Source organism: Pseudomonas sp. CGJS7, assembly GCF_036961695.1.
Map to the genome: position 1 here is coordinate 1 of NZ_JBAMDI010000087.1, position 47,242 is coordinate 47,242.

The window sequence follows — 47,242 nt, forward strand, 5'->3', positions numbered from 1 at the left end:
GGCCGCCGGAGCCGCGGCGGGCGCCGGACCGTCCGGAATGCCGTCGCCGTCTTCATCCTTGGGCGCGTTCGGATTGGCCAGCTTCACCGTCAGCTTGAACTCGTACGGCAGCCCCTTACCGCCACCGTCCTTGGCCTCGATGATGGTCAGGTCCGGCTTGGTCATCCAGCCGGAGACTTCCAGGGTGCGCATGTAGGTACTGACGCGGGCGTTGGACTGGGCGCGGCCTTCCAGGGTCAGCGTCTCGGCGTCCTGCTTGATCGCGGTCAGCACCGCGCCGTCGGGAATGGTGCGCACCAGCGAATCGAACAGGTGCACCATCTGCGAACGGTTGGACTGCAGCTTCTCGATCACTTCCTTGCGCGCGAGCAGCTTGGCCTTCTTCTTGTCGAGCTCCTCGATCTCCTTGATCTTCTTGTCGACTTCGGCGATCTGCCCGTCAAGGAAGGTATTGCGGTCCTGCTGACCGCTGATTTCGCTGTTGTAATAGAAAACGATCAGGCCCGACAGAACCACGGCGGCCAGGGCCGACAGGCCGAGGATCGCGCCGAATTCTTTCTGTCGCGCCTTGCGGCGCTCGGCGCGCCACGGGAGCAGGTTGATGCGTGCCATCAGTCGAAGCTCCTCAGGGCCAGGCCGCAGGCAATCATCAGCGCCGGAGCGTCCTGCGCCAGCGCGTGCGCCTGGACGCGCGGGCCCAGGGTCATGTGCGCAAGCGGGTTGGCCACGGTGGTCGGTACGCCGAGCTGTTCTTCGACCATCTCGGCGATGCGCGGAATCGAAGCGCCGCCGCCGGCCAGAACGATCTGATCGACGCGGTTGAACTCGCTGCCGGCATAGAAGAACTGCAGCAAACGGCTGACCTGCTGGACCATCGCTTCCTTGAACGGCTCAAGCACTTCGGCCTGATAGCTCTCGGGCAGCCCGCCCTGGCGCTTGGCCAGACCGGCTTCTTCGTAGCTCAGGCCGTAGCGGCGCATGACCTCATCGGTCAGCTGCTTGCCGCCGAACACCTGTTCGCGGTGATACAGGCTGCGGCCGTTGCGCAAAACGTTGAGCGTGGTCATCGTCGCGCCCGAGTCGACCAGCGCGACCAGACCGTCGCGCGGGCTGCTCAGCGTGTCGGCGAGCAGCGCGAACGCGTTTTCGATCGCGAACGCTTCCACGTCCATGACCTTCGGCGTCAGCCCGCCCAGCTCCAGGGCCGAAGCGCGCACTTCGACGTTCTCCGAACGCGAGGCGGCGAGCAGCACCTGGACCATGTCCGGGCTGCCCGGCATCGGGCCGAGGACTTCGAAGTCGTGGTTCACCTCATCGATCGGATACGGCACGTAATTGGCCGCCTCCAGTTCGATCTGGGATTCCAGTTCGTCTTCGTCGAGATCGCCGGGCATGCCGATGACGCGGGTGATCACCGAAGAACCGGCGACCGCGGCGGCGGCGTGCTTGACGCGGGTCCCCGATCGGGCGACGGCGCGTTTGATCGCCTCGCCTACCGCTTCGACCTCGACGATGTTCTTTTCCACCACCGCATTGGGCGGCAGCGGCTCGACCGCATAGTGCTCAACACGGTAGCGATTGCCCACTCGTGAGAGTTGCAATAACTTTACCGCGGTCGAACTGATATCCACACCGACCAAGGCCGGCTGGCTTTTTGTGATGAGTCCCACAGTTATCTCCCCATGCCACAAGCGCTTACGCGCACTTCGTGTGGCCCCGGATTAGATAACGGACTTTTCACAGGCTGGCAACCACTTCTTTTAGGTTTGCCAACCCAGTCGTGCTTTTTTGACCCTTGGCGTCACGTGACCACCACCGTCAGTCCACCGGTCAAGTGCCAAGTGCAATAAATCCGCCATGAGCCGGTAGCGACAAGGCACAACCGCGCGACGGGGCTTGCTCGCGCGGCAGTCTATTTGTCGCCCGCACGGGGCCGTCGGCCGATCCTGCGATCGCCGCCGCGCCGCGATCCGTGCCCGCCGCTACAGTTCGCGCAGCCCCGCGCCGGGCGCACTGCGCCTGCGTTCACAGCTCGCGCAAGCGGTCGCGCAAACCCGTGAGGCTGAGTGAGCCGCGCCCACGGCGCCACCCACCATCCAGCCGCCCGACCCGGCGGCCGGCCGGGCCGCCGCCGGGCTCGGATTATCCCGACCCGCCGGCGGGGAACCGACCGACCCCCGCCGGTGCGAATCGCGACCGAGGTCGCGATCCGCGCTCCTCTATACTTCCCCGCCACGACCACCGACTCCGGAACCCGATTCGATGTCCCGTATTCGCCGTTGGCTGCGCTGGGCGCTCTACGCGTTCATCGGCGCGGCCCTGCTGGGCGCCATCGCGCTCGGCACCTTGTACTACCTGATCGTCCCCAAGCTGCCCGATGTGGAGACCCTGCGCACCATCGAGCTGCAGGAGCCCATGTACGTCTACGCCCGCGACGGCCGCCTGATGGCGATGTTCGGCGAGACCCGGCGCTACCCGATCGCCATCGAAGACGTACCCGAACGCCAGAAGCAGGCCTTCATCGCGATCGAAGACTCGCGCTTCTACCAGCACCACGGCATCGACTACAAAGGCATCGGCCGGGCGATCTGGCTGCTGGCGACCACCGACGACAAGCGCGTGCCGGGCGGTTCGACCATCACCCAGCAGGTCGCGCGCCAGTACTTCCTGAGCTCGGAATACAGCTACAAGCGCAAGCTCGGCGAAATGCTGCTGGCCATGCGCATGGAGCAGGAACTGAGCAAGGACGAGATCTTCGAGCTGTACTTGAACAAGAGCTTCTTCGGCAACCGCGCCTACGGCGTCGGCGCGGCGGCGGAGTTCTATTACGGCAAGAAGATGAACGAGCTGAGCCTGGATGAGATGGCCTCGCTCGCGGGCATCCCCAAGTTCCCCTCCAGCGGCAACCCGCTGAGCAATCCCGAACGCGCCAAGATCCGCCGCGACTACATCCTCGACCGCATGGCCGAGCAGAAATTCGTCACCGCCGCCGAGGCGGCGGAGGCCAAGGCCGTGCCGATGCACGCCAGCCCGCACGAGCGGCCGGTGGAGGTCTACGCGCCGTACGTGGCCGAAATGGTCCGCCAGGAAATGGTTGCCCGTTACGGCGCCGAGGCGCTGACCAAGGGCTACCACGTCACCACCACCATCGACCCGACCCTGCAGGTCGCCGCCGACAAGGCGGTGCGCGCGGGCTTGTCGGTGTACGACCGCCGCCACGGCTGGCACGGGGTCGAGCAGCACTTCGATCTGGCCCCGAGCGAAGACGCCGCCGCCGCGCGCGTGCGTTTGCGCGGCATCCCGGCCCAGGCCAACTTGCTGCCGGCGGTGGTGCTGTCGGTGGCCGGCTCGCAGGCCAGCTTCGTGCTCGCCGACGGCACCGAGCTGACCCTGGGCGAGAAACAGGGCTTCGCCGGCCGCAGCCCCGGCAGCCTGCTCAAGCGCGGCGACGTGACCCGGATCGCGCGGATCGAAACCGCGGCGGAAGCGGACAAGCCGGAAACCGCCGAAGCCGGCCAAACCGGCGCGCAAACGCCGGCGGCGCCGGCCAAGCCGCCGGTGGTGACCTATCGCCTGGATCAGCTGCCGCAGGCGCAGGCCGCGCTGGTGTCGCTGGAACCGGCCAACGGCGCGCTGCGCGCGCTGTCGGGCGGTTACAGCTTCGCCGGGGCCAAGTTCAACCGCGCCACCCAGGCGCGCCGCCAGCCGGGCTCCAGCTTCAAGCCGTTCGTGTACGCGGCCGCGTTCGAACGCGGCTACAACCCGGCCTCGATCGTGCTCGACGCCCCGGTGGTGTTCAAGGATCGCCGCGGCCACCTGTGGCGTCCGCAGAACGACAGCGGCAACTTCGCCGGCCCGATGCGGGTGCGCGAGGCGATGGTGCAGTCGCGCAACCTGGTCTCGGTGCGCCTGCTCGACGCGATCGGGGTGGACTTCGCGCGCAAGTACATCAACCACTTCGGCTTCGAGATCGATCAACTGCCGCCGAACCTGTCGATGTCGCTGGGCACCGCCTCGCTGACCCCGCTGTCGGTCGCGCGCGGCTACGCCACCTTCGCCAACGGCGGTTTCCGCATCACCCCGTGGTTCATCGACGAGGTCAAGGACCGCGCCGGCGCGGTGGTGTTCAAGGAAAAGCCCGCCACCGCCTGCCCCGAATGCGTCGGCCGCGGCAGCACCGCGTCGGCGGCGCTGCCGGCCAACAATATCGTCGACGGTTTCGATCTCGGCCCCGGCACCACCGGCGGCGAGACCAAGAAACCCGAGCCGAAGGACAAGAGCAAGGACAAGGACAAGAAGCCGGCCGAACCGGAGCGCAAGCCGCTCACCCCGGCCGAAATCGCCGCGATCAACGTCGCCCCGCGGGCGATCGACGACCGCATCGCCTACCAGATCGTCTCGATGCTGCGCGACGTGGTCAAACGCGGCACCGGCACCGCCGCCAAGGTGCTCGGCCGCGACGACGTCGGCGGCAAGACCGGCTCGACCAATGACCACCGCGACGCCTGGTTCTCCGGTTTCGGCGGCCCTTACGTCACCACCGTCTGGGTCGGCCGCGACAACTACAAGTCGCTGGGCTACCGCGAGTACGGCGGCAAGGCCGCGTTGCCGATCTGGATCGACTACATGCGCGTGGCGCTCAAGGACCAGCCGCTGCAGCCCAACGAGCCGCCGCAGGGCATGGTCAAGGTCTCCGTCGGCGCCGGCGGCGCGCTGATCCCGGACGGCACCGGCGGGGTGATCGAGTGGGTCAAGGCCGAGGACCTGGAACGCATGCAGACCTACACCGACTACGGCAATGAAGACGCCGCGCCCTCGGAAGAATCCTTCGATATCTTCTGATCGGCGGCCGAACCGGGCAATCGCCGCGAACCCGAAAGCCGCACGCCTGGCGCGTGCGGCTTTTTTCTTGCCCGGCGCCCTGGCGGCCGCGATCGAGCCCGCCGCGGTCGAAGCACAATCTTCATCGCCGCCTTCGCGCCGCCTTCATCGGCGCCTGAACGCCAGCCGCTTGCGCGATCTGGCGCCTTGCCGCGCGCACCGGTTCAGACATTGCCGTGCCGAACTAACGTGCTAGCTTTGGGCTGCCGGTCCAACCCGGCCGCGGCGAAAGCCATCGCCGTGACGTGCCAGCCCGGAGGTCGAGATGCACCAGGCCCGACAGCACGCACATCAGCATGCGCAAACCCGCATCCGCGAGCGCCGTCACCGCCTCGCCCACGAAGCGGCCCGGCTGATCGCCGAAAGCGGCATCCGCGACTACCACCAGGCCAAGCTCAAGGCCGCCGAGCGGCTGGGCATCTTCGACGACGCCTCGCTGCCGCGTAACCGCGAAATCGAGGACGCGCTGCGCGAATACCAACGCCTGTTCCAGCGCGAGCACGGCGACGGCCTGCGCCGGCGCCGCGAAGCCGCGTTGCGCGCGCTGGAATTCTTCGCCGAGTTCGAGCCGCGCCTGGTCGGCCCGGTGCTCGACGGCACCGCCGACGCGCGCAGCCCGGTCGCGCTGCATCTGTACAGCGACGATCCCGCCGCGGTGCCGATGTTCCTGGAACAGCACCGCATCCCGGCCGAAGAGCGCGACCGGCGCCTGCGCCTGGACCGCGAACGCAGCGACGATTTCCCGGTGTGGGTGTTCAGCGCCGAAGAACTGAGCTTCGATCTGACCGTGCTGCCGCTGGACGTGCTGCGCCAGGCGCCGCTGTCCAACGTCGATGAGAAACCGATGAAGCGCGCCTCGATCGGCCAGTTGCGGCAGTTGATGGCCGACGAAGAGATTTCCGAGTTCGAGCGCGGCTAGCGCGATAACGCGGCGTTCGAACAAAACCCAAGGCAACTACCCGGAAACGGTTCGAAGGATCGAACGAGTGGGCAAAAGCGTAAACACCTCGATCGCGTCGCCGCGCCGACGCGGCGCGCACGGCCTGGGGCTGCTGGTCTGCGCGCTATGGGCGTGCATGCAAGCCAGCAGCGCGGCTGCGGCACCGCCAGCACGCAACGCCCAAGCAACCGCCGCGACCACGACCGCAGGCACGCTCGCCGACCTGGTCGCCCGTCTGCGCGCGCAAGCGGCCGCATCGCAGTCCAGCCCCGCGGTGCGCGCCGACTACGATGCCCTGCTCGCCGCGCAAGGCGTAAGCGCCGCGCAACTGCCCTACCCCGACTACGCCTATCTGCGCCTGCTGTTCGAAGCGACCCGCGACGGGGGTTACTGGAACTTGCATTGGGCGATCACCGACCGCGAACCCAATTCCGACGCGATCTGGAGCCAATGGCGCGCGCTGCGCCAAGTCCGTCCCACCGCGATCACCGCCACCGCCGAATGCGATGAGCTGTCGGCGTTGTTCGCCTTTCTCGCCCGCCGCGGCGGCGTGCGCAACGTGGGTTTGTTCTGGCCGACCGCCAACCACACCGTCGCGGTGTGGAGCGCTCCGGGAAAGCCGCGCGAGGCGCGCATCGTCGCGCCGACCACGCAGATTTTCCTGAGCCAGTACGACAGCTTCGGCACCCGCGGCTTCGACCCGTGGAAACAGGCGCGGATCTACGAATACGCGCGTCGCGACCTCGCCGACGACGCGCGCATCGCTCCGGCGCTGAGCGGGTTCTTTCTCGCTCAGAGCGGCAAGTACGCGCGCGCCTCGGGCATGAGCCTGTTGCGCCTGCGGCAGTTGCGCGACGGCGTGCTCGACGGCGCGATGAGTCCGGCGCGCGCCGCGCGGCAGGCGCAAGCGCAACGCGAACGCCTGCACCCGGGCGCCGAAGACGACCGGCGCGCGTACGCTCACTTCATCGACGATTTGCAGGCAACGCTCCCGGCGGTGGCGCGCAGCGATCGGTGACCGATCGCGCATGACGACTCCGGAGCGGCGGCGACGCGGCTCGCGTTTATCCGCGACGCTCGCCAAGGAGATGCCACGAGCCAACAGCGCCACGCCCGCCGCTCGCGCTTTCGCGTTATCGAACGTATCGACGCACGACATGCCGACAAAAAGAAAACGCCCCGCTGAGCGGGGCGTTTTCGCGAACAACGACCGTGGAATCAGCGCTTGTCGGAAGCGACGTAATCGCGCACGCCGTGACCGGTGTAGATCTGGCGCGGACGGCCGATCTTGTTCTCGGGATCGTTCTGCTGCTCCAGCCAATGCGACACCCAGCCGGCGGTGCGCGCGATGGCGAACATCACGGTGAACATTTCCACCGGGATGCCGAGCGCCTTGTAGATGATGCCCGAGTAGAAATCGACGTTCGGGTAGAGCTTGCGCTGGACGAAGTAATCGTCCTTCAGCGCCGCTTCTTCCAGCTTCATCGCCACGTCCAGCAGCGGATCGTTGATGCCGAGCTCGCCGAGCACGTCGTGGGTCATCTTGCGGACCAGCGCGGCGCGCGGGTCGTAGTTCTTGTAGACGCGGTGGCCGAAGCCCATCAGGCGGAAGCCCGATTCCTTGTCCTTGGCCTTTTCGACCGCCGACTTGACGTTCTCCGGACGGCCGATCTCGTTGAGCATCTTGAGCACGGCCTCGTTGGCGCCGCCGTGCGCCGGTCCCCACAGCGCGGCGACGCCCGAGGCGACGCTCACGTACGGGTTGGCGCCGGTGGAACCGACCAGGCGCACGGTCGAGGTCGAGGCGTTCTGCTCGTGATCGGCGTGCAGGATGAACAACAGGTCCATCGCCTTGGCCGCGACCGGGCTCAGTTCCAGCGGCTCGCTCGGCACTTCGAACAGCATGTGCAGGAAGCGCGTGGTGTAGTCCAGGCTGTTCTTGGGATAGCGGATCGGCCAACCGATCGAGTAACGGTGGCAGGCCGCGGCGATGGTCGGCACCTTGGCGATCAGGCGGATCGCGGCCAGACGGCGCTGCTCCGGATCTTCCAGGTCCAACTCGTTGTGATAGAAGCTCGCCATCGAGCCGAGCATGCCGACCAGCATCGCCATCGGATGGGCGTCGTGGCGGAAGCCGTACAAGAAGGTGCGGAATGCCTCGTGCATCATCGTGTGATGCGTGACTTCGTGTTCGAACTTGGAGAACTCGGTCTGCGTCGGCAGTTCGCCATTCATCAGCAGATACGCGACTTCCAGGAAGTTCGACTTCTCCGCGAGCTGTTCGATCGGGTAACCGCGGTACAGCAGCACGCCCGCGTCGCCGTCGATGTAGGTGATCGCCGACTTGCAGCTGGCGGTCGCGGTGAAGCCCGGGTCGTAGGTGAACATCCCGGTTTCTTTCGGCAGCTTGGCGATGTCGACGCACGGAGCGCCGAGCACCGGATGCTGCACCGGCAAAGCGAAGTTCTTGTCGCCGGCGGTCACGCTGACCTGATCGAGGCGGGTTTTGTTGGAATCTTCAGACACGAAACACTCCTCAGTCTGCCTGCCGCAGAGGGTGGCCGCGGCAGGAGGGGAACGGGGGGTCGCGAGCACATCGCGATAGTGAATTATCGCACAACGCCGATTGAGCCCAAGCTCGGACTTTGGTCGGCCGGCCGGCCCGAATGCGACGGAGCGTTGCGTCGGCGGCACCGGGTCGGGCCGGCGCGGTCAGTATTTAACCGGCCGATTGCCGGGATGTGGCGGCTGGGCGTACGGGCAGCGGCCGCAGCCGGGGCTGGCAAGCGCCGGGCGGGCCGCCAAGCCGAGGCGATGGGCCGGGATTGCGGACGAAGCCCGCGGGCGCGACGGGCGCCTTGCCGGATCGGCCGGTTGAGCGGCCTGCTCTGGGGCGGACGTGCGTCTGCTTTCGCGGGGCGACGGTTAGGCCGGCGTTCTTGTCGGGGTCGCGATGTCGGCGGCCTGCCGATCGAACGATCGCGAACCGATCCGCGCTGAAAACACGACGCCGCCTCGCACAGGCAGCGTTGCCCGCACATACGGATAGTGAAGATCGAACATGTTGCGAGCGAACCTTCTCTCCACGCGATTTTTCGACGCAAACGCAAACGGCCGCCCTCGCGGGCAGCCGTTGTGCATGCAGCGATGTTCCGCCGGATCGCTCCGGCGCGGCACGCGATTACTTCTGCGCGTAACGCTTGCGGAACTTGTCGACGCGGCCGCTGGTGTCCATGATCTTGTGCTTGCCCGTGTAGAACGGGTGCGAAGCCGACGAGATGTCGACCTTGATCAACGGATACTCAGCGCCATCGATCTTGATCGTTTCCTTGCTCGACAGGGTCGAACGGGTCAGGATCTGGAAATCGGTGGTGACGTCCTGGAAGACGACGTCGCGGTATTCGGGATGGATGCCTGCCTTCATGGCACTCAACCTTAAGGTGTGCGGGAAAGTCGGGCAGTATAGCGGTGAGGTGGTGGGGGGCGCAAGTCTGGGATTAGCGAAATGTTTGGGGGTGCGGTGGCTCCTGCGCTTTGGCTGATCCGTGGAAGCGCTGTCGCGGCTGGCGCCGCTCCTGGGGGACGATTAGGGCTTGTCCCAAGAAGCTCTGAGACCAGGAAGCCGCCCAGTGTCTGCCGGGCGGCTTCGGATCGATAAGGCGTTAATTGGTTCTCTACGCGGGGCGCGGGATTTGAAGCTGCCCGGCGTCTGCTGGGCGGCTTCGGATCGATAAGGCGTTAATTGGTTCTCTACGCGGGGCGCGGGATTTGAAGCCGCCCGGCGTCTGCTGGGCGGCTTCGGATCGATAAGGCGTTAATTGGTTCTCTACGCGGGGGACGCGGCCAGCGCTGCCTGGATCAGGCGTTCGAATCGCTGTTGATCGTACTTCATCAAAATAGCCACCTTATCCGGCCGCCCTTCCTGCCGCCGCCAATCCACCACGGTCGCACCGCGCGCATGCGCGCCCTCCAGTTCGATCGACACCGGCCGCGATTGCACGTCCTGCGCGCCGTCGGGTTCCAACGCGAACGCCATCGCCAATGCGTCGGCGGCATGCCAGTGGTCGCCGCGGCGGTCGATCGACCACAGCCGGGTCTTTTCGGAAATGCGCTCGTAGAACTTCGCCCGCGCCGAGTCGGCCTTGAGCCAGCCGACCACGTCTTCGTGCAGGAAGCCGTGCGCCATCACCGCTTCCCAGTCGGCCAGATCGATGTGGTCGAAGGCTTCGAATACGATGTGCGCCGCTTCCGGATCGAAGTAGATGTTGAACTCGGCCGCCGGAGTGATGTTGCCCTGGCACGTCACCGCGCCGCCCATCACCACCAGCCGGGCGATGCGTTGCGGCAAGGTCGGATCGAGCTTGAGCGCGAGCGCGACGTTGGTCAGCGGGCCGAGCGCGACCAGCAGCAATTTGCCGGCGTACTGGTGCGAAAGGCGGATGATCGCCAGCGCGGCGTGTTCGGCTTCGACCTGGCGCTTGGCCGCTTCATAGCCGACATCGCCGAAGCCGTCCTGGCCGTGCACATAACCGGCATCGGGCGAAGGATGCAGCAACGGCGCTTCGGCGCCGGAAAACACCGGCACGTCGACGCCGGACACTTCGCACAGCTTCAATGCGTTGGCCACGGTGTGCTTCAGGCCGACGTTGCCGGCGGCGATGGTCAGGCCGACCAGCTCATGGCGCGGATCGTTGAAGGCCATCAGCAAGGCGAGCGCGTCGTCCACGCCCGGGTCGGTGTCGATAAGCAGGGGAATGCGGTCGGTCATGTAATCACTCGTTCTGTGCAACTGCGCGCGGCGGTCTCCGCCGCGCCGGCCGGATCGGCCGATGAGGCCATAGCGGCCGGGATGGCGTGCAGCGCGCCTTCGTAGCGCAGCAGTTCGCCGAAGGGAAACAACGAAAAAGCCACGGCGAAGCGATAACGTTCTTCGCCGTCGATGCGCTCGATGCGTTTGTAGGCATCGGTGCGCGGGAACAGGAACAAAGGCAGCGGCACGCCGCCCACGTCGACGCCGCGCAGGCGCCAACGCCAGCCGCCGCCGTCGAGATCGACGCCGAGCTTCATCCGTGCCGGCCCGGTGGATTCCAGCCAGTGGCCGTCGGGATAGCGGCCCACCGGCCGAAAGATCGAAATCAGTTCGCTGCCGTCGTCGAAGCGCCGGCGCCATTGCATCGCGTGGTCGTCGTGGACGATATCGACCCGGAATCCGCGCCGCGGGCGGTCGATGGGAATGCCGAGCTTGCGCGCCAGGCGCCGGCCAAGGCGGCCAGCCCATCCGCTGCCGGTGGAGAGGGCGATCTCGCCGCCCAGGGTGCCGCCGCTGCGGTGCAGCGCTTGCAGCAAGGGATGCAGCCGTTGGAACTCCGGGCCGAACCATTGCATTGCCGCGTTTTGAAGGGCTCCCGGCATCCGGGTGGGGCGCTCCAGCTGGCGGCCCACTATGCCAAATCTTGAGGCGGTGTGGGAATCGGCCGCGGCGAGCGTCGAATCGGGCACATTTCGGCCCAGGCAGGGCCCGGCAAGCCGGCGACTGCGCGCCCTCGCCTTCGATCAGGCCGAGGCGTAACGCGCCGCGCCGCCGACCCAGCGCGAGACGATCCGCTCGGCCAGTTCCGGCGAGGTCTTGAGCAAGCGCTCGCCGAGCTCCTGCACCAGCGGCAACAGATCCGCATCGCGGCCCAGATCGGCGACGCGGAAACCGGCCAGGCCGGTCTGGCGGGTGCCGAGCAACTCGCCGGGTCCGCGCAGTTCCAGATCTTTCTCGGCGATGACGAAACCGTCGTGGGTCTGGCGCATGGTTTCCAGACGTTGCCGCGCCAGACCCGACAAGGGCGAGCGATACAACAGCACGCAACTCGACGCGGCGCTGCCGCGGCCGACGCGGCCGCGCAATTGATGCAATTGCGCCAGCCCCAGGCGTTCGGCGTTCTCGATGATCATCAGCGAGGCGTTGGGTACGTCGACGCCGACTTCGATCACGGTGGTGGCGACCAGCAGATCGAGTTCGCCGTCCTTGAACGCGCGCATCGTCTCCTGCTTTTGCTTGGCCTTCATCCGGCCATGGACCAGACCCACCCGCAACGGCGCCAGTTGTTTCGACAATTCTTCGAACGTGCTCTGCGCCGCTTGCGCCTGCACCTCATCGGATTCGTCGATCAGCGTGCACACCCAATACGCTTGCCGCCCTTCCGCGCAGGCGCTGCGGATGCGCTGCACCAACTCGGGACGACGCTCTTCGCTCAGCGCCACGGTCTGCACCGGCGTGCGGCCGGGCGGCAATTCGTCGATCGCCGACACGTCCAGATCGGCATACGCCGTCATCGCCAAGGTGCGCGGGATCGGCGTGGCGGTCATGACCAACTGATGCGGCACGATGGCATCCTCGCCGACCGCACCGCCGGCGCCCTTGTCGCGCAGCGCCAGACGCTGGTGCACGCCGAAGCGATGTTGTTCGTCGACGATCGCCAAGGCCAGATCCTTGAACGCCACCCCTTCCTGCATCAAGGCATGGGTGCCGACCACCACCCGCGCTTCGCCGTTGGCGACTTCTTCCAGCACTGTCTTGCGCGCGCGGCCGGTGACCTTGCCCGCCAACCACGCGACCCGGACGTCCAAAGGCTCGAGCCAGCGGCGCAGATTGTTGAGGTGTTGTTCGGCCAACAGTTCGGTCGGCGCCATCAACGCGGCCTGGCGGCCGTGCTGGACCGCGAGCATCGCCGCCAACGCGGCGACCACGGTCTTGCCGCTGCCGACGTCGCCCTGCACCAGCCGCAGCATCGGCGAGGGCTTGGCCAGGTCCGCGCGGATTTCGTCGAACACGCGTTTCTGCGCGCCGGTGAGCTTGAACGGCAGCGACTTGCGCAGGCGTTCGGCCAGCGGCATCTGCTTCAGCGGCCGCGCCTTGTGCGCCTGCTGGCTGATCCGCTGCCGGCGCAGGCTCAAGTGGTGGGCCAGCAATTCTTCCAGCGCCAGGCGCCGTTGCGCTGGGTGACGGCCGTCGATCAGCGCGGCGACGTCGGCGTCCACCGGCGGCCGGTGCACGGTCAGCAGCGCCTCGCGCAAGGTCGGCAGGCTCAGGCGCTCGCGCAGTTCGCGCGGCAGCAGTTCCAGCGCAGCGTCGTCGGGCAGGCGGTCGAGGGCGTAGCCGATCAATCGGCGCAAGGTCGCCGGGCCGATGCCTTCGATCGTCGGATAGACCGGGTCGAGCCGCTCGCCCAGCGCGACGTCGTCCTCATCGTCGAGGACGCGGTAACTGGGATGGACGATTTCCAGACCGTTCTGCCCGGGCTTGGGCGTGCCGTACAACCGCACCCGCGCACCGACCCGGAACTGCGCGACCTGGGTGGCGCGGAAGTGAAAGAAACGCAGCACCACGGTCGCGCGCGAGTCGTCGCCGACCGCCACCCGCAGCATCGGCCGGTAACGGAAACCGCGCTCGACCGCCTCCACCCGCCCTTCCGCCTGCGCCGCGACACCGGGCTGGAGCAATCGGATCGGGGTGATCTGGGTGCGGTCCTCGTACTGGCGCGGCAGATGCAGCCAAAAATCCTGCAGGGTCAGCAACCCGCGCGCGGCCAGTTTCTCCGCCACGGCCGGTCCGACCCCGGGCAGGCGCGGCAGCGGTTGGGTGTGGAGATCGACGGCGGGGCCGTCCTTGCGTTTCTGCATCGCGCAAGGATACGGGGTGAGAGCGAGGATTGGGGATGCGAAGCAGCATCAGCTCCCAACACCCCCCAACGGAGAACCCCCTTTGAAAAAGGGGGGCAAGGGGGGATTTGCTTTTGCTCCTCATCCCCGCGAAGGCGGGGATCCAGAGACTTCAGAGCCATATCGCGATAAAGCCCTGGATCCCCGCCTTCGCGGGGATGACGAGCGAAAAGCGTGCCCTCGCCTTTCGATTCCCGAATCCCTACTGCGAACCTTAATACTTGGCGCTGAACTCCACCCCATAAGACCGCGGCTCGCTCACCCGCGCCCCCACCGTGCCCAGCACATTCTTGCCGTAGGTCCCCAGCGCATTGATGTACTGGTTATCGAACAGGTTGTTGCCGTAAGCGGCCAAGCCCCACCGCCCCTGCGGCGAAGTCCACGCCACCCGCAAGTCGGTGCGGTTCTGCGCTTCGCCCAAGTCCAGCGCCGGACTCACGCCGCAGCGGTTCTGCGCGCGCGACTCCTCGCTGCAACGCACCTTGCCGCGGTAGGCATGGCGCAGCGAGAAACGCACATCGCCGCGCTCGCCCAGGTTCCAGACGTAATGCGCGCCGCCAGCGGCCGACCAATACGGCAGCCCGGTCGGATCGCCGCTGGCGTCGATGCCGTCGGAGGTCACGTAGTTCTTGTAGGTCGAGTCGATGAAGCCGGCGTTGAAGTCCAGGCCGAAATTGTCGGTGGCCTGCCAGCGCATGTCGAAGTCCAGACCATAGGCCTCCAGGTCCGAGGTGTCGACGACGAAGCGCGGGATGTCGGTGCTGCTGTCCAGACGCACGGCCTGACGGTTGTCGTAGACGTAATAGAACGCCGATGCGTTGAGCTGCAGACGTTGATTCGGGAACGACTTCTTGATGCCGGTCTCGAAGTTCCAGACATCCTCGTTCTCGAAGCTGCTGCCGATCTGCAACGAGTTGAAGCCGCCGGCCTTGTAGCCCTTGGCCAGCGACGCGAACACCATGGTGTCGTCGTTGAAGTGGTAGTCGACGACCAAGCGCGGGCTCAGGTCGCTCCAACTGTCGGAGGTGCGGCGCAGGATGCCCTTGTTCATCATCGCCGGCGGATCGATGAAGGCCACGTCGAACATGAACTGCTCGCGCGGCACCCCGACCAGGTCGAAGAAGCCGATGGCCTGCAGCTGATTCAAGGTCGCATCCAGCGTCGGCGCCGAGCGCGGCGTGTTGAGCCAGGAGAATTTCTTCTCGTCCCGGGTATAGCGCAGGCCCACGGTAACGTTGAGCTTGTCGGTGGCGTGCCAGATCACGTCGCCGAACACCGCATAGGCCTTGGTGTCCAAGGTATTGCGGAAGGTCTCGTTCCAGCGATGGCCGAGCAGCGTCAACGGAATGCCGTTGGCCTTGAGGATGTCGTCGAAGAAGCCGAACAAGCGCCCGTCCGGAGTCGGCGCCAGGCCGAGGTTCTGCACGATGGTATCGACCGAGTCGGTCATCGCATTGACTTCGCTGGTCTGCCGCGCGCGTTCGTCGAAGTAGCTGGCGCCGGCGATCCAGTCGAGCTTGTCGGTGCTGCCGGAGAACTTGAACTCCTGGTAGTAGCTGCGGTTGCTTTCGGTGTTGGTCGAGTCCACGTACAGATAACGGCGGTTGGTGCCGTCTTCCTCGACCCGGTTGACCGAGTCGTAATCGCGCCACGACGTGGTCGAGGTGAAGCCGCCCCAGTCGAAGCCGTGATCGACGATCAAGGTCATGCCGTCGAACCGCCGCGACTCCTCGTTGCCTTCGGCGTCGCTGACGGTGGGAATCTTGCGCGGGTCCAGATACGCCGATTCGTCCACCGGCAAGGTCGGCAAGCCCGGCGCCGGCGGCAACGCGACGATGCCGGTGGTGGCCTGCCCCTTCTGGTCCAGGCTCTCGTGATCCCAGCTGATCAGGGCGCTGGTGCGCTCGCCGAAGCGGGTCTTGAACGCGGCGCGGGTGGCCCAGTTGTTCTCCGGATTCAGGTCGATGCCGGTTTCGGCGTCCTGAATCCAACCGTCGGCATGATTGACCAGCGCATTGAAGCGGAACGCCGAGTCCTCGCTCACCGGCAGGTTCAACATGCCGTCGACGTATTGCTTGCCGTTGTTGCCGATGCGCAACTTGGCCTTGACCTCGGTCGCGGCGGTGTCGGGCTTGCGGGTGATGATCGAGATCGCGCCGGCGGCGGTGTTGCGGCCGAACAGCGTGCCCTGCGGACCCTTGAGCACCTCGATCCGCTCCACATCGGTGAACGGCAGCAGCACGCCGCCGCCGCGGCCGGCATAGACGCCGTCGACGTAGACGCCGACCGCCGGATCGGTGCCGATGCCGAAATCGTCGGTGCTGATGCCGCGCAACTGGAACCCCGGCTGGGTCGGCTGCTGACTGTCGACCACCAGCCCGGGCACGAAACTGTCGAGATCGCCCAGATCCTGCGCGGCGACATCGTCGATCAGTTGGTCGGTGACCACCTGCAGCGCGATCGGCACGTCCTGCAGTTCCTGCTCGCGGCTCTGCGCGGTGACGGTGATCTTGTCCAGTTCCTTGGGCGCGGCTTGCTGCGCCCAGGCGGCCGGCGCGGCCAGCGCGAACGCGCCGCCGCACAAGGCGGTGAGTACGGTATTGGTCGCGATGACCAAGCGGTGTTTGCGCAGCGACATCTCAAGCTCCCCTCTCGTTGTCGTGAGTTCGAACGCGCCCGTTCCATCGCGTTCTGATTTTCTTGTTGCCCGTCCGAACCAACCTTCGAACGGCTCTGGCGCTCAGCCGCACGCCCCCTGTTGCGCGGCGATCCAGTCGCGGATCAGTTGTACTCCTTCTTCGTGGACCACGCTGCGGCCCAGTTCCGGCATCATCACCGACGGGTCGTCGCTGAGCATGCGGAAGGTCAGGATCGATTCGTCCGGCTTGCCCGGCACCACATCGTGGCGTCGGTCGCCGGTGCCCTTGCCGGCGGCGATCGGCAACTTGCAGCGGCCCAGCCGCATCGGCTCCTGGGTCGCCGCGTCCAGCCACAACCCGGACGTATTGCCCGGCCCTTTCGGGCTGTGGCAATGGCCGCAATTGATATCGAGATAGGCGCGCGCCCGCGCTTCCAGCGGCGCGTTCGCATCGCGCCAGTTGGCATCGCGCGGCGCGGCTTGCGGCTGCGGCGCGCCGCGCAGGTAGCCGACCTGGCTCCAGCGCGCGATCTGATTGGCGACGCCGTCGGCGTAGGCGACATCGCGATTGAGATGACGCGCCTTGGGCCCGAGCGGATGCAGCGCCTTGGTCTTCATGTCGGTGCCGTGGCAACCCGCGCACTGGTTCTGATCGGGCACTTGGTAATCGGCGTTTTCGCGCTTGCCGTCGGCGCCGACCAGTTCCAGCGAAATCAGTTCGCCGCCGCGCATCAACTTGGCCCGGGTCTGTTCGCTGTTCCACACGTACGGCAAGGCGACCCACCCGTCCTTGCGCCGAAGCAGCAAGCGGGTTTCTACCAGGCGCACCTTGCTCAGCTCCAGACCGCCGCCACGCAAGTCCGCGCCTTCGTCGGTGCTGCGCAACACCGCATCGCCCTGGCCGCGCGGGTAATAGAAGGTCTTGCTGAGCACCGTGCCGACCGGAAAATCGAAGGCCTGCTCGGGGTCGTAGCCCGCGCTCTCGCCCTTGGGCATCCACACCGTGCGCAGCTTGTGCGCATAGTCGGAGAACAGCGGCGTGTTGAGATCGTAAGGCAGCACGTCCGCGTTCAACTGCAGACGTCCGCCCGCCACCCGCAACACATTCCATTCGGCCAGGTCTTCGGGCTGGCCGTCGGCGAAGAACCGCACCGGCTGCCAGGGCGCATCGGCGGCGACCGTCGCCGCGCCGCCTTGCCCGCTCGGCGGCGCCGCTTGTTTTCCGCACCCCGCGCCCAGCAAACACACGATCAAGGCGACTGCGTAACGCATCGTGACTGCGCCCATCGATCAACCGCGCTTGAGATCGATCGCCGGCAATTTCGGCAGATCGCAAGCGTAGGGTTTGGTCTGCTGACTGGGATTCTTGTAGCCGCCCGGGCCGTCGGCGTTGACCACGCCGGAGACGTCGCGGATGCAGATCTGCGGGCCGGTCTTGAGCGCGGCGTTGGCGTAGCCGTCCCACAGCACATCGGGGAAGTGGCCGTTCAATCCGTAGATCGCGGTCTTGAGCGCCTTCAAGTCCAGGCCGTCGGGCGATTCGCCGCCGCCCTTCAAGCGGTTGCCGTAGATGAAAATGCGCTCGGGGTAAGGATCGAAATCCTTGGCCGCCTTGTCGTCCTTGTAACCGGTGGAGTAGACGCTGGAGACGATGATGTTGGTGGTGGCGTTGTCGCTGATGTCGTTGTCGAAGATTTCGACATCGTCGTTGGAGTTGACCACCACCCCGCTGCCCGCCGGCACGCTCGCCACCGGCGTGCCCTTGGCGCCGAAGTTGGCGGTGTTGTTCTTGAACACCTTGTTCTTGAACACCCGGATCGCGCCGCCCTGCTGCGACAGCGCCGGCATGTTGAACACCAGGATGCCGCCGGTGTTGTTGGTGGCGACGTTGTCGTACACATCGGCGTTGACGGTGTTCTCGATCTCGATGCCGGCGACGTTGAACTCGGCGCGGCTGTTGCGCACGATCACGTCGCGCGACTGGCCCACGTAGATGCCGGCGTCGGACGCGCCGATCGCCACCGAATTTTCGATCAGCACATTGCGGGTCTTGACCGGGTACAGGCCGTAAGCGCCGTTCTTGGTGCTCGGCCCGCCGGTCCACTCCACCCGCACGTTACGGATGGTGATGTGGTCGCCTTCGTTGACCTTCAGGCCGTCGCCCTTGCTGTCTTCGATGGCGATGTTTTCCAGGGTGAACTGGCTGGCGTTGACCAGCAGCCCTTCGGCGCCGGCCTTCTGGCCCTTGAAGCTCAGCACCGATTTATCCGGGCCGGCGCCGCGGATGGTCACACCGTCCACGCGCAAGGTCAGGCTGCGGTCGAAGGTGTAGCGGCCGGCCGGCACCTCGATCACGTCGCCGGGCTTGGCATCGAGCAGTTTGGTGCGGAAGGTGTCGGCGAAACCGGCATCGCCGGCGGCGACCTGGGCGGTCGGCGTGTGCTGGGCTTGTTCGGGGCCGCAACCGGCGGCCGCGAGGGCGGCCAGGACGCAGGCGGCGATAACGGAAGCGCGGAACGGCAGGCTCATGAGTGTCCCCTCGTTGTTGGCGCCCGGGCCGCGCGTCGGCGCGCCGGTGGCTAAGCGTGGAGTCTGTGGCGGCGATGTGAGCGCGCGTGAGGGCGATTGCGGCAGACTAGGGGGGCATTAGCGGTCAACCGTGCGGCCAAGTATCGTGAGGGGCGATGCGTCAGCCATCCGACCAGGACAACCTCGCCGCCGTCGAAGGCGGCAAACCCGACATCGCCTTGATGTCGCCGAATCTGCTGTGGGGCTTGCTCGAGACCGCGGACCGGATCGGCGCGCCCAGCGACGATTGGTTCGTCGGCACCGGCCTGAGCCGCGCCCAGGTCGGCGACCCCGGCGTGCGCTTGCCGGATCGGCCGACCGCAGTGGTGATCGAACGCGCGCTCAAGGTGCTGCCGCCTAGCATCGGCCTGGACATCGGCCGCAACCAGCACGTCGGCAATTTCGGCCTGCTCGGGCTGGCGATGACCACCGCCGCGACCTTCGGCGAAGCGCTGCAGATCGGCCTGCGCTTCACCCCGGTGGTCGGCAGCCTGATGCGTTTCGTCGAGAGCGCGTCGGAGACCGGCACCTTGGCCCTGGCCGGGCAGATGACCTTGGCGTTTCCGTCGATCCACCGCTTCGTGACCGAGGAATTCTTCAGCAGTTGCCTGGCGCTGGCGCGCGGGCTGGTCGGCGAACGCTTGCGGCCGTTGCGCCTGGAATTCAGCTATCCGCCGCCGGAGTACCGCGCCCATTACCAGGAGGTGTTCGATTGCCCGATCGCCTTCGATCAGCCGCAGGACCGGCTGGTGCTGGACGCGCAGTGGCTGGCGGTGCCGTTGCCGACCCACAACCCGATCGCGTCCAAACAGGTGCTGGCGCTGTGCGAGGCGCAGATGCCGCGCGGCGCGGTGCCCGGCGAGGTGACCGCGGCGGTGGAGCGGTTGTTGCGCACGCAGTTGCCGCAGGATCCGAAGCTGGCGGGGATCGCGGCGCAGTTGCATGTGAGCGAGCGTACGTTGCGGCGTCAGCTCACTGGGGAGGGCACCAGCTTCCATGAGATCCACGACCGGCTGCGCATCGATCGCGCGTACGCGTTGCTGCGCGAACGCGGGCCGACCATCGCCAGCATCGGCGCGGCGATCGGCTACAAGGATCCGCGCGATTTCCGGCGCGCGTTCAAGCGCTTGACCGGGGAGACGCCGCGGGCGTTGCGCGAGCGGTTGTGGGCGGAGATGGCGCGGGAGCGGAGGTGATGGGCGCGCGCGGGCGAGCAAGCAAAGGCAAAAGCTCAAATCCCCCGCATCCGCTGCGCGGATGCTGCCCCCTTTTCTAAAGGGGGCGATGTGGCGGTCCGCATCGCACTGGCCGAAGACCGCGTCGCATCAATCGCATCGAAACCCGCCCGAAGCATTCCCCCCTTTGAAAAAGGGGGGCCAGGGGGGATTTGCTCTTAGCCTCAGCGCAACACCATCACCGCATCGACCTCAAACGCCACCCCACGCGGCAACGCCGACACTTCCACCGTGGAACGCGCCGGATACGGCGGATTGAAATACTCGCCCATCACCGCATTGACCTTGCCGAACGCGCCCAGGTCGGTGAGGTACAACCCGAGCCGGACGATGTCGGCCAGCGAACCGCCGCCGGCTTCGCAGACCGCCTGTAGATTGCGGAACGCGCGATGCGCCTGCGCTTCGATGTCGCCTTCCACGACCAAGCCGCTGGACGGATCGAGCGCGATCTGACCCGACAGGTACACGGTGTCGCCGACGCGCACGGCTTGCGAGTACGGGCCGATCGCGGACGGGGCTTGGTCGGTTTGAATGATTTCGCGGGACATTGGGGGGCCGGGGTTGGGGATTCGGGATTGGAGATTAGCAGCAAGCGCTGACGGCATGGCTGCCGTTCGAGCGCCCGCGCTGTTCGCCCCTGCCCGCCGCAAACCCCAGCGGCCGCCGAACTACATCCGCTGCACGCCCAACACCACCGCCAACCGGCGCACCCGCCGCATCACGTCGGCCAGGTGCTTGCGGTCGTGGACTTCGATGGCGAAACGCATGATCGCGATGTTGGCGTCGCGCTCCAGGTACTCGACCCGGTCGATGTTGGATTCGGCCTCGGCGATGGCCGCGGCGACCTGCGCCAGCGAGCCGGGACGGTTGTCGACTTCGATCCGCAGCGCCGCGGCGAAATCGCCGGACACCTGCCGGTCCCAGCCGATGGCCACCCAACGGTCCGGCGATTTGCGGTAATCGGCCAGGTTCGGGCAATCCATGCGGTGCACCACGATGCCCTTGCCGGCGGTGTGGTAACCCATGATGTCGTCGCCCGGCAGCGGCAGGCAGCAGTTGGCGAAGCTGATTACGCCGCGCTCGGCGCCGGTGATCAGGATCTTGTCTTCGGGCAGGCGCGGCCGGTCGATCGCGCGCCCGCGCCCGGCCTTGCCCGGGGCCTCGCGCGCCAACGCCAGCGCGACTTGATTGGGCATGCGGTTGCCGAGCGCGATATCGGCCAGCAAGGCTTCCAGGCGCGGGTAACGGTTCTCGGTCAGATACGCTTCCAGGCGCAGCGCCGGGGTGCGGTCGAGCGAGGTCTCCAGCACTTCCAGCGCGCGGTCGAGCATGCGATGGCCCAGTTGCACCGCGTCTTCGTGTTCGAGCTGCTTGAGCTGTTGCCGGATCGAGGTGCGCGCCTTGCCGGAGACCACGAACTCCAGCCACTGCGGCTTGGGCGTGGAGGATTTGGCGGTGATGATCTCGACCCGCTGGCCGCTGGCCAGCTTGGTCCGCAGCGGCACCAGCTTGCCGTCCACGCGCGCGGCGACCGCGCGGTTGCCGACGTCGGTGTGCACCGCGTAAGCGAAATCCAGCGCGGTGGAATTGCGCGGCAGCGACATGATGTCGCCCTTGGGGGTGAACAGGTAGACCTCGTCCGGGAACAGGTCGACCTTGACGTTTTCCAGGAATTCCAGCGACGAACCGGTCGCGCGCTGCGATTCGACCAGGCTGGCGATCCAACTGTGGGCGCGCGATTGCGCGCTGTTGGGGCCTTCGCCGCCGTGCTTGTACGACCAATGCGCGGCGATGCCGCGTTCGGCGATCAGGTCCATGTCTTCGGTGCGGATCTGCACTTCCACCGGCGAGCCGTAAGGCCCGAACAGCACCGTGTGCAACGACTGGTAACCGTTGGCCTTCGGGATCGCGATGAAATCGCGGAAGCGCGAATCCAGGGGCTTGTAGGCCGAATGCACCACGCCGAGCGCGTGATAGCAATCCGGCACGCTCTTGACCACCACCCGGAAGCCGAACACGTCCATCACCTGGGTGAAGCTCTTATGCTCGTGATGCATCTTGGTGTAGATGCTCCACGGCGATTTCACCCGGCTGATCAAGCGATGTTGAAGCTTCTCCTTGGCCAACCGCTGGGCCAGATGCGCTTCGATCTGCACCAGCGATTCGCGCCGCACCACCGGCTGGGTGCGGATGCGTTTTTCGATCACCGCGTGACGCCACGGATGCAGCGCGCGGAAACCCAGATCCTGCAGTTCGGCCTTGATCAGGTTCATGCCCAGGCGCTGGGCGATGGGCGCGTAGATTTCCAGGGTCTCGCGGGCGATGCGCTCGCGCGCCTCGGCGCTCTGCGCGCCGAGCGTGCGCATGTTGTGCAGGCGGTCGGCGAGCTTGATCAGGATCACCCGCAGATCGCGCGCCATCGCCAGCAGCATCTTGCGGAAACTTTCCGCGGCCGCTTCCTGGCGGTCGCGGAACTGCAGCTTGTCCAGCTTGGTCACGCCGTCGACCAGTTCGGCCACGGTCGGACCGAATTCGGTCGCCAGGCATTCGCGGGTGAGCGGGGTGTCCTCGATGGTGTCGTGCAGGATCGCCGCGACCAGCGTCTCCACGTCCAGGCCCTGCTCGGCCAGCACCTTGGCCACCGCCACCGGATGGGTGATGTAGGGCTCGCCGGATTTGCGCGTCTGCCCGGCGTGCGCGGCGGCGCCGACCGACCATGCGCGGCGCAGCAGCAGGCGCTGGGGCTCGGGCAGGTAGTGCGCCGCCAGCTCGAGCTCGCGCACGTAGTCCGGCAGCTCCGTGTGGTCGGGAGCGGCAGGATAGGTGTTCAGCGCGGGCTCGGCGGGTGTCATAACGGAAATTTACGCGTGCGGGCGCGGATGGCGCAACGCATTGCGTAATTTGAATGTGGCGTCTGCTCAGCTCCGCGCAAGTACGCCGTCACGGCTTGCGCACTTGGGCGGTTGGCCGGTTCAGCAAAGCGCCGCGGAAATGGCCGCCGGCCCGCGGGCCGCGCCGCGGAATCGGGCCGGCCGGGCCCGCGCCGCGCAAACGAAAACGGCCCCGCCGAGGCGGAGCCGTTTCGGTGTCCTGGACGCCCGCGCGCTGGCGCGGGGCCGGATATCAGTCGTCGCCCTTGGACAGGTCGTCGTCGGCGACCACTTCGGCCGCGGCCCATTCCAGGGCTTCGCGTTCCTTGCGCTCGCGCTCGGCCTTCTCGACCGCGTCGATGTATTCGGGGTTGACCTGACGCGCGGCGATTTCGCGCAGCGCCAGCACGGTCGGCTTGTCGTTGGCTTCGCTGTTGTCCAGCTGCGGCTCGACGCCGTTGGCCAGCTGACGGGCGCGCTTGGCGGCCAGCATGACGAGTTCGAAGCGGTTATCGACCACTTCCAGGCAATCTTCGACGGTGATGCGGGCCATGGGGCTCCTGCGGCCGGTGCGGCCGTCTTTACAAGCGGATGGGGACCGGGAATTTTAGGCGCAGCGGCCCGCAAAAGCAAGGTTTCCGGCCATTAACCCTTATAAATCAAGCCGATAGCCCCTGTAGGAGCGGCGCGAGCCGCGACCGCGACCTCGCATTTACATCGTCAGCCCGATGCCGCGGTCGCGGCTCGCGCCGCTCCTACAGTCGGACCTCGGACTTCCCGGCGCTCCTGGATCAACTTTCGTCGGCCAGCAACGCCGTGATCAGACGCGAATGCCGGGCGACCTGCGGCTCGCGGCGCAGCCGGCTGGCCAGGAAGATCGCGCACATCTCGTCGACGGCGGTGTCGAAGACCTCATTGACGATGACGTAATCGAACTCGCCGTAGTGCGACATCTCCTCGCGCGCGGCGGCCAGACGCTGGCCGATCACTTCCTCGCTGTCCTGGCCGCGCGAGCGCATGCGCGACTCCAGCGCCTGGCGCGAGGGCGGCAGGATGAACACGCTGACCGCGTCGGGCACCTTGGCCCGGACCTGGCGCGCGCCCTGCCAATCGATCTCCAGCAGCACGTCCTTGCCGGCCGACAGGAACGGCTCCACCGATTGCCGCGCCGAGCCCTTCCAGTCGCCGTGCACGCGCGCGTGCTCGAAGAAATCGCCGTCGGCGACCATCGACTCGAACTCCTGCGCGCTGACGAAGTGGTAGTGCTCGGCATGCCGCTCGCCCGGGCGCGGCTGGCGCGAGGTGAACGAGATCGACAGGCGGATGTTCGGATCGCGCGCGAGCACCGCGTTGACGATGCTGGATTTTCCGGCTCCGGAGGGAGCGGCGACGATGTAGAGGGTTCCGCGCATTAGGCTGGGATTCGTGGTTCGTGATGGGTAAAAGCAAAAGCGGCGAGAACGGCGATCGGCCCGGTCCGCGTCGGCTTTCGCCAATACCGAACCGGCCCTCCCCGCCTCACTCGATGTTCTGAATCTGCTCGCGCACTTGATCGATCAACACCTTCAGCTCCACCGCCGCCGCCGAACTGCGCGCATCGACCGATTTGGAGCCCAGGGTGTTGGCTTCGCGATTGAATTCCTGGAGCAGGAAATCCAGCCGGCGGCCGACCGCTTCGCGCAGCTTGAGCACGCGCCGCGCTTCGGCGACGTGGGCGTCGAGGCGGTCGAGTTCTTCGTCCACGTCGAGTTTCTGCAGCCACAGCACCAGTTCTTGCTCGACCCGACCGTTGTCGGCCGGCTGGGCCAGATCGGCCAGGCGCGCTTCCAGCTTGGCGCGCTGCCCGACCCGAATGGCCGGCATCATCGCGCGCACGTCCGCGGCGATCCGGGCGATGCCGTCGACGCGCTCGCCGATCACCGTCGCCAGCTTGCCGCCCTCGCGTTCGCGCGAAATCACGAATTCGTCGAGCACGCTGTCCAGCAACGCCAGCGCCTCGGCCTGCAATGCGGCCGGGTCGGTCGCCGGGGCCTGCAGCACGCCGGGGAACTGCAACAGCTCGGTGAATTCGGTGCGCAGCGCCGGGAACCGCGCCGACAGGTCGATCGCCAGGTCGCTGAGTTCGCGCAGCCGGGTCGGGTTGAGTTGCAGCGCGTCGCCGCCTTCCGGCGGGCGCAGGCGCAAGGTCAGGTCGATCTTGCCGCGGCTGATCCGGCCACCGACCCGCTCGCGCAGCGCCGGTTCCAGCACCCGCAACTCATCGGCCAGGCGCACGCCCAGCTCCAGGAAGCGGTGATTGACCGAGCGCAACTCGCAGGCGAGGGTGCCCCAGGGGGTGGCGCGTTCGCCGCTGGCGAAGGCGGTCATGCTGCGAATCATTCGCGAATTCCGAGCCTACAGGGAGGCAATGGTAAACTCGCCGGCCTTCAAAACGGTAACGCCGCGCCATGACCGGTCCCATCGCCGCTCCCCACCAGGCCCCGGCCGGGCCCGTGGTACGTCCCAGCGGCCGCGTCGCCGACCAGATGCGCGAGGTCGTGATCCAGCGCGGTTACACCCGCCACGCCGAGGGTTCGGTGCTGGTCAGCTTCGGCCAGACCCGGGTGCTGTGCACCGCCAGCGTCGAGAACAAGGTGCCCGGCTTCCTGCGCGGCAAGGGCGAGGGCTGGGTCACCGCCGAATACGGCATGCTCCCGCGCGCCACCCACACCCGCAGCGATCGCGAGGCCGCGCGCGGCAAGCAGGGCGGGCGCACCCTGGAAATCCAGCGCCTGATCGGCCGCGCCCTGCGCGCGTGCATCGACCGCAAGGCGCTGGGCGAACGCACCATCACCCTGGACTGCGACGTCCTGCAGGCCGACGGCGGTACCCGCACCGCGGCGATCACCGGCGCCTACGTGGCCCTGGTCGATGCGGTGCGTTGGCTGCAGGCGCGGCGCGAGATCAACCGTGATCCGATCTTCGGCGCGGTCGCGGCGGTGTCGGTGGGCATTTACCGCGGCGCGCCGGTGCTGGATCTGGACTACGCCGAAGACAGCGACTGCGATACCGACATGAACGTGGTCATGAACGACGGCGGCGGCTTCATCGAGTTGCAGGGCACCGCCGAAGGGCATGCGTTCCGGCGCGATGAACTCGATGGGTTGCTGGCCTTGGCCGAGGCGGGGATCGCGCAGTTGGTGCAGAAGCAGCGCGAGGCGTTGGCGGTTTAAACGCCGCCGGCAACACCGCGTCGCGTACCCACCGTCGCTCCGGCGAAAGCTACCTACCGTCATTCCGGCGAAAGCCGGAATCCATTTCGACTTTGCTCTTATCGGCGCGGTCCGGGCTGCGTTGCTGGCACCGTTAGGCGCTGCAAGTTCACGCGGCCCGATGTGAGGCGCCGCCCTCACCCCAACCCTCTCCCACGCCCCGAAGGAAGTCACCTTGGGTGGCACGCGGGAGAGGGAGCTTGTGGCGATGCGAACAGTGCCGATCGACACTGCTATCGGTGACACGCGAAATCGATCACTGTTCGCCGGAACATGCGCACTCACGTGCCGCCCACCTCTCGAACTCGATTCGACGCGGCGAAGCCGCAACCCGCACGCAACCGCCGACGCCAGCGCGCGCTTACATCCGCGCCAGCCGTCGCAAATTTCATCGCCGGGCGCTGAACTTCTCGCGCCACGCGCGATCATTCCTCACATCCCGTCGGAACCGCTGCGATCCGGAAGCGTCTCGCCGAACCGCAGCCTTACGCCGAGGCTTACCCGCTTTCCAACGCATCCACCACGCGCACACCAACGGATGCGCTCCCGCACGAGAACCCCATGAATCGCAGCATCGGCAGCATCACCCTGGTCGTCGACGATTACGACCAAGCCATCGCCTATTACACCCAAGCGCTGGGTTTCGTCTTGCTCGAAGACATCGATCAAGGCGGCGGCAAACGCTGGGTCCGGGTCGCCCCGGCCGACGGCGCGCAGACCGCGCTGTTGTTGGCGCAAGCGGCGAACGACAGCCAGCGCGCCCGGGTCGGCGATCAGACCGGCGGTCGGGTCGGCTTCTTTCTGCACACCGACGACTTCCATCGCGATCACGCCCGCATGCTCGAACACGGCGTGCGCTTCATGGAATCTCCGCGCGTCGAGACCTACGGCACGGTCGCCGTTTTTGAAGACCTGTACGGTAATCGCTGGGACTTGCTGGAATTGAAGGCATGAAATTAGTGCTGGCCAGCAGCAACGCCGGGAAACTGGTGGAGCTGCGCGACCTGCTCAGCGACACCGGCATCGAACTGGTGGCGCAATCCGACTTGGGGGTCGAAGACGCGGAAGAAACCGGCAGCACGTTCGTCGAGAACGCGCTGCTGAAGGCGCGTCATGCCTCCGCGCTGACCGGTCTGCCGGCGCTGGCCGACGACTCGGGTATTTGCGTGGATGCGCTCGGCGGCGCCCCGGGTCTGTACTCGGCGCGCTACGCCGGACGCCACGGCGATGCGCAGGCCAACATCGACAAATTGCTGGCCGCGCTCAAAGACGTGCCCGATGAGCAGCGCACGGCGCATTTCTACGCGGTGATCGTGCTGCTGCGGCATGCCGGCGATCCGCGCCCGATCATCGCCGAAGGCATCTGGCACGGCCGCATCCTGCATCGCCGCCAAGGCGATCGCGGCTTCGGTTATCAGCCGGTGTTCTTCGACACCGAACATCAAGTCTCGGCCGGCGACATCGACGACGCCTTGAAGAACCGGGTCAGCCACCGCGCCCGCGCCCTGGCGGCGTTGCGCGGACGCCTGCAGGAACTGGCGCGATGAACCGCACGCTGCGCGCCGCCGCACCGCCGCGCCGGGCGTTCCGCACCGGCGGGCACACCGTGCTGCTGGTCGCGGTGCTGTACTTGCTGGCGATGCCGATCGCGATCTGGATCCGCCAGGACGGGCTGCGCGCCGGCCACAACAACTTCGGCACCGAGTTCGAGCTGGTGCTGGTGCTGTTGGCGGCCCTGGTCGGCCTGGTCGCGGCCGCGGCGGTGCAGCGGGTCAGCCTGGACACGCTGGCCGGCGGCGTCTGCGCCGGCGCCCTGATCCGCTACGCCAACATCACCAGCGGCCACCGCCAGCGCGCGTTCGAACCGCGCGAGGTGGTCGGCATGTCGCTGCACCGGGCCAAGGACGGGCGGATGCGCCTGACCTCGACGCTGGAGCTGCGCCTGGCCCCGTCCGCGCACCGCACCTGGAACACGGTGACCCTGTTCGACGGCGACATGTCCGGCGACGGCCGCGCCGAACCGCTGGCGACCATCATCCGCCTGGTCGTGCAGGCCCGCCCCGACGTCGGCCTGGACGCCAACCTGCGCGCCCTGCTGGCCGCACGCCGCTACGGCGCGGCGCTGGACCGCTAGCCCTCGCCAGAGCAGCCCGCCAAAGCGGCGGCCGGCCCCGAGCGCTAAACTATCGGCTTCCCTTCCGACCGATACCGGGCCCCGCGCCCGGCCCGCGCTGTTGACTCCCGCCCTGACCACCCCGCCGCTGTCGCTGTATGTGCACCTGCCCTGGTGCGTGCGCAAATGCCCCTACTGCGATTTCAACTCGCACGAAGGCCGCGGCGCGCTGCCGTTCGACGCCTACGTCGACGCCCTGATCGCCGACCTGGAACACGACCTGCCGCTGGTCTGGGGTCGCACCGTGCACAGCGTGTTCTTCGGCGGCGGCACCCCGAGCCTGTTCCCGCCGGAGTTCATCGACCGCTTCCTGCAGGGCGCCAGTGCCCGCCTGCGCTTCGCGCCGGGTTGCGAGATCACCCTGGAAACCAACCCGGGTACGGCCGAACACGGCCGCTTCGAGCTGTACAAGGCGGCCGGAGTGAACCGGTTGAGCTTCGGCATCCAGAGCTTCGACGACGGCTGCCTGAAGCGGCTGGGCCGGATCCACGACAGCGGCGAGGCCGAAGCGGCGGTCAAACTGGCCCAGGACGCCGGCTTCGACAATCTCAACCTGGACCTGATGTACGCCCTGCCCGGCCAGAGTCTGGCCATGGCCGAAGAAGACCTGCGCCGCGCGTTCGCGCTGGATCCGGCGCATATCTCGCATTACCAGCTGACCCTGGAACCCAACACCGTGTTCGCCGCGCGGCCGCCGCAAGGCATCCCCGACGAGGACGGCGCCTGGGACATCCAGGAGCACTGCCAGGCGCTGCTGGCCGAACACGGCTACGGCCAGTACGAGGTCAGCGCCTACGCCCGCCCGGGCCGGCGCTGCCAGCACAACCTGAATTACTGGCGTTACGGCGACTACCTGGGGATCGGCGCCGGCGCCCACGGCAAGCTCACCCTCGGCGCCGAGCAGGCGATCTTGCGCCGCTGGAAGCTCAAGCATCCGGCCCAGTACCTGGCCCAGGCCGGCAGCGCGGCGGCGATCGGCGGCGACGACCGGATCGCCCCGCAGCGGCGGCCGTTCGAATACATGCTCAATGTGTTGCGGCTGGTGGACGGCTTTTCGCTGGACTCGTTCGAGTCGTGCACGGGCCTGTCGCGCCAGTCGATCGAACCGCAGTTGCAGGCCGCCTTTAAGGCCGGCTGGCTGCAGCGCGACGGCGATGCGGTGCGTCCGACCGAACTGGGCCGGCGCTTCACCAACGACGTGGTCGCCCTGTTCTTGAACGAGTAGTTTCCGGCGGAACCGTCCACGGCCCGGAATCACGGCCCCGCCACGCCGCCGCAGCGAGACTGCCGGCTTGGCCGCTGCCCCGGCCGGGGAACGTATCTGCCATTGGCCGCCTCCCATCGGCTGCAGCCGCCGCTCCGGGGTTCCGGACTGGCCTGCGCCGGGGAGGCGTGGTTATATCTCGCGGGTCGTCAGCACCGAAATCTCATGTCCGTCACGTTCGACCCTCTGGACACCGCGCCGCGCGCCACCCTGGCCACGGCCGCCTTGCCGCGCCGAGTACGCCGCCTGCTTGAGCAGCTCTATGCGCTGGTCAGCGATGAGATGGCGCCGCAATTGGAGCGGATGCTGGCCGAGTTCGAGCAGCAGCTGTTCCGCCAGGCCGATCAGGCGCGCAATCCCGGGCTGCAGTCGGGGTATCTGGAAACGCTGCGGCTGGTGCGGTTGCGGCGGTCGGATTTGATTCCGCGGTATTTGTTGTCGCTGGAAGGGGCGTTGACTCGGTTGAGGGGTTCGGCGGGAGGGGTGTCGCGTCCGGTGACTAATGCCGCGCCTCAGTTTCGGGAGCTTCGGTTGGTCGACGACAGCGAAGTCGACGAAACCACCGTGCTGCGCGGGATCGCCAGCCGCCACGAATCGCGCGCCGGCCTGGGCCTGTTGCTGCTGGGCCAGCGTTTCGGCGTGCTCGCCGGGGCGCCGGCGTTCGACAGCGAGCGTTTGCCGGTCGGCCCGCAGCGGCTGATCCGCAGCTTCGCCGAGGCCTGCCAGCCGCTGCAGATCAGCCAGGAATCGCGGCTGGACCTGTACCGGGTGTTCGACCAACACGCGATGCTGGGCTACGCGGCCATGGTCGAATCGATGAACGCCCTGCTGGCGCGCGAAAACGTGCTGCCGAGTCTGTCGTTCGTGCCCTTGCGCGCGCGCCCGACCGCGCAGACGCCGGAACCGGCCGAGACCGTGCGCGCGTCCGCCGCGGCCGACAGCGCGGCCAAAGCCGCGCCCGCAACCACCGAATCGCGCCCGCATACCGCCTGGGCCGGTCAGTCCGGTGCCGCCGGCGCCGAGCGCGCTCCCGATTTCGCCACCTTGCAGCAGTGGCTGGCCGAACGCCGCGATCTGCTGGAGAAGCTGCGTCCGCGCGCGGCGCCGGAAACCACTGCGCAAGCGCCGGCGACGCTGCCCACCGCCGACCTGCTGCGCGCGCTGAACCGGCTCAAGGACGAAGCCAAACGCGGCCCGCAGCCGCTGCGCAAGATCGCCGACCTGCGCCAGGCGCTGATCGCCCGCGCCCGCCCCGAAGGCGACGCGTCCGCGGCGGGCGCGCTGTCGCGCGAAGACAGCGACGTGTTCGAACTGCTGGACCTGTTGTTCGACGAAATCGATCAACGCCTGCGCGGCGACGCGGTGATTTCGACCCTGCTCAACCGTTTGCAGGCGCCGCTGTTGCACACCGCGCTGCAAGACCGCTCGCTGCTGGCCGACGACGGCCATCCGGCGCTGCAATTGCTCAACTCCGTCGCTGAGGCCGGCGCGCGTTGGACGCCGACCGAAGACGTCGACCCGCAGTTGCACGAACCGCTGCGGCAGGCGGTCGATCATGTGATCGAGCACTACCGCGGCGACGCCGACGCCTTCGATTCGGCCAACCAGCGCCTGCAGGATCATCTGCAATCCCTGGCGCGCAAAGCCGAAGTGACCGAACGCCGGCACGTGGAAGCCGCGCGCGGCAAGGAAAAGCTGGAACTGGCCAAACGCCGCGCGTTCGAAGCGCTGGAAACCCACACCGCCGACCAGCGTCTGCCGCGCTTCGTGCAAACCCTGCTGAGCCAGGCCTGGGCCGACGTGCTGACCCTGACCTTGTTGCGTCACGGCGAGGAATCGGACGCGTGGAAGCGGCAACTGGACACCACCCGGCAGATCGTCGCGGCCAATCAGAACGGCCCCGCCACCGACGCGCCGCGCGGCCTGGACGCCGACATCGAGCATGCGCTGACCTTGGTCGGTTACCACGCCGACGACGCCCGCGCGATCTCGCGCCAGCTCACCGTCGGCCCGGCGCTGGCCGAGGAAGCGGCTTCGCGTACCGAACTGGCGATGAAGCTGCGCCAGCGCAGCCGCCTGGGCGAAGACAGCCCGGTCGCGCCGCGCCCGGCCCTGTCGGCGCGCGATGCGCATGAGCAGGAATGCTGGGAGCGGATCCGCGCGCTGCCGTTCGGCACCTGGTTCGAATTCGTGCAGAACCAGCAAGGCGACGCGGTGCGACGCCGGCTGTCGTGGTTCAGCCCGGTCACCGACAACGCCTTGTTCGTCAATCAGCGCGGCCAGCGCGTGGGCGAGCAATCGCTGGACAGCCTGGCGCGGATGATGGCGCGCGGCCAGGCGCGGGTGGTCGAGCACGAACGCCACCGCCTGGTCGACCGCGCCTGGCATGCGGCCCTGGACGTGCTGCGCGGCTTCGGCGGCGCGCGCCAGGGCGGCGCCGGAGCGTCGGGATGAACGAGGAATTCCGCCGCACCCGCCGGCGCCGCATCGTCGAAACGGTGCAGGTGGTCGACACCATGACCGAGACCGTCATCGGCCACCTGGGCAATCTGTCCGAGAGCGGCCTGATGCTGATCGCCAGCGCGCCGCTGGTCGACGACGCCTTGTATCAACTGCGTTTCCACTTGCGCGACGCGCCCCAGCACAGCTCGCCGATCGAAGTCGGCGCGCATCTGCTGTGGCAGGATCGCGCCAGCGTGCCCGGGCAGAACTGGACCGGTTTTCGCTTCATCGCGATGCCCGAGGATGGGATGTTGCAGTTGCGGCAGTGGCTGGATTCGCCGGAAGCCAATCGCGAATAACCCGCTGTTCCCTTCTCCCGCTCGCGGCGACCGAAGGGAGTGCAAGGCTGAGAAGGTGCCCGACAGGGCGGATGAGGGCGTGCGAATCCTGACTGGCGGCGCGAACGGCTACCCCGCGCGCCCTCACCCCAACCCCTCTCCCGCGTCGCGGGAGAGGGGCTTCATCAGCAAATCCCCCGCCCGCGCAATCCGGCAAAATAGCCCGGTCACCCCCAGGCCCGCCCGCATGAACGCTCCCGCCCGCAACGCCGCCCCCTCCGCCGCTGCCGCGATCGACGCGCTGTACGCGCAGCACATCGCCGAACTGCATCGCCGCACCGAGCAGGCCCTGGCGCGCGCCGGCTTCGATCATCTGGTCGTGCCCAGCGGCAGCCTGCATTACCAAGTCTTCGACGACCGCGACTACCCCTACGCGGTCAACCCGCAGTTCAAGGCCTGGGTGCCGCTGACCCGCAACCCGGGCAGCTGGCTGGTCGCCACGCCCGGACAAAAACCCAAGCTGATCTACCTGCAGCCCTTCGACTACTGGCACGTGGTGCCGCAGGCGCCGAACGGCTGGTGGGTCGAACACTTCGACGTGATCGTGATCCGCAAGCCGGAAGAAGCGCTCGCGCACCTGCCCAAGGACGCCGCGCGCTGCGCGATCCTCGGCGAGCCGCAGAGCGCGCTGGGCGATTTCGTCCCCAACAATCCGCAGCCGGTCATCGATTACCTGGAATACCACCGCGCCTTCAAGACGCCCTACGAAGTGGCGATGATGCGCGAGGCCACCCGCATCGGCGTGCGCGCGCACCGCGCCGCCGAAGCTGCGTTCCGCGCCGGCGCCAGTGAGTTCGACATCCACCTGGCCTACTGCGCCGCCGCGCGCCAGGACTGCAACGAACTGCCGTACGGCAACATCGTCGCGCTGAACCAGAACGGCGCGGTGCTGCACTACATGGAACTCGGCCGCGAAGCGCCGGCGCAATCGCGCAGCTTTCTGATCGACGCCGGCGCCAGCCATCACGGCTACGCCTGCGACATCACCCGCACCTACGCCGCCGACCGCGCCGGCGAATTCCAGGCGCTGATCGATGCGGTCGATGCCGCGCAACGCGCGATGTGCGATCAGGTCCGCGTCGGCACCGACTACAAGCGCATCCATCTCGACGCGCATCTGGCCTTGGCCGGCATCTTGAAAGAGTTCGGGGTGCTGAAGATCTCGCCCGAAGCGGCGGTGGAGAACGGCGTCAGCGGCGTGTTCTTCCCGCATGGCATCGGCCACGGCATCGGTCTGCAGGTGCACGAAGTCGCCGGCTTCGCCGCCTCCGACCGCGGCGGACGGATCGATAAACCCGCCGGCCACCCGTACCTGCGCCTGACCCGGGTGCTGGAGCCGGGCATGGCGGTGACGATCGAACCGGGCCTGTATTTCGTCGATCTGCTGCTGGATGGTTTGCGCCAGGGCGAACACGCGGGCAGCGTGGATTGGAGCCGGATCGAGCAGTTCCGCCCGTTCGGCGGCATCCGCATCGAGGACGACGTGGTCTGCACCGAGGCCGCGCCGATCAATCTGACCCGCGATGAATTCGCCGCCGTCTGACCCGCGCGTGCGCCGGGTCCTGTTCGTGTGCAGCCAGAACAAGCTGCGCAGCCCCACCGCCGAGCAGGTGTTCGCCGGGCGCGACGATCTGGAAGTCGCCTCGGCCGGTTTGAATCACGACGCCGAGCAGCCGCTCGGCGCCGAGTTGGTGGAATGGGCCGAGGTGATCTTCGTCATGGAACCGGCCCAGCGCAGCAAGTTGCAGCACAAGTTCAAGCCGCAGCTGCGCGATACGCGGGTGATCTGCCTGGATATTCCCGACGACTACGATTACATGGCGCCGGCGCTGGTGGAGTTGCTGCGGACGCGGGTGCCCAAGCACCTGTGATCCGGGCGCGAACCGTCGCGGCGCGAAGACTCATCACCGGAGCCATCGCATGACCGATGCACTCGATCCGTTCCAGCAAGTGTTGCAAGCCTACGCGGCCGCGGTACTGGCCAAGGACGTAGAGGCGTTCGTCGCGCTCTACGACGACGACGTGCATGTGTTCGATATGTGGAGCGACTGGTCGCTGCGGGGCATCGAGCCTTGGCGGGCGATGGCGAGCGATTGGTTCGCCTCGCTTGGCGATGAGCGGGTGGTGGTCGAGATCGATCGGGCGCAGTCGGTCGGCGGCGGCGATGTCGTGTTTGGCCATGCGTTCTTGCGTTACACCGCGTTCGCTGCGTCGGGCGAGCGGCTGCGGTCGCTGGACAATCGGATCAGCGTGGGGATGGTTCGGCGCGATGGGCGGTGGAAGATCGCGCATGAGCATACGTCGGCGCCGATCGATCATGCGGGGGCGAAGGCTATCCTTCAGCGTGGGAATACGGGCTCGACGATATAAAGAGCCGCTTTCGCTTTTCCCTTCTCCCGCTTGCGGCGACCGAAGGGAGTGCAAGGCTGAGAAGGTGCCCGACAGGGCGGATGAGGGCGCGCGAAAACTTAGTTTCGACGCTAGCAGCTACTCCGCGCGCCCTCACCCCAACCCCTCTCCCGCAAAGCGGGAGAGGGGCTAAAAGCAGCGGGATCGGAGAGGTAAGGCGACCTTGTCCGATTCCGGCGAGCACCTCACAGCAACGCTCACTAGCCTGAAGCCACCTCGCCAGGAGTGCTTCCATGAGCCGGACCGCCGCCTTCGCAACATCTTGCCTACTCTCCATCCCACTCGCCGCCACCGCCGCACAACCCGACGACATCGCCGAACTCCAGGCCCTCGACATCCGTTACCAAGCCGCGGTCAAAGCCAACGACGCGGCAACGATGGCGAGCATCCTCCACGACGACTTCGCCCTCATCAGCGGCCGCGGCCAAGTCGCCGACAAAGCCGCGCTGCTGAAAGAAGCGCGCGAAGCGCAAACCGTCTACGAACGACAAGACGCCAGCGAACGCAGCGTGCGCGTGTGGGGCGACACCGGCGTGGTGACCGCCAAGCTGTGGCTGAAAGGCCGCAGCAACGGCCAAGCCTTCGACTATCGGCTCTGGTACAGCGACACCTACGCCCGCACCGCGCACGGCTGGCGTTACGTGCTCGGGCAAGCCTCGCTGCGCCTGCCCGACACGCCGTAAGCGGCGGCGCGCTTACCAGACCTTGAAGACGCGCCCACTCTGAATCCCCTCAACGCTCTGCTTATACGCCAGCGCCGCGCTCGCGGCGGTCACCGGCACGAAACCGGGGAAGAACGCGCCGTAGTCGTCCCACGATTCGGTCAGCACGCTCGGGCTGACCGCGTTGATGCGCAGGTCGCGCTTGAACTCGAGCGCCGCGCCCTGGACGAAGCCCTCGATCGCGCGATTGACCGCGCTGGCGTTGGCGCCGGCGCGGATCGGTTCTTCCGAGACGATGCCGGTGGTCAGGGTGATCGAGCCGCCGTCGTTGAGGTGGTGCTGGCCGAGCAGGGCCAAACGCACCTGACCGAGCAGTTTGTCGTTCAAGCCGACCGAGAAATCGGCCGGGCGCATCGATTCCAGCGGGCCGAAGTGGAGCACACCGGCGGCGGAGACGATCGCGTCGAGCTTGCCGGTCTTGGCGAACAAGGCCTCGACGCTGGCGTCGTCGGTGATGTCGACCGGGTAGTCGGCGCTGCTGCGGCCGGCGGCGAGGATGTCGTGGTGCTTCAAGGTCTCGGCGATGGCGCGGCCGAGGGTGCCGCTGGCGCCTACGAGCAGGATTTTCATGGCTAAGGTCCGGTTGGGAAGTCAGGCGCTCAGTCTGCGCGCGGCGGCGTGCACGGTGAATGCGCTAGGATTTCGCGCTCCCCTAACCCTGGGTTAGCCCACGTGGACAAGTTGCGCAGCATGGCGGTGTTCGTCGCGGTGGCCGACACCGGCAGTTTCGCCGCCGCGGCCCAGGCGCAGCAGTTGTCGGCGGTGATGGTCGGCAAGCACATCCGCCAGTTGGAAGAACATCTGGGCGCGCGCCTGTTCCAGCGCGATACCCGCAAGCAACACCTGACCGAGGTCGGCGCCGCGTTTTTGCAAGAGGCGCGGCAAGTGCTGGAGCACGTCCGCCGCGCCGACAGCGTGGCCGAGCGCCTGCGCGACGATTCGCGTCCCAGCGGCCGGCTGCGGGTGACCGCGCCGTTCACCCTGGGCGGCGCCGCGATCGCGCCGGTGGTGACCGGGTTCCTGCGCGCCTACCCCGAAGTGTCGGTGGATCTGGTGCTGGCCGATCGCATGTCCGATCTGATCGCCGAAGCCTTCGATGCGGCGATCCGGATCGGGCCGCTGTCGGATTCAGATCATCTGATCGCGCGGCCGTTGCGGCCGTACCGGATGATCGTGTGCGCCTCGCCCGAGTACCTGCGCGAGCGCGGCACGCCCACCCATCCGCGCGAACTGGTCGATCACAGTTGCCTCAGCCACCTGCTGTGGAACCGCGACGCGGGTTGGCGCTTCGACAGCCTCGGCAGCGATCCGCTGCAGGTCAGCGGCCGGTTCGCCTCCAATCACGGCGAAGCGCTGCGGCGCGCGGCGCTGGACGGGTGCGGGATCGTGCTGCAGCCGGAGGTGTTGCTGGCGCAGGACATCGCCGATGGTCGGCTGGTGCGTTTGTTCGAGGACGATCTACCGCCGCCGCGGCCGGTGCATCTGTTGTATCCGCGCGATCGGCAGCCTTTGCCGAAGCTGAGCCGCTTCATCGAGTACGTGTTGGAGCGCTTGGGCCAGCAGTAAGCGACGGCAATCGTCCGCCAGCGCCACTGTTCCCCCCTTTGAAAAAGGGGGGTTAGGGGGGATTTGCTGTTGCTGTTGCCGTCGCTCCAACGCAAAGGCGAAAAGCAAAAGCAAATCCCCCCTAGCCCCCCTTTTTCAAAGGGGGGAACTTTTCAAAGGGGGGAACTGTTGGCTAGCGACTCATCGCAGCCTCAAGCCGCGCGCCGCTGCCCCATCAACTCTTCGATCTCATCGGCGCTACGCGCCAACGCCGCGGTCAACACCTCGTGGCCGTCCTTGGTGATCGCCACATCGTCCTCGGTACGAATACCGATACCGCGCCACTTCGGATCGACCGTAGTGTCGTCGGCGGACACATACAGCCCCGGCTCGATGGTGAACACCATGCCCGGCTCCAGCAGCCGCGACTCGCCGTCGATCCGATACTCGCCGACGTCGTGCACGTCCATGCCCAGCCAGTGGCCGGTCTTGTGCCGATAAAAGCGCTTGTACTCGCCATCGGCGAGATTGCGCTCCAACTTGCCCTTCAACAAACCCAAACGCAGCAAGCCTTCGGTCAGCGTGCGCACCGCAGCCAGATGCCCGGCCTCGTAAGCCACGCCCGGCCGCGCCTGCGCCAACGCCGCGGCCTGCGCGGCGCCGACCAGATCGTGCAGCGCGCGCTGTTCGGCGCTGAAGCGGCCGTTGACCGGGAAAGTGCGGGTGATGTCGGCGGCGTAGCCGCGGTACTCGGCGCCGGCGTCGATCAGGACCAGATCGCCGTCGCGCGAGGCCGCGCGGTTGGCGCGGTAATGCAGCACGCAGGCGTTGGCGCCGGCGCCGACGATGCTGCCGTAGGCCGGTTCGGCGTCGAAACGGCGGAACACCGCTTCGATCTCGGCCTGCAGCTCGTATTCGCGCACGCCCGGCCGCGCCGCGCGCATCGCCGCTTCGTGGGCCAGCATGCTGATGTCGGCGGCGCGCTGCATCAAGCGCAGTTCGTCGCGATCCTTGAACAAGCGCAGCTCATCGAGCAGATGGCCCAGCTCCAGGAACTCGTGCGGCGGCTGCGCGCCTTGCCGCACCATCGCCCGCACCCGGTTGAGCCAGCCGATCAGCTTGAGGTCGAACTCGGCGTCGCGGCCGAAGTGGTAGTACACCCGGGTACGGCCTTCCAGCAGGCCCGGCAGGATGTCGTCCAGGTCGGTGATCGGATACGCATCGTCCAGACCGAACGCCTCGACCGCGCCTTCCGGCCCGTAGCGCGGCCCGTCCCAGGCCTCGCGTTCGGCGTCGCGCTCGCGGCAGAACAGCAAGGTTTCGCCGTGGGCGCGGCCGGGCACCAGCACCAGCACCGCATCGGGTTCGGGGAAGCCGGTGAGGTAACTCAGGTCCGAGTCCTGGCGGAACGGGTAATGCGTGTCGCGGCTGCGGATCAGTTCGTGCGCCGAGGGCACCACCACGATCGCGTCGGGGCCGGCCATCTCCATCAGTTGCTTGCGCCGGCGCGCGTGCGCCTTGGCCGGGATCGTCAGCGCCGTGTGCACGTCAGTTCAACCGTTGCCGGTGCTGCGCGGCCAGGGCGACGTCGCCGTGCAGGCCCAGCGCGGCGATGCGCACGAATTCTTCCAGTTCGGTCAGCGCTTCTTCGTCTTCCTCATCGCCTTCGTCCTGCGGCGCGGTGGCGGCGAACTTGGCCAGGTCGGTCAGCGCCTCGCGGCTTTCCTCGGACAGATTGGGCGCCGCGCCCGCAGCCAGGCCGAAGCCGCCGAGGAAGCCGCGGCACCAGTCGAACAAGGCGCCGCTGCGCTCGGTCAACGAGGCCTCGGCGTCGGGCAGCAACAGCTCGAAGCCGTATTCCGGATCGACCATCTGCGCGGCCGAGGCCAGGCGCAGGCGATCGAGCGCGCCGTTGGCAGCCGGGGTGGCGATGGCGGCATCGACCAGCACCCGCGCCGGCCATTCGCGCAACGACGCGCCGCCGCCGGCGAGCCAGCCGCACAGGGCGCCGTGCAATTCGGAAGCGGAAGTGCCGAGCGAGAGGCTGCGGCTCTCGGCGTCGACTTCGGACAACAGGGGCAATTGGGTCGCGGCCACAGGCATGCAATCGGAGGGGATGCGGCAGTTTAGCAATGCCCGGCGCGCATGGCGCCGGCGCCGGCGGCCGATGCGCGGCGCGCGCTCGAATCGGCGACTTGCGCACGGCCGCGCGCCGCGATCCGCGCAGCGGCGCAAGCTTCGCCGCCGCGATCCTCACGCGCCCTACACATGCCCTCGACCCCGCGTGTCCGGGTGCTCGCATCCTCGCGCGGCCGCCGCGAAGATGCGCCTCGGTGCTTGTTGCCGCCATGAACGCCTGCCTACACTGCGTCCCTTGCGCCTCACGCCTCGGTGTCCGTGCGTCACTTCTCCCCCACCCGCCTGTTGAACCTCGCCCTGGTCGCTGCGCTGTGTTGCGCAGCGGCGATCTCGCAGCGTGCCGCGGCGGCGACCCGCGATTTCTATTTCACCCGCCTGGGCAGCGAGGTCGGGCTCAATCAGAACTCGGTCACCGCCTTCATCCAGGACGCGCACGGCTTTGTCTGGGTCGGCACCCAGGGCGGCCTGCACCGCTACGACGGCCAGCGCTACACCGCCTACCGCCACGACCCGCGCGACCCGGCCAGCCTGCCCGACAGTTACGTCACCGCGCTGGCCCTGGATGAGCAGCGCGCGCTGTGGATCGGCACCCATTCGGAGTATTTGGCGCGGCTGGATCTGTCCAGCGGCAGCATCCACCGCTACAGCCCGCCCGATTCGCAGACCGGGCGCCAGATCGTCGCCCTGCTGCCCTGGCGCGATCAGTTGCTGATCGGCACCGTCGCCGGCCTGGAACGGCTCGACCCGCAGACCGGCGCGCGCGAAATGCTGCTGCCGCTGCCCGGCGAAGCCAGCCGCCAGGCGCCCTGGCAGGGCTTGGCCCAAGGTAAGGACGGCACCGCCTGGTTCGCCAGCGCCGCCGGCCTGCATCGGATTCTCGCCAACGGCCGGATCGAACGGGTCGGCGCGCCGATCCCGCTGCGCAGCGTGATGATCGATCACCGCGGCCGGCTGTGGGCCGGCGCGGTCGATGGCCTGTACCGGCTCGACGGCCGCACCGGCGCGATCAGCAAGGTCGAGAACGACGCGCTGGCCTCGCTGCGCAACGCCAGCACCATCGTCGAAGCGCCGGACCACCGGATCTGGGTGTCCGGCTACGACAACGGCCTGTACCGCCACGACCCCGACACCGGCCGCACCCAGCGGGTGAATTCGCAGCCCGGCGTCGACGCGAGCTTGCCCGAGGACACCGTCGATGCGCTGATGATCGACCAGGGCGGCCTGCTCTGGATCGGCGGCCAATACCGCGGCGTGGCGGTCGCCGACCCGCGCGGCACCCGTTTCAGTTACGTGCTCGATCTCAACGACGTGCGCGGCGTCGGCGGCGCGGCCGGCGCCGCCTCCGACGCCAGCGTGCGCGCCCTGGCCCAGGACGACAGCGGCGCGATCTGGATCGGCACCGACAACGCCCACCTGCGCCGCTACGACCTGTCCAGCGACCAGTTCCAGGACATGACCGCGTTGCTGCCCACCGGCACCGACCTGCACCGGATCGCGGCGATCGCGCGCGAACCCGAAGCGCCGTTCGCCTCGCCGGCCGCGCCGGGCGAAGCGCAACCGGCATACAAGCCCGCGCCGGGCCGGTTGTGGATGGCCACCGACGCCGGCCTGCTGCGGATGGAACCGGGCACCGGCAAAATCGAAACCATCGACCTGCGCGGCTACCGCGATTCGGCTCTGCGCTCGCTGCGTTTCGCCCGCGACGGCAGCCTGTGGCTGGGCGGCCAGGACATCGGCGCGCTGCACTACCTGCCCGAGTCCGGAGTGCTGGTGCGCTACGCCTACCGCGAAGGCGATCCCAAGGGGCTGAGCCACCCGCGGGTCAACGCCATCTTGGAAGACCGCAAGGGCCGGATCTGGTTCGGCACCGGCGACGGCCTGGACCTGCTCGATCCCGACACCGGCTATCTGCGCCATTACCGTCACGTCACCGACGAAGCCGACAGCCTGCCCGGCAACTTCGTGCGTTCGCTGCACCAATCGGCCGACGGCGCGATCTGGATCGGCACCCAGGCCGGCCTGAGCCGGGTGATCGAATTCGGCGACGGCCGCATCCGCTTCGAACACCCGCTGGCCGAAGTGCTCAGCGACCACGCCGTGCCGGTGGTGTACTCCATTGCCGAACGCCCCGCCGGGCGGCTGTGGCTGGGCACCGACGCCGGCATCATGCGCTTCGACACCGGCGCCTCGCTGCTGCGCCGCTACGGTTTGGCCGACGGCCTGCAGGACCTGGAATTCAACACCGGCGCGGTGACCCCGCTGGCCGACGGCCGGCTCGCCTTCGGCGGCGTGCGCGGGCTGAATCTGTTCGACCCCGAACGCATCTTCGATTCGCGCTACACCCCGCCGGTGCGCCTGCTCGGCGCCTGGATCGGCTCGGAAACCAGCAGCGGCTCCAGCGTGCCGTGGCAGTCGTCCAAGCTGGAAGTGCCCAACGGCGCCGGCATCCTGCGCCTGCGCATCGGCGCGCTGGATTTCGCTCCCAACAACGGCATCCGTTACCGCTATCGCATGGACGGGTTCGACCGCGACTGGATCGACAACGGCCCGCGCCAGGACATCACCTACACCCGCATGCCGCCGGGGCATTACCTGTTCCGCGCCCAGTCGACCAACCGCGACGGCGTGTGGAACACCCAGGAACTGCGCATCCCGGTCAGCGTCGAACCGCCGCTGTGGCGGCATCCGCTGGCGATCGCCGCCGCGGCGCTGGCCGCGTTGGTGTTGCTGCTGAGCTTCAGCTGGCGCTGGCACCGCGCGCGCCAACGCGAGCGCGGCTACTTCACCCAGATCCGCGAACGCGAAGAGCGCCTGAAACTGGCGCTGTGGGCCTCCGGCGAGCAGTTCTGGGACTACGACCTGCAACGGCGCGAACTGCACCGCATGCGCGTGGACGATCACACCGCCTCGCCGGAAATCGGCGTGCGCGCCGACATCGCCGACGATCACGAGATCCATCCCGACGACCTGCCGCGGGTCACCGAACTGCTGCGCAAGCATTTGCACGGCGACGCCGCGCTGTTCCTGTCCGAGCACCGGATGCGCACGCCGCGCGGCGACTGGGGCTGGGTCCGCGCGCGCGGCCGGGTGGTCGAACGCGACGGCGAAGGCCGTCCGGTGCGGGTCGCCGGCACCGGCCGCGACGTCACCGCGGTGCGCAGCGCCGAACGCGAACGGCGCATCTCCAGCGAAGTGCTGCGCTCGATGGCCGAAGCGGTGGCGGTGTTCGACCGCGACTTCGTGTTCGTCTCGATCAACCCCGCGTTCTCGCGCATGACCGGTTATCCGGAGAACGAAGTCATCGGCCAGACCACCGGCCTGCTCGACAGCCGCCAGCACGATCCGGAGTTCTACTCGGACATGCGCGACGAACTGCAGCGCAGCGGCCGCTGGTCGGGCGAAATCTGGCAGCAGCGCAAGGACGGCAACGAGTTCCTGTGCTGGCTGCAGGCCTCGATCGTGCTCGACAGCAGCGGCCAGCGCGGCCACTACGTCGCCGTGCTCACCGACATCACCGACCAGAAGCGCGCCGAACAGGAACTGCGCTACCTGGCCAATTACGACACCCTGACCAGCCTGCCCAACCGCACCCTGCTGTCGGAGCGGCTGTCGCGGGCGATCGTGCGCGCGCGCCGCCACGGCCACCGCATCGCCCTGCTGTTCCTGGATCTGGACCGGTTCAAGGACATCAACGACTCGCTCGGCCACGCCGCCGGCGACCGCATCCTGCGCGCCGCCGCGGTGCGCCTGCAGGAAACCGTCGGCGCCGAGCACACCGTCGCCCGCCTGGGCGGCGACGAGTTCACCGTGGTGCTGGAAAACCTGGAAACCCCGGAGCAAGCCGAGGACGTGGCGCGACGGCTGATCAAGGCCTTCGAAGCGCCGCTGGATTTCGACCAGCGCCACGATGTGGCGATCTCGCCCTCGATCGGCATCAGCGTCTACCCCGATCACGCCCAGGTGCCGACCGACCTGCTCAAGCACGCCGACACCGCGATGTACCAGGCCAAGGCCGCCGGCCGGCGCACCTTCATGCGCTACACCGAAGCGATGGACGTGGAGATCCGCCAACGCGCGACCATCTCGGCGGCCTTGCGCAAAGTGCTCGACCGCAACGAGCTGCGGCTGGTGTTCCAGCCGCGGCTGTCGCTGCCCGAAGCGCGCATCACCGGCGTGGAAGCGCTGCTGCGCTGGCACAGCGCCGAGTACGGCAACATCCCGCCGTCGGAATTCATTCCGCTGGCCGAGGAAAGCGGGCTGATCCTGGAAATCGGCGAATGGGCCATGCGCGAGGCCTGCCACCGCCTGCGCCAGTGGCGCCAGCAGGGGCTGGAACAACTGTCGATCTCGGTCAACGTCTCGGCGATCCAACTGCTGCGCGGCGATCTGCCCAAGATGGTCGCGCGCGCCCTCAGCGAAAGCGGCATCCCGCCGTGGCGGCTGGAACTGGAACTGACCGAAAGCGTGGTCATGTCCAATGCCGCGCACACCTCCAACACGATGCAGGCGCTGCGCGAGCTCGGGGTGGCGCTGGCGGTGGACGACTTCGGCACCGGTTATTCGTCGCTGGCCTATCTCAAGCGCCTGCCGATCAACACGCTGAAGATCGACAAGGAATTCATCGGCGATCTGACCCGCGACCCCGACGACGCGGCGATCACCACCACCGTCATCGCCATGGCCCACTCGCTGGGTCTGAACGTGGTCGCCGAAGGCGTGGAGCTGGAAGAGCAGATGGAATTCCTGCTCGACAAGAAGTGCGACGAGATCCAGGGCTACTGGCTGGCGCGGCCGTTGGAGGCCGACGACTGTCTGGCCTTCATCCAGCAATGGCGCCCCTCGCCGAGCATGTTGGCGGCGCTGGCGGCGCGCGAATCGGCGGCCAAGACCACCAGCCACGTGAGATGAATGCGGGTGCGAACCTGCTGCCGCGGCAGCGGCGCGCCGCCGAGCGCGGCGGGTCGAGCGGGAAAACGCCCGAACGCGCTTGAGCCGATCTCGACCGGTGCAGGCCCGCCGGGCCGACACCGCCGCCGCGGTTCGTGACCCGCCCCCAACAAGGCCCGCGCCCGCCTTGACCGCCCCCGCCCCGGCCTGCCATCGTGCCGGGATGGACCGCGCCGAACTCATCGCCGAACTGCAGTCGCTGCTCACCCGCGTCGACGACCTCGGCGACCGCGTGCGCAAGCTCAGCGAAGAAAACCGCAGCCTGCGCCAACAGCAAGAACAACTGGTCGGCGAACGCTCGGCGCTGCTGGCCAAGAACGAGCAAGCGCGCACCCGGGTCGAGGCGATGATCGCCCGGCTGAAGTCGCTGGAACAACACACGTGAAACCGGCCCCGGCCCTCCCCGCAATCGCCATGAGCCTGCCTGTATGAGTACGACGAGCGAAGCCGTCAGCATCCGCCTGCTCGACCGCGAGTACACCGTGGGCTGCGAGCCCAACGAACGCGACGACCTGCTCGCCGCCGCGCGCATGCTCGACAGCAAGATGCGCGAAATCCGCGGCAGCAACCGCATGGCCGCGCTGGACCGCGTCGCGGTGCTGGCCGCGCTCAATTTCGCCCACGAACTGCAGCAACTGCGCGGCGAAGGCGACGGCCGCGACCGCGAACTCGCGCGCACCCTCGATGAGCTGCACCGCAAGCTCGACAGTCTGTTCGACGCGGCGATTCGCTGAAACGGCAGGACTCGCTGCGCGCGCAACGCCCGCAATCCGCCGGCGTTGCGACGCAACGCGACCCGCGTCACGCCGAGCCCCATTCATCGCCGATCAAGCGCATGAACCGCAACGCAGCATCGCCGACGAGCGGATTCGCCTGACCTGCGCCGCGCGCTATACTGCGCGCACGTCCTCTGCTGTGCGCGACGGCGTGCGCAAACATTCGCCTTGTCCCTTAATGACGACACCGGGGGCGCGCCGGAAACCTGGAGTGCAAGTCCGCCTCGCAGCGGGAAGCCCGAAGGTCTCCAAGCGTTCCCACTTGAACCCCGGGTTCAAGGTCGTTTCGCAAGCATCGCCATTGGCGGAGGACTACTTATCCCGGAACGGGCGCGACGCCACCGTCAGTGGCATCGCGCCCGTTTCCTTATGCCCGCGCTTTGCGCGCCGCCCGGATCCCCCGATCGCATGACGGACGACCGCTCGACCCTGCGCCGCAGCCTGCGCGCCCAACGCCGCGCACTGCCCGCCGCCGCCCGCATCGGCGGCGCCGAAGCGCTGGCCGCGCACCTGCTGGCCCTGCCGTTCGCGCCGCAATCGGGCTATGTCGCCGGTTACTGGGCGATGGACGGCGAAATCGCCCTGCATGCCTGGCAACTGCGCCTGCCCAAGAACTGCGTGTACTGCCTGCCGGTGCTGCACCAGGACCAGACCCTGCGCTTCGCCCCATGGCGGCCGGGCGACGCGCTGGCGCCGAACCGCTACGGCATCCCCGAGCCGGCCCTGGCCGAAAGCTCGCTGCTGCGGCCCGAGGACATGAGCCTGATCGTGGTGCCGCTGGTCGGTTTCGACCACCGCGGCCACCGCCTGGGCATGGGCGGCGGCTGGTACGACCGCAGCCTGGCCTTCCGCCAGCGCAGCCCGGCCCCGCCCTGGCTGACCGGCGTCGCGTTCGAGCTGCAACGCCTGGAACGCCTGGACGCGGCGGACTGGGACGTCGCCCTGGACGCGGTCTGCACCGAGTCCGGCATCCTGGACTGCCGCTCCGCGCTATACGCTTGACCTTCCCCCCGACGCGGCGCCGCCGCGTCCGAAACCGAGCTGCCCCGCATGACCGCACGCCGCCGCTACTGGCTGATGAAATCCGAACCGGACACTTTCTCCATCGACGACCTCGAACGCGTCCGCGTCGAGCCCTGGAACGGCGTGCGCAACTACCAGGCGCGCAATTACATGCGCGACGGCATGAAGGTCGGCGACGGAGTGTTGTTCTATCACTCCAACACCGCGGTTCCCGGCATCGTCGGCCTGGCCACCATCGCCGCCGAGGCCTACCCGGACCCGACCCAGTTCGATCCCAAGTCCGACTACCACGACCCCAAGAGCACCCGCGAAGACCCACGCTGGCTGCTGGTGGACGTGGCCTTCGAGCGCAAGTTCAAGCGCACCGTGTCGCTGGACGAAATCAAGGCCCGCGCCGACCAGCTCGGCGAAGATTTCGCCCTCACCCGCCGCGGCAACCGGCTTTCGGTGCTGCCGGTGTCGGCGGCGCAGTGGAAGCTGCTGTTGTCGATGGAATGAAGCGGGGATCGGCAATCGGGGTTTCGCAAGAACGCCCGATCCGCCGTCCGCGTCGTCGCGCCGAGCCACCGTTGTCTTTTGCCTATCCTTAATCGCGAACCCCGAATCCCAATGTCCGAATCCAAACGCCTGGCCGGCGAAAAAGCCATCGACTACATCGAAGACGGCATGATCGTCGGCGTAGGCACCGGTTCCACCGTCGCGTTCTTCATCGAAGCGCTCGGCCGCCACAAGGAACGCATCAAGGGCGCGGTCTCCAGCTCCGAACAGAGCACCGCGCGCTTGAAGGCGCTGGGCATCGAAGTGCTGGACCTCAACGCCACCGGCCCGCTGGCGCTGTACGTCGACGGCGCCGATGAATGCGATCCGCACAAGCGCCTGATCAAGGGCGGCGGCGCCGCGCTCACCCGCGAGAAGATCATCGCCGAGGCCAGCGCCAAGTTCGTCTGCATCGTCGATCCGGCCAAGCGCGTGGACGTATTGGGCAAGTTCCCGCTGCCGGTGGAAGTGGTGCCGATGGCGCGCAGCATGGTCGCGCGCGAGATCCTGGCGATGACCCGCGGCCAGCCGGTCTGGCGCCAGGACGCCAACGGCAACGGCGTGGTCACCGACAACGGCAACGCCATTCTCGACATCCACAACCTGGCCATCGTCGACCCGGTGGCGATGGAATCGGCGATCAACCAGATCCCCGGCGTGGTCAGCGTCGGCCTGTTCGCGCGCCGCCCGGCCGACGTGGTCATCGTCGGCGGCGAGCCGCCGTTGGTGCTGTAAAGCCACGGCTATCGGGCCGGTCGCGACCACCGCGCCGGC

40 protein-coding genes and 1 other RNA gene are annotated in these 47,242 nt (G+C 67.7%); 23 read left to right on the top strand and 18 right to left on the bottom strand.

What is annotated here, in order from left to right:
* Both V7787_RS35955 and V7787_RS35960 read right to left on the bottom strand, forming a co-directional pair.
* Positions 1-612 (bottom strand): PilN domain-containing protein (locus V7787_RS35955; protein WP_336092155.1); only part of this gene is annotated, 612 nt, incomplete at its 3' end.
* Positions 612-1,670, bottom strand: coding sequence for a pilus assembly protein PilM (locus tag V7787_RS35960; protein WP_336092157.1), 1,059 nt, complete (start codon positions 1,668-1,670; stop codon positions 612-614). The genes V7787_RS35960 and V7787_RS35955, both read right to left, overlap by 1 nt.
* 592 nt (positions 1,671-2,262) lie before the next feature.
* On the opposite strand from V7787_RS35960, the gene V7787_RS35965 reads away from it, so the two are divergent.
* The 3 genes from V7787_RS35965 to V7787_RS35975 all read left to right on the top strand — a co-directional run bounded on the left by V7787_RS35965 (position 2,263) and on the right by V7787_RS35975 (position 6,839).
* Positions 2,263-4,842 carry a penicillin-binding protein 1A gene (locus V7787_RS35965; RefSeq protein WP_336092160.1) on the top strand — a complete coding sequence of 860 codons (2,580 nt, stop codon included), beginning with the start codon at positions 2,263-2,265 and terminating at the stop codon, positions 4,840-4,842.
* 304 nt (positions 4,843-5,146) lie between these two features.
* A complete protein-coding gene (locus V7787_RS35970) occupies positions 5,147-5,800 on the top strand; it encodes a hypothetical protein (RefSeq protein ID WP_336092163.1) in 654 nt (217 codons plus the stop codon).
* Positions 5,801-5,867: 67 nt separating this feature from the next.
* Positions 5,868-6,839, top strand: coding sequence for a hypothetical protein (locus V7787_RS35975; RefSeq protein ID WP_336092165.1), 972 nt, complete (start codon positions 5,868-5,870; stop codon positions 6,837-6,839).
* A 200-nt stretch (positions 6,840-7,039) separates the two neighbouring features.
* Here V7787_RS35975 and V7787_RS35980 read toward each other — a convergent pair whose 3' ends face one another.
* From V7787_RS35980 to V7787_RS36015, 8 genes are all read right to left on the bottom strand, one after another.
* Positions 7,040-8,305 (bottom strand): citrate synthase, encoded by a 1,266-nt coding sequence (locus tag V7787_RS35980; RefSeq protein ID WP_442965345.1) that lies wholly within the window; start codon positions 8,303-8,305, stop codon positions 7,040-7,042.
* Positions 8,306-9,002: 697 nt separating this feature from the next.
* Positions 9,003-9,245 carry a type B 50S ribosomal protein L31 gene (locus tag V7787_RS35985; RefSeq protein ID WP_336092169.1) on the bottom strand — a complete coding sequence of 81 codons (243 nt, stop codon included), beginning with the start codon at positions 9,243-9,245 and terminating at the stop codon, positions 9,003-9,005.
* A gap of 402 nt (positions 9,246-9,647) precedes the next feature.
* Positions 9,648-10,589, bottom strand: coding sequence for a nucleoside hydrolase (locus V7787_RS35990; RefSeq protein ID WP_336092172.1), 942 nt, complete (start codon positions 10,587-10,589; stop codon positions 9,648-9,650).
* Positions 10,586-11,320 carry a DUF4166 domain-containing protein gene (locus V7787_RS35995; RefSeq protein WP_336092175.1) on the bottom strand — a complete coding sequence of 245 codons (735 nt, stop codon included), beginning with the start codon at positions 11,318-11,320 and terminating at the stop codon, positions 10,586-10,588. The genes V7787_RS35990 and V7787_RS35995 overlap by 4 nt, the downstream gene beginning before the upstream one ends.
* A 54-nt stretch (positions 11,321-11,374) precedes the next feature.
* Positions 11,375-13,492: an ATP-dependent DNA helicase RecG gene (recG, locus tag V7787_RS36000; protein WP_336092176.1), complete on the bottom strand. Its 2,118-nt coding sequence runs from the start codon at positions 13,490-13,492 to the stop codon at positions 11,375-11,377.
* Between the two features lie 253 nt (positions 13,493-13,745).
* A complete protein-coding gene (locus V7787_RS36005) occupies positions 13,746-16,169 on the bottom strand; it encodes a TonB-dependent receptor (RefSeq protein WP_336092178.1) in 2,424 nt (807 codons plus the stop codon).
* 102 nt (positions 16,170-16,271) lie between these two features.
* Positions 16,272-17,441: an SO2930 family diheme c-type cytochrome gene (locus V7787_RS36010; protein WP_336092181.1), complete on the bottom strand. Its 1,170-nt coding sequence runs from the start codon at positions 17,439-17,441 to the stop codon at positions 16,272-16,274.
* An 18-nt stretch (positions 17,442-17,459) separates the two neighbouring features.
* Positions 17,460-18,698: a parallel beta-helix domain-containing protein gene (locus tag V7787_RS36015; RefSeq protein ID WP_336092185.1), complete on the bottom strand. Its 1,239-nt coding sequence runs from the start codon at positions 18,696-18,698 to the stop codon at positions 17,460-17,462.
* 155 nt (positions 18,699-18,853) lie between these two features.
* Between V7787_RS36015 and V7787_RS36020 the strand changes: the two genes are divergently transcribed.
* Positions 18,854-19,933 (top strand): AraC family transcriptional regulator, encoded by a 1,080-nt coding sequence (locus tag V7787_RS36020; protein WP_336092187.1) that lies wholly within the window; start codon positions 18,854-18,856, stop codon positions 19,931-19,933.
* Between the two features lie 203 nt (positions 19,934-20,136).
* Here the strand turns inward: V7787_RS36020 and V7787_RS36025 are convergent, their stop codons facing one another.
* The 5 genes from V7787_RS36025 to V7787_RS36045 form a co-directional block, all read right to left on the bottom strand.
* On the bottom strand, positions 20,137-20,520 hold the full coding sequence (locus tag V7787_RS36025; RefSeq protein ID WP_336092189.1) for a RidA family protein: 384 nt from the start codon (positions 20,518-20,520) through the stop codon (positions 20,137-20,139).
* Positions 20,521-20,640: 120 nt separating this feature from the next.
* Complete coding sequence (locus tag V7787_RS36030) at positions 20,641-22,824, bottom strand: RelA/SpoT family protein (protein WP_336092191.1); 2,184 nt, start codon at positions 22,822-22,824, stop codon at positions 20,641-20,643.
* A gap of 271 nt (positions 22,825-23,095) precedes the next feature.
* A complete protein-coding gene (gene rpoZ / locus V7787_RS36035) occupies positions 23,096-23,395 on the bottom strand; it encodes a DNA-directed RNA polymerase subunit omega (RefSeq protein ID WP_036108756.1) in 300 nt (99 codons plus the stop codon).
* A 238-nt stretch (positions 23,396-23,633) separates the two neighbouring features.
* The gene (gene gmk, locus V7787_RS36040; RefSeq protein ID WP_336092192.1) at positions 23,634-24,254 is read right to left on the bottom strand and encodes a guanylate kinase; all 621 of its coding nucleotides are present in this window, start codon (positions 24,252-24,254) and stop codon (positions 23,634-23,636) included.
* Positions 24,255-24,360: 106 nt separating this feature from the next.
* Positions 24,361-25,221, bottom strand: coding sequence for a YicC/YloC family endoribonuclease (locus V7787_RS36045; RefSeq protein ID WP_336092193.1), 861 nt, complete (start codon positions 25,219-25,221; stop codon positions 24,361-24,363).
* 68 nt (positions 25,222-25,289) lie between these two features.
* On the opposite strand from V7787_RS36045, the gene rph reads away from it, so the two are divergent.
* From rph to V7787_RS36100, 11 genes are all read left to right on the top strand, one after another.
* Entirely contained in the window at positions 25,290-26,054 is a 765-nt protein-coding gene (gene rph / locus V7787_RS36050; RefSeq protein WP_336092194.1) for a ribonuclease PH, read from the top strand.
* A 600-nt stretch (positions 26,055-26,654) separates the two neighbouring features.
* Positions 26,655-27,047 (top strand): VOC family protein, encoded by a 393-nt coding sequence (locus tag V7787_RS36055; RefSeq protein WP_336092195.1) that lies wholly within the window; start codon positions 26,655-26,657, stop codon positions 27,045-27,047.
* Positions 27,044-27,640, top strand: coding sequence for an RdgB/HAM1 family non-canonical purine NTP pyrophosphatase (rdgB, locus tag V7787_RS36060; protein ID WP_336092196.1), 597 nt, complete (start codon positions 27,044-27,046; stop codon positions 27,638-27,640). The genes V7787_RS36055 and rdgB overlap by 4 nt, the downstream gene beginning before the upstream one ends.
* Positions 27,637-28,227: a hypothetical protein gene (locus tag V7787_RS36065; RefSeq protein WP_336092198.1), complete on the top strand. Its 591-nt coding sequence runs from the start codon at positions 27,637-27,639 to the stop codon at positions 28,225-28,227. The genes rdgB and V7787_RS36065 overlap by 4 nt, the downstream gene beginning before the upstream one ends.
* A gap of 100 nt (positions 28,228-28,327) precedes the next feature.
* Positions 28,328-29,491 carry a radical SAM family heme chaperone HemW gene (gene hemW / locus V7787_RS36070; protein WP_336092200.1) on the top strand — a complete coding sequence of 388 codons (1,164 nt, stop codon included), beginning with the start codon at positions 28,328-28,330 and terminating at the stop codon, positions 29,489-29,491.
* Between the two features lie 204 nt (positions 29,492-29,695).
* Positions 29,696-31,984 (top strand): DUF1631 family protein, encoded by a 2,289-nt coding sequence (locus V7787_RS36075; RefSeq protein ID WP_336092202.1) that lies wholly within the window; start codon positions 29,696-29,698, stop codon positions 31,982-31,984.
* Positions 31,981-32,331 (top strand): PilZ domain-containing protein, encoded by a 351-nt coding sequence (locus tag V7787_RS36080; RefSeq protein ID WP_336092204.1) that lies wholly within the window; start codon positions 31,981-31,983, stop codon positions 32,329-32,331. The genes V7787_RS36075 and V7787_RS36080 overlap by 4 nt, the downstream gene beginning before the upstream one ends.
* A 226-nt stretch (positions 32,332-32,557) precedes the next feature.
* The gene (gene pepQ / locus V7787_RS36085; RefSeq protein WP_336092205.1) at positions 32,558-33,913 is read left to right on the top strand and encodes a Xaa-Pro dipeptidase; all 1,356 of its coding nucleotides are present in this window, start codon (positions 32,558-32,560) and stop codon (positions 33,911-33,913) included.
* Positions 33,914-33,920: 7 nt separating this feature from the next.
* Positions 33,921-34,241, top strand: a complete 321-nt coding sequence (locus V7787_RS36090) for a low molecular weight protein tyrosine phosphatase family protein (protein WP_336092230.1) — start codon at positions 33,921-33,923, stop codon at positions 34,239-34,241.
* 49 nt (positions 34,242-34,290) lie between these two features.
* The gene (locus tag V7787_RS36095; protein WP_336092207.1) at positions 34,291-34,740 is read left to right on the top strand and encodes a YybH family protein; all 450 of its coding nucleotides are present in this window, start codon (positions 34,291-34,293) and stop codon (positions 34,738-34,740) included.
* Between the two features lie 272 nt (positions 34,741-35,012).
* Positions 35,013-35,462 carry a nuclear transport factor 2 family protein gene (locus V7787_RS36100; protein WP_336092210.1) on the top strand — a complete coding sequence of 150 codons (450 nt, stop codon included), beginning with the start codon at positions 35,013-35,015 and terminating at the stop codon, positions 35,460-35,462.
* 12 nt (positions 35,463-35,474) lie between these two features.
* Here V7787_RS36100 and V7787_RS36105 read toward each other — a convergent pair whose 3' ends face one another.
* Positions 35,475-36,071, bottom strand: a complete 597-nt coding sequence (locus V7787_RS36105) for a short chain dehydrogenase (RefSeq protein ID WP_336092212.1) — start codon at positions 36,069-36,071, stop codon at positions 35,475-35,477.
* Between the two features lie 102 nt (positions 36,072-36,173).
* Here V7787_RS36105 and V7787_RS36110 point away from each other — a divergent pair, with 102 nt between their 5' ends.
* Positions 36,174-37,067 carry a LysR substrate-binding domain-containing protein gene (locus V7787_RS36110; RefSeq protein WP_336092214.1) on the top strand — a complete coding sequence of 298 codons (894 nt, stop codon included), beginning with the start codon at positions 36,174-36,176 and terminating at the stop codon, positions 37,065-37,067.
* 191 nt (positions 37,068-37,258) lie between these two features.
* On the opposite strand, the gene V7787_RS36115 is transcribed toward V7787_RS36110, so the two are convergent.
* Positions 37,259-38,593, bottom strand: a complete 1,335-nt coding sequence (locus V7787_RS36115; RefSeq protein ID WP_336092216.1) for an aminopeptidase P N-terminal domain-containing protein — start codon at positions 38,591-38,593, stop codon at positions 37,259-37,261.
* A gap of 1 nt (position 38,594) precedes the next feature.
* Complete coding sequence (locus tag V7787_RS36120; RefSeq protein WP_336092218.1) at positions 38,595-39,143, bottom strand: UPF0149 family protein; 549 nt, start codon at positions 39,141-39,143, stop codon at positions 38,595-38,597.
* A 300-nt stretch (positions 39,144-39,443) separates the two neighbouring features.
* Here V7787_RS36120 and V7787_RS36125 point away from each other — a divergent pair, with 300 nt between their 5' ends.
* The 7 genes from V7787_RS36125 (at position 39,444) to rpiA (ending at position 47,203) form a co-directional block, all read left to right on the top strand.
* Positions 39,444-44,093, top strand: coding sequence for an EAL domain-containing protein (locus V7787_RS36125; RefSeq protein ID WP_336092220.1), 4,650 nt, complete (start codon positions 39,444-39,446; stop codon positions 44,091-44,093).
* A 166-nt stretch (positions 44,094-44,259) separates the two neighbouring features.
* Positions 44,260-44,517 carry a TIGR02449 family protein gene (locus V7787_RS36130; protein ID WP_336092222.1) on the top strand — a complete coding sequence of 86 codons (258 nt, stop codon included), beginning with the start codon at positions 44,260-44,262 and terminating at the stop codon, positions 44,515-44,517.
* 43 nt (positions 44,518-44,560) lie between these two features.
* Complete coding sequence (locus V7787_RS36135) at positions 44,561-44,866, top strand: cell division protein ZapA (protein WP_336092224.1); 306 nt, start codon at positions 44,561-44,563, stop codon at positions 44,864-44,866.
* 170 nt (positions 44,867-45,036) lie between these two features.
* Positions 45,037-45,223, top strand: a non-coding RNA gene (gene ssrS, locus V7787_RS36140) — 6S RNA.
* Between the two features lie 93 nt (positions 45,224-45,316).
* Positions 45,317-45,910, top strand: coding sequence for a 5-formyltetrahydrofolate cyclo-ligase (locus V7787_RS36145; protein ID WP_336092226.1), 594 nt, complete (start codon positions 45,317-45,319; stop codon positions 45,908-45,910).
* Between the two features lie 48 nt (positions 45,911-45,958).
* Complete coding sequence (locus tag V7787_RS36150; RefSeq protein WP_336092228.1) at positions 45,959-46,429, top strand: EVE domain-containing protein; 471 nt, start codon at positions 45,959-45,961, stop codon at positions 46,427-46,429.
* 105 nt (positions 46,430-46,534) lie between these two features.
* Positions 46,535-47,203 carry a ribose-5-phosphate isomerase RpiA gene (gene rpiA, locus V7787_RS36155; protein WP_442965346.1) on the top strand — a complete coding sequence of 223 codons (669 nt, stop codon included), beginning with the start codon at positions 46,535-46,537 and terminating at the stop codon, positions 47,201-47,203.
* The last annotated feature ends 39 nt before the right edge of the window (positions 47,204-47,242 follow it).

What these genes read in the sequence shown, in the direction of transcription:
- V7787_RS36025 (WP_336092189.1), bottom strand. Translation starts at nt 20,520, where the DNA reads ATGTCCCGCGAAATCATTCAAACCGACCAAGCCCCGTCCGCGATCGGC.
- V7787_RS36045 (WP_336092193.1), bottom strand. Translation starts at nt 25,221, where the DNA reads ATGATTCGCAGCATGACCGCCTTCGCCAGCGGCGAACGCGCCACCCCC.
- rdgB (WP_336092196.1), top strand. Translation starts at nt 27,044, where the DNA reads ATGAAATTAGTGCTGGCCAGCAGCAACGCCGGGAAACTGGTGGAGCTG.
- V7787_RS36100 (WP_336092210.1), top strand. Translation starts at nt 35,013, where the DNA reads ATGAGCCGGACCGCCGCCTTCGCAACATCTTGCCTACTCTCCATCCCA.
- rph (WP_336092194.1), top strand. Translation starts at nt 25,290, where the DNA reads ATGACCGGTCCCATCGCCGCTCCCCACCAGGCCCCGGCCGGGCCCGTG.
- recG (WP_336092176.1), bottom strand. Translation starts at nt 13,492, where the DNA reads ATGCAGAAACGCAAGGACGGCCCCGCCGTCGATCTCCACACCCAACCG.
- V7787_RS35965 (WP_336092160.1), top strand. Translation starts at nt 2,263, where the DNA reads ATGTCCCGTATTCGCCGTTGGCTGCGCTGGGCGCTCTACGCGTTCATC.
- gmk (WP_336092192.1), bottom strand. Translation starts at nt 24,254, where the DNA reads ATGCGCGGAACCCTCTACATCGTCGCCGCTCCCTCCGGAGCCGGAAAA.
- V7787_RS36080 (WP_336092204.1), top strand. Translation starts at nt 31,981, where the DNA reads ATGAACGAGGAATTCCGCCGCACCCGCCGGCGCCGCATCGTCGAAACG.
- V7787_RS36145 (WP_336092226.1), top strand. Translation starts at nt 45,317, where the DNA reads ATGACGGACGACCGCTCGACCCTGCGCCGCAGCCTGCGCGCCCAACGC.
- V7787_RS35985 (WP_336092169.1), bottom strand. Translation starts at nt 9,245, where the DNA reads ATGAAGGCAGGCATCCATCCCGAATACCGCGACGTCGTCTTCCAGGAC.
- V7787_RS36065 (WP_336092198.1), top strand. Translation starts at nt 27,637, where the DNA reads ATGAACCGCACGCTGCGCGCCGCCGCACCGCCGCGCCGGGCGTTCCGC.
- V7787_RS36055 (WP_336092195.1), top strand. Translation starts at nt 26,655, where the DNA reads ATGAATCGCAGCATCGGCAGCATCACCCTGGTCGTCGACGATTACGAC.
- V7787_RS36150 (WP_336092228.1), top strand. Translation starts at nt 45,959, where the DNA reads ATGACCGCACGCCGCCGCTACTGGCTGATGAAATCCGAACCGGACACT.
- V7787_RS36075 (WP_336092202.1), top strand. Translation starts at nt 29,696, where the DNA reads ATGTCCGTCACGTTCGACCCTCTGGACACCGCGCCGCGCGCCACCCTG.
- V7787_RS36030 (WP_336092191.1), bottom strand. Translation starts at nt 22,824, where the DNA reads ATGACACCCGCCGAGCCCGCGCTGAACACCTATCCTGCCGCTCCCGAC.
- V7787_RS36005 (WP_336092178.1), bottom strand. Translation starts at nt 16,169, where the DNA reads ATGTCGCTGCGCAAACACCGCTTGGTCATCGCGACCAATACCGTACTC.
- V7787_RS36105 (WP_336092212.1), bottom strand. Translation starts at nt 36,071, where the DNA reads ATGAAAATCCTGCTCGTAGGCGCCAGCGGCACCCTCGGCCGCGCCATC.
- V7787_RS36010 (WP_336092181.1), bottom strand. Translation starts at nt 17,441, where the DNA reads ATGCGTTACGCAGTCGCCTTGATCGTGTGTTTGCTGGGCGCGGGGTGC.
- V7787_RS36020 (WP_336092187.1), top strand. Translation starts at nt 18,854, where the DNA reads ATGCGTCAGCCATCCGACCAGGACAACCTCGCCGCCGTCGAAGGCGGC.
- V7787_RS35990 (WP_336092172.1), bottom strand. Translation starts at nt 10,589, where the DNA reads ATGACCGACCGCATTCCCCTGCTTATCGACACCGACCCGGGCGTGGAC.
- rpoZ (WP_036108756.1), bottom strand. Translation starts at nt 23,395, where the DNA reads ATGGCCCGCATCACCGTCGAAGATTGCCTGGAAGTGGTCGATAACCGC.
- pepQ (WP_336092205.1), top strand. Translation starts at nt 32,558, where the DNA reads ATGAACGCTCCCGCCCGCAACGCCGCCCCCTCCGCCGCTGCCGCGATC.
- V7787_RS36095 (WP_336092207.1), top strand. Translation starts at nt 34,291, where the DNA reads ATGACCGATGCACTCGATCCGTTCCAGCAAGTGTTGCAAGCCTACGCG.
- V7787_RS35970 (WP_336092163.1), top strand. Translation starts at nt 5,147, where the DNA reads ATGCACCAGGCCCGACAGCACGCACATCAGCATGCGCAAACCCGCATC.
- V7787_RS36135 (WP_336092224.1), top strand. Translation starts at nt 44,561, where the DNA reads ATGAGTACGACGAGCGAAGCCGTCAGCATCCGCCTGCTCGACCGCGAG.
- V7787_RS36015 (WP_336092185.1), bottom strand. Translation starts at nt 18,698, where the DNA reads ATGAGCCTGCCGTTCCGCGCTTCCGTTATCGCCGCCTGCGTCCTGGCC.